The organism is Chromatiaceae bacterium (genome assembly GCA_024235395.1).
Lineage (GTDB): Bacteria > Pseudomonadota > Gammaproteobacteria > Chromatiales > Chromatiaceae > Thiosocius.
In genome coordinates this window covers 519,043-576,713 of sequence record JACKMK010000003.1, presented here as the reverse complement: position 1 = coordinate 576,713, position 57,671 = coordinate 519,043, and the positions used below count along the sequence as shown (strand labels likewise).

General features: G+C 67.0%; 51 protein-coding genes (2 of these 51 only partly in view). 22 read left to right on the top strand and 29 right to left on the bottom strand.

Features of this window, described 5'->3' with window-relative positions; genetic code table 11:
• From H6955_15960 to H6955_15940, 5 genes are all read right to left on the bottom strand, one after another.
• Positions 1 to 998, bottom strand: the 5' portion of a protein-coding gene (locus H6955_15960) for a TolC family outer membrane protein (GenBank protein MCP5315054.1). Its footprint begins 346 nt before the window's first position; 998 of the gene's 1,344 nt are visible here — the first part of the coding sequence; its start codon is at positions 996 to 998; its stop codon lies off the left edge, out of view.
• A 138-nt stretch (positions 999 to 1,136) separates the two neighbouring features.
• Positions 1,137 to 7,559, bottom strand: coding sequence for a retention module-containing protein (locus tag H6955_15955; protein ID MCP5315053.1), 6,423 nt, complete (start codon positions 7,557 to 7,559; stop codon positions 1,137 to 1,139).
• A 103-nt stretch (positions 7,560 to 7,662) separates the two neighbouring features.
• Positions 7,663 to 8,298 (bottom strand): response regulator transcription factor, encoded by a 636-nt coding sequence (locus H6955_15950; GenBank protein ID MCP5315052.1) that lies wholly within the window; start codon positions 8,296 to 8,298, stop codon positions 7,663 to 7,665.
• 2 nt (positions 8,299 to 8,300) lie between these two features.
• Positions 8,301 to 9,650 carry an HlyD family type I secretion periplasmic adaptor subunit gene (locus H6955_15945; protein ID MCP5315051.1) on the bottom strand — a complete coding sequence of 450 codons (1,350 nt, stop codon included), beginning with the start codon at positions 9,648 to 9,650 and terminating at the stop codon, positions 8,301 to 8,303.
• A gap of 4 nt (positions 9,651 to 9,654) precedes the next feature.
• Positions 9,655 to 11,826, bottom strand: coding sequence for a type I secretion system permease/ATPase (locus H6955_15940; GenBank protein ID MCP5315050.1), 2,172 nt, complete (start codon positions 11,824 to 11,826; stop codon positions 9,655 to 9,657).
• 95 nt (positions 11,827 to 11,921) lie between these two features.
• Here H6955_15940 and H6955_15935 point away from each other — a divergent pair, with 95 nt between their 5' ends.
• Positions 11,922 to 12,224, top strand: a complete 303-nt coding sequence (locus H6955_15935) for a hypothetical protein (protein MCP5315049.1) — start codon at positions 11,922 to 11,924, stop codon at positions 12,222 to 12,224.
• A gap of 27 nt (positions 12,225 to 12,251) precedes the next feature.
• Here the strand turns inward: H6955_15935 and H6955_15930 are convergent, their stop codons facing one another.
• From H6955_15930 to H6955_15920, 3 genes are read right to left on the bottom strand one after another with little or no spacing between them, the layout of a single operon-like run.
• The gene (locus tag H6955_15930; GenBank protein MCP5315048.1) at positions 12,252 to 12,779 is read right to left on the bottom strand and encodes a ferritin family protein; all 528 of its coding nucleotides are present in this window, start codon (positions 12,777 to 12,779) and stop codon (positions 12,252 to 12,254) included.
• Positions 12,776 to 13,612 carry a 2-oxoacid:ferredoxin oxidoreductase subunit beta gene (locus H6955_15925; protein MCP5315047.1) on the bottom strand — a complete coding sequence of 279 codons (837 nt, stop codon included), beginning with the start codon at positions 13,610 to 13,612 and terminating at the stop codon, positions 12,776 to 12,778. Before H6955_15925 ends, H6955_15930 begins: the two co-directional genes overlap by 4 nt.
• A 1-nt stretch (position 13,613) precedes the next feature.
• A complete protein-coding gene (locus tag H6955_15920; protein ID MCP5315046.1) occupies positions 13,614 to 15,344 on the bottom strand; it encodes a 2-oxoacid:acceptor oxidoreductase subunit alpha in 1,731 nt (576 codons plus the stop codon).
• A gap of 262 nt (positions 15,345 to 15,606) precedes the next feature.
• Between H6955_15920 and nifJ the strand changes: the two genes are divergently transcribed.
• Together nifJ and H6955_15910 are read left to right on the top strand one after the other, a co-directional pair.
• Complete coding sequence (nifJ, locus tag H6955_15915; protein MCP5315045.1) at positions 15,607 to 19,233, top strand: pyruvate:ferredoxin (flavodoxin) oxidoreductase; 3,627 nt, start codon at positions 15,607 to 15,609, stop codon at positions 19,231 to 19,233.
• On the top strand, positions 19,217 to 20,227 hold the full coding sequence (locus H6955_15910) for a dihydroorotate dehydrogenase-like protein (GenBank protein ID MCP5315044.1): 1,011 nt from the start codon (positions 19,217 to 19,219) through the stop codon (positions 20,225 to 20,227). Before nifJ ends, H6955_15910 begins: the two co-directional genes overlap by 17 nt.
• An 18-nt stretch (positions 20,228 to 20,245) precedes the next feature.
• Here the strand turns inward: H6955_15910 and H6955_15905 are convergent, their stop codons facing one another.
• On the bottom strand, positions 20,246 to 20,503 hold the full coding sequence (locus H6955_15905) for a hypothetical protein (GenBank protein MCP5315043.1): 258 nt from the start codon (positions 20,501 to 20,503) through the stop codon (positions 20,246 to 20,248).
• Between the two features lie 205 nt (positions 20,504 to 20,708).
• Between H6955_15905 and H6955_15900 the strand changes: the two genes are divergently transcribed.
• The gene (locus tag H6955_15900; protein ID MCP5315042.1) at positions 20,709 to 21,350 is read left to right on the top strand and encodes a DUF2238 domain-containing protein; all 642 of its coding nucleotides are present in this window, start codon (positions 20,709 to 20,711) and stop codon (positions 21,348 to 21,350) included.
• On the opposite strand, the gene H6955_15895 is transcribed toward H6955_15900, so the two are convergent.
• On the bottom strand, positions 21,351 to 22,454 hold the full coding sequence (locus tag H6955_15895) for a sulfate transporter (protein MCP5315041.1): 1,104 nt from the start codon (positions 22,452 to 22,454) through the stop codon (positions 21,351 to 21,353).
• 144 nt (positions 22,455 to 22,598) lie between these two features.
• Here H6955_15895 and H6955_15890 point away from each other — a divergent pair, with 144 nt between their 5' ends.
• Genes H6955_15890 through H6955_15865 form a run of 6 tightly spaced genes read left to right on the top strand, consistent with a single transcriptional unit; the run spans position 22,599 to position 27,763 of the window.
• On the top strand, positions 22,599 to 23,306 hold the full coding sequence (locus H6955_15890; GenBank protein MCP5315040.1) for an ABC transporter permease: 708 nt from the start codon (positions 22,599 to 22,601) through the stop codon (positions 23,304 to 23,306).
• The gene (locus H6955_15885) at positions 23,299 to 24,063 is read left to right on the top strand and encodes an ATP-binding cassette domain-containing protein (GenBank protein MCP5315039.1); all 765 of its coding nucleotides are present in this window, start codon (positions 23,299 to 23,301) and stop codon (positions 24,061 to 24,063) included. The genes H6955_15890 and H6955_15885 overlap by 8 nt, the downstream gene beginning before the upstream one ends.
• A gap of 32 nt (positions 24,064 to 24,095) precedes the next feature.
• On the top strand, positions 24,096 to 24,926 hold the full coding sequence (locus H6955_15880; protein ID MCP5315038.1) for an extracellular solute-binding protein: 831 nt from the start codon (positions 24,096 to 24,098) through the stop codon (positions 24,924 to 24,926).
• 10 nt (positions 24,927 to 24,936) lie between these two features.
• Positions 24,937 to 25,989: an iron ABC transporter substrate-binding protein gene (locus tag H6955_15875; GenBank protein MCP5315037.1), complete on the top strand. Its 1,053-nt coding sequence runs from the start codon at positions 24,937 to 24,939 to the stop codon at positions 25,987 to 25,989.
• A complete protein-coding gene (locus H6955_15870) occupies positions 25,962 to 26,990 on the top strand; it encodes an iron ABC transporter permease (protein MCP5315036.1) in 1,029 nt (342 codons plus the stop codon). The genes H6955_15875 and H6955_15870 overlap by 28 nt, the downstream gene beginning before the upstream one ends.
• Positions 26,990 to 27,763: an ABC transporter ATP-binding protein gene (locus tag H6955_15865; GenBank protein MCP5315035.1), complete on the top strand. Its 774-nt coding sequence runs from the start codon at positions 26,990 to 26,992 to the stop codon at positions 27,761 to 27,763. The genes H6955_15870 and H6955_15865 overlap by 1 nt, the downstream gene beginning before the upstream one ends.
• A gap of 12 nt (positions 27,764 to 27,775) precedes the next feature.
• On the opposite strand, the gene H6955_15860 is transcribed toward H6955_15865, so the two are convergent.
• The 3 genes from H6955_15860 to H6955_15850 form a co-directional block, all read right to left on the bottom strand.
• Positions 27,776 to 27,988, bottom strand: coding sequence for a TOBE domain-containing protein (locus tag H6955_15860; protein MCP5315034.1), 213 nt, complete (start codon positions 27,986 to 27,988; stop codon positions 27,776 to 27,778).
• Positions 27,989 to 28,264: 276 nt separating this feature from the next.
• The gene (locus tag H6955_15855) at positions 28,265 to 29,155 is read right to left on the bottom strand and encodes a helix-turn-helix transcriptional regulator (GenBank protein MCP5315033.1); all 891 of its coding nucleotides are present in this window, start codon (positions 29,153 to 29,155) and stop codon (positions 28,265 to 28,267) included.
• A 116-nt stretch (positions 29,156 to 29,271) separates the two neighbouring features.
• Positions 29,272 to 29,694, bottom strand: a complete 423-nt coding sequence (locus tag H6955_15850; protein ID MCP5315032.1) for a hypothetical protein — start codon at positions 29,692 to 29,694, stop codon at positions 29,272 to 29,274.
• A gap of 111 nt (positions 29,695 to 29,805) precedes the next feature.
• Between H6955_15850 and H6955_15845 the strand changes: the two genes are divergently transcribed.
• Positions 29,806 to 30,426 (top strand): hypothetical protein, encoded by a 621-nt coding sequence (locus H6955_15845; GenBank protein ID MCP5315031.1) that lies wholly within the window; start codon positions 29,806 to 29,808, stop codon positions 30,424 to 30,426.
• Positions 30,427 to 30,443: 17 nt separating this feature from the next.
• Here the strand turns inward: H6955_15845 and H6955_15840 are convergent, their stop codons facing one another.
• The 7 genes from H6955_15840 to H6955_15810 all read right to left on the bottom strand — a co-directional run bounded on the left by H6955_15840 (position 30,444) and on the right by H6955_15810 (position 38,011).
• Entirely contained in the window at positions 30,444 to 31,136 is a 693-nt protein-coding gene (locus H6955_15840) for a VIT family protein (GenBank protein ID MCP5315030.1), read from the bottom strand.
• Positions 31,137 to 31,179: 43 nt separating this feature from the next.
• The gene (locus H6955_15835; protein MCP5315029.1) at positions 31,180 to 31,815 is read right to left on the bottom strand and encodes a trimeric intracellular cation channel family protein; all 636 of its coding nucleotides are present in this window, start codon (positions 31,813 to 31,815) and stop codon (positions 31,180 to 31,182) included.
• A gap of 45 nt (positions 31,816 to 31,860) precedes the next feature.
• Complete coding sequence (locus H6955_15830; protein ID MCP5315028.1) at positions 31,861 to 32,322, bottom strand: glutaredoxin family protein; 462 nt, start codon at positions 32,320 to 32,322, stop codon at positions 31,861 to 31,863.
• Positions 32,323 to 32,353: 31 nt separating this feature from the next.
• Complete coding sequence (locus H6955_15825) at positions 32,354 to 34,186, bottom strand: SLC13 family permease (GenBank protein ID MCP5315027.1); 1,833 nt, start codon at positions 34,184 to 34,186, stop codon at positions 32,354 to 32,356.
• Between the two features lie 105 nt (positions 34,187 to 34,291).
• Complete coding sequence (locus H6955_15820; protein MCP5315026.1) at positions 34,292 to 35,824, bottom strand: methyltransferase regulatory domain-containing protein; 1,533 nt, start codon at positions 35,822 to 35,824, stop codon at positions 34,292 to 34,294.
• 42 nt (positions 35,825 to 35,866) lie between these two features.
• Positions 35,867 to 36,655, bottom strand: a complete 789-nt coding sequence (locus H6955_15815) for a toll/interleukin-1 receptor domain-containing protein (protein MCP5315025.1) — start codon at positions 36,653 to 36,655, stop codon at positions 35,867 to 35,869.
• Positions 36,656 to 36,700: 45 nt separating this feature from the next.
• On the bottom strand, positions 36,701 to 38,011 hold the full coding sequence (locus H6955_15810; GenBank protein MCP5315024.1) for a hypothetical protein: 1,311 nt from the start codon (positions 38,009 to 38,011) through the stop codon (positions 36,701 to 36,703).
• 212 nt (positions 38,012 to 38,223) lie between these two features.
• On the opposite strand from H6955_15810, the gene H6955_15805 reads away from it, so the two are divergent.
• From H6955_15805 to H6955_15770, 8 genes are all read left to right on the top strand, one after another.
• The gene (locus H6955_15805) at positions 38,224 to 38,592 is read left to right on the top strand and encodes a DUF971 domain-containing protein (GenBank protein ID MCP5315023.1); all 369 of its coding nucleotides are present in this window, start codon (positions 38,224 to 38,226) and stop codon (positions 38,590 to 38,592) included.
• Between the two features lie 39 nt (positions 38,593 to 38,631).
• Positions 38,632 to 39,384, top strand: coding sequence for a bifunctional demethylmenaquinone methyltransferase/2-methoxy-6-polyprenyl-1,4-benzoquinol methylase UbiE (ubiE, locus tag H6955_15800; protein ID MCP5315022.1), 753 nt, complete (start codon positions 38,632 to 38,634; stop codon positions 39,382 to 39,384).
• Positions 39,385 to 39,442: 58 nt separating this feature from the next.
• A complete protein-coding gene (locus tag H6955_15795; GenBank protein MCP5315021.1) occupies positions 39,443 to 40,069 on the top strand; it encodes an SCP2 sterol-binding domain-containing protein in 627 nt (208 codons plus the stop codon).
• Positions 40,066 to 41,703 (top strand): ubiquinone biosynthesis regulatory protein kinase UbiB, encoded by a 1,638-nt coding sequence (ubiB, locus tag H6955_15790; GenBank protein MCP5315020.1) that lies wholly within the window; start codon positions 40,066 to 40,068, stop codon positions 41,701 to 41,703. Before H6955_15795 ends, ubiB begins: the two co-directional genes overlap by 4 nt.
• Positions 41,704 to 41,724: 21 nt before the next feature.
• The gene (locus H6955_15785) at positions 41,725 to 42,273 is read left to right on the top strand and encodes a DUF2058 domain-containing protein (GenBank protein ID MCP5315019.1); all 549 of its coding nucleotides are present in this window, start codon (positions 41,725 to 41,727) and stop codon (positions 42,271 to 42,273) included.
• 163 nt (positions 42,274 to 42,436) lie between these two features.
• Positions 42,437 to 42,916: a DUF2780 domain-containing protein gene (locus tag H6955_15780; protein MCP5315018.1), complete on the top strand. Its 480-nt coding sequence runs from the start codon at positions 42,437 to 42,439 to the stop codon at positions 42,914 to 42,916.
• An 83-nt stretch (positions 42,917 to 42,999) separates the two neighbouring features.
• Positions 43,000 to 43,587 (top strand): L,D-transpeptidase, encoded by a 588-nt coding sequence (locus H6955_15775; GenBank protein ID MCP5315017.1) that lies wholly within the window; start codon positions 43,000 to 43,002, stop codon positions 43,585 to 43,587.
• Between the two features lie 85 nt (positions 43,588 to 43,672).
• Positions 43,673 to 43,951 (top strand): hypothetical protein, encoded by a 279-nt coding sequence (locus H6955_15770; GenBank protein MCP5315016.1) that lies wholly within the window; start codon positions 43,673 to 43,675, stop codon positions 43,949 to 43,951.
• A gap of 23 nt (positions 43,952 to 43,974) precedes the next feature.
• On the opposite strand, the gene H6955_15765 is transcribed toward H6955_15770, so the two are convergent.
• From H6955_15765 to tpx, 9 genes are all read right to left on the bottom strand, one after another.
• Positions 43,975 to 44,928 (bottom strand): L,D-transpeptidase family protein, encoded by a 954-nt coding sequence (locus H6955_15765; GenBank protein ID MCP5315015.1) that lies wholly within the window; start codon positions 44,926 to 44,928, stop codon positions 43,975 to 43,977.
• Positions 44,929 to 44,938: 10 nt separating this feature from the next.
• Positions 44,939 to 48,013, bottom strand: a complete 3,075-nt coding sequence (locus H6955_15760; GenBank protein MCP5315014.1) for an efflux RND transporter permease subunit — start codon at positions 48,011 to 48,013, stop codon at positions 44,939 to 44,941.
• The gene (locus tag H6955_15755; GenBank protein ID MCP5315013.1) at positions 48,010 to 49,266 is read right to left on the bottom strand and encodes an efflux RND transporter periplasmic adaptor subunit; all 1,257 of its coding nucleotides are present in this window, start codon (positions 49,264 to 49,266) and stop codon (positions 48,010 to 48,012) included. Before H6955_15755 ends, H6955_15760 begins: the two co-directional genes overlap by 4 nt.
• A gap of 212 nt (positions 49,267 to 49,478) precedes the next feature.
• Complete coding sequence (locus H6955_15750) at positions 49,479 to 50,699, bottom strand: MFS transporter (GenBank protein ID MCP5315012.1); 1,221 nt, start codon at positions 50,697 to 50,699, stop codon at positions 49,479 to 49,481.
• A gap of 44 nt (positions 50,700 to 50,743) precedes the next feature.
• Positions 50,744 to 51,160 carry a winged helix-turn-helix transcriptional regulator gene (locus tag H6955_15745; GenBank protein MCP5315011.1) on the bottom strand — a complete coding sequence of 139 codons (417 nt, stop codon included), beginning with the start codon at positions 51,158 to 51,160 and terminating at the stop codon, positions 50,744 to 50,746.
• Between the two features lie 74 nt (positions 51,161 to 51,234).
• Entirely contained in the window at positions 51,235 to 51,684 is a 450-nt protein-coding gene (locus H6955_15740; GenBank protein MCP5315010.1) for a YiiD C-terminal domain-containing protein, read from the bottom strand.
• Positions 51,681 to 53,198, bottom strand: coding sequence for a malonyl-CoA synthase (locus tag H6955_15735; protein MCP5315009.1), 1,518 nt, complete (start codon positions 53,196 to 53,198; stop codon positions 51,681 to 51,683). Before H6955_15735 ends, H6955_15740 begins: the two co-directional genes overlap by 4 nt.
• A gap of 6 nt (positions 53,199 to 53,204) precedes the next feature.
• Positions 53,205 to 54,002: a sulfite exporter TauE/SafE family protein gene (locus H6955_15730; protein MCP5315008.1), complete on the bottom strand. Its 798-nt coding sequence runs from the start codon at positions 54,000 to 54,002 to the stop codon at positions 53,205 to 53,207.
• A 29-nt stretch (positions 54,003 to 54,031) separates the two neighbouring features.
• The gene (tpx, locus tag H6955_15725; protein ID MCP5315007.1) at positions 54,032 to 54,529 is read right to left on the bottom strand and encodes a thiol peroxidase; all 498 of its coding nucleotides are present in this window, start codon (positions 54,527 to 54,529) and stop codon (positions 54,032 to 54,034) included.
• Positions 54,530 to 54,717: 188 nt separating this feature from the next.
• Here tpx and H6955_15720 point away from each other — a divergent pair, with 188 nt between their 5' ends.
• The 3 genes from H6955_15720 to H6955_15710 all read left to right on the top strand — a co-directional run.
• Complete coding sequence (locus H6955_15720; GenBank protein MCP5315006.1) at positions 54,718 to 56,217, top strand: CoA-acylating methylmalonate-semialdehyde dehydrogenase; 1,500 nt, start codon at positions 54,718 to 54,720, stop codon at positions 56,215 to 56,217.
• 10 nt (positions 56,218 to 56,227) lie between these two features.
• Positions 56,228 to 56,629: an OsmC family protein gene (locus tag H6955_15715; GenBank protein ID MCP5315005.1), complete on the top strand. Its 402-nt coding sequence runs from the start codon at positions 56,228 to 56,230 to the stop codon at positions 56,627 to 56,629.
• A 433-nt stretch (positions 56,630 to 57,062) separates the two neighbouring features.
• Positions 57,063 to 57,671: the 5' portion of a TRAP transporter substrate-binding protein gene (locus tag H6955_15710; protein MCP5315004.1), read on the top strand. 585 nt of this gene lie beyond the right edge of the window; only the first 609 of its 1,194 coding nucleotides appear in the window; it begins with the start codon at positions 57,063 to 57,065; the stop codon falls past the right edge of the window.

The following is a 57,671-nucleotide window of genomic DNA, read 5'->3' as shown; positions in this document are numbered from 1 at the left end:
TACGCCGTGACCCGCTTGCGCGCCGCGTCGATCCCGCCGCGGTACAGGTTGTAGCGCATCCGGATCATCGCCGATGCATCGTTTGCATAGCCTTCGGTGCCGTCGATGTCATCGTTGACGTTGCCGGCGATCTCGAAATCGAGGCGCGGGTAGTCGAATTGCTTGGCGGCATCGTGTTGAGCCCGTGCGGCATCGATGTCGGCCGCGGCCACGACCAGCAACGGATTGTTGTCCCGGGCGGCCTGCAGCGCAGCCTCCAGCGAGTCGGGAACCGCCCCGGCAGCCATCCCGACCTGGGCGTAGTCGCCGGACGGCAGAGTGCCTACCACGCGTTGGAAGGTGGTCTTGGCGTCCAGGACATTTACGTCCGCGGCGACCAGATTGGCCTCGGCCAACGCGACCCGGGACCTGACCTGGTCATGGTCCGCACGACGCCCGACACCGGCGTCGCTGCGCAGCCGGATCTGGTCTTCGATGCGCTTGTGGATCACCAGGCTGTCCGCCGAGATTTCGCGTAGCGCCGTGCTGCGCTGAAGGTCGATGTAGGCCTGCGACGCCGACATGGCGGTGCTCTCCCCGACCGCAAGCAGCCGGGCGGCGGCCGACGCGGTGCGCGCCTTCTGTCGCGAGACCTCGTGCTGCGTTCCCCAGCCGTCGAACAACATCTGGCGAATCGACAGCCCGAGTTCTTTGCGGTTGAGTTCGTTCGAACCACCCACCACGGCGCGCGTTGACGGGCTGTCGGTGTATTCGTATCCAAAACCGGCATTGACGTCGACTGTCGGGTAGTACCCCCCCTCCGCCTGCCTCACCTCCTCGCGGCGGGCCAGCCAACGGTTACGCGCCTCGGTGACATCCGGGTTCGTCGTCAGCGCGGTACGCACCACTTCGCTGACGTCCTGTTGTGCGGACACCGCCGCCCCGCTGACCCCCAGGGCGACGCACATCGCCGCGCATCCCGACAGGACGCGTCGCGGCATGACTGTCGATACTCTCATCGTCTTCATTCAAAGCGGGACACACGGCATATCGCCGTCTGCCTGCCTCCTCCCCTTTGTTGTTAGCGAACCGCGCCGATGATCGCATAATCTTAGTCGTTACATAGAGAATCCTCTGTGATTCCGGCCACACCGGGCTCAACCGATGATCAGGTTGTTCCCCGCGAGCAGTGCATCAACGATCTCCTGGTCACTGCCGCCCAGTGCGGTGAGATCGACACTCTGCAGCAGAATGGTCTGATCCTCTGCCGCGGCGTCGTAACCACCGGCGAAGCCACCAGCGCTGCTGACATGCACCAGGGTTCCGCCCGGGCTCGACTCGAAATGCAGGTAATCGGTCAGGTTGCCGCTGTCTTCGCCGGACAACAGGCTACTGAGATCGAGTGCGTCACGTTCCGCGATACTGAAGTCGGTGATGGTGTCGCTGGCGGGATCCCCGGGTGTGCCCTCGTCGCCACTGTTCCATTTGAACAGGTCCGCCTCCGCCCCACCGCTGAGCAGGTCATCGCCCGGGCCGCCCACCAGGATATCGAGATAGTCGCCGCCCTCGAGTACATCGGTCCCCGCACCGCCGACCAATTCGGACCCTTCGACCACCAGGAACTGGCCGGGCGTGGATGGATCCTCGATGATCGTCTGGTTCGCATCCAGTGCCACGTCGAACGTCGGCTGGAACAGACCAAAGCGGCCCTGGCCCAGGAACTCGAACGCGCTGTCGGGCTCATCGGCCGCCTTGACCTCGATCTCGAGCACCGCCTCGAATGCCTGGTCCCAATACAGGATCTCGACCTCCTGCAGTCCGGGCTCGACGGCGACATCGTTGAACGTGTCGGTGGTTGGCGAGTGGTTGGTCGGATTGCCGAACACGGTGTCACCGATGCGTACCTGGAAGCCGTCGTCGGAACGTACACGGAAATCCAGGCTGGTCGCATCGATCATCATGAACCCGATGATGCGCACGATGGCGTCGGTCGAGTCGCGTGGATCGCGTGACAGGCTGGCGGCATCGTGCGCAAGAAAGCTCTGCAGCGTCCGCCCGGTGCCGAGGTGATTGTTCACCAGGCCATAATCGACGTAGGAGGTCCGGAAGGTCGCGTCTGCACGACCTTCGTCGATCGTCCCGACGACCGGGCCGCTGCGTCCGTCGATGATGGTCACGATGTCGCTCAGCGAATTGAGGTTGCCGACACTCTGATCGTCCGGATGCCGCAGATAGCTCGACAGCGGTTCACGGTCGTTGTAACCGTAGTACTCGCCGCGCATCCCGTACTCGGCCGGATCGATCACCTGCGCGACACTGTACCCTTCGATGTCGGTCGCCGTGATGTCGTTTCCGAGCACATCGGTCACGGTGACGCCGGCCTCGATTACATTGTCCGCGTCGGCCGCGAGTTCCGCACCGGGCACCGCGATACTGAAGGTACCGCCGCTGACGGGCCCTTGGTAGGTGCCGCCGTTGACGGTCAGCGTGACGATGTCACCGTCGGCGACGTCTCCACCGACGGTGCCGGTCACGAGGACATCGCCTATCTGCTCGTCGGGCGAGATCAGGTCATCCGGTGTGATATTCGGATCGATGGTGATGCTTGCGGTCACCAGATTGAGGATCGCGCTGTCGCTTCCCGGCGCCGAGGTGTTGCCGGCCGCATCGGTCAGGGTCGCGGTCACGTCGATGGTGTTGCCGTTGCCGGGATTCGCGAAACTCGCACTCACGCTGCCCGCGACGATATCCCCAGGGGTCAAAGTGATCTCGGTCACGGTGACCCCGTCACTGACCCGGATCACATCGCCGGCCACTGCGCCGAGCGGCAGCCCGACCTGGACGTCGATGTCGCCACTGAGTTCGGCGGCCGTGATGACGCCGTCGTTGTCCGCGTCCTCGACGATGGTGACGGTCGGCGCCGGAGGCGCCGTAGTGTCCACCGTCTGGAACGGCTCACTCGCCTGCGGTGCCGGGTTGCCGGCCGCGTCGCTGACATCGGCGAGCACCGTGTAGGGCGCACCGTCGGGCAGGCCCGACAGGTCGACGCCCGGGATGCTCCAGCTGCCATCGGCCTGGACGGTCGCGCTGCCGCTGAACACCGTCGCACCGGTGCCATCCTCGATCACGACACTCACCGTCTGGCCCGGCTCGACACCGGTCGTGCTGCCGCTGAGCGTGACGCTGTCGTCCTCGCTGTCGTCGACCTGGTTGTCGCCGGTCACCGGATCGATGTCGATCGTCGGACCCGTGGTGTCGAGGGTCTGGAAGTTTTCGGTTGCCTGCGGTGCCGGGTTGCCGGCCGCGTCGCTGACGTCGGCGAGCACCGTGTACGGGGCGCCGTCGGGCAGGCCCGACAGGTCGACGCCCGGGATGCTCCAGCTGCCATCGGCCTGGACGGTCGCGCTGCCGCTGAACACCGTCGCACCGGTGCCATCCTCGATCACGACACTCACCGTCTGGCCCGGCTCGACACCGGTCGTGCTGCCGCTGAGCGTGACGCTGTCGTCCTCGCTGTCGTCGACCTGGTTGTCGCCGGTCACCGGATCGATGTCGATCGTCGGACCCGTGGTGTCGAGGGTCTGGAAGTTTTCGGTTGCCTGCGGTGCCGGGTTGCCGGCCGCGTCGCTGACGTCGGCGAGCACCGTGTACGGGGCGCCGTCGGGCAGGCCCGACAGGTCGACGCCCGGGATGCTCCAGCTGCCATCGGCCTGGACGGTCGCGCTGCCGCTGAACACCGTCGCACCGGTGCCATCCTCGATCACGACACTCACCGTCTGGCCCGGCTCGACACCGGTCGTGCTGCCGCTGAGCGTGACGCTGTCGTCCTCGCTGTCGTCGACCTGGTTGTCGCCGGTCACCGGATCGATGTCGATCGTCGGACCCGTGGTGTCGAGGGTCTGGAAGTTTTCGGTTGCCTGCGGTGCCGGGTTGCCGGCCGCGTCGCTGACGTCGGCGAGCACCGTGTACGGGGCGCCGTCGGGCAGGCCCGACAGGTCGACGCCCGGGATGCTCCAGCTGCCATCGGCCTGGACGGTCGCGCTGCCGCTGAACACCGTCGCACCGGTGCCATCCTCGATCACCACGCTGACGGTCTGGCCCGGCTCGACACCGGTCGTGCTGCCGCTGAGCGTGACACTGTCGTCCTCGCTGTCGTCGACCTGGTTGTCGCCGGTCACCGGATCGATGTCGATCGTCGGACCCGTGGTGTCGAGGGTCTGGAAGTTTTCGGTTGCCTGCGGTGCCGGGTTGCCGGCCGCGTCGCTGACGTCAGCGAGCACCGTGTAGGGGGCGCCGTCGGGCAGGCCCGACAGGTCGACACCCGGGATGCTCCAGCTGCCATCGGCCTGGACGGTCGCGCTGCCGCTGAACACCGTCGCACCGGTGCCGTCCTCGATCACCACGCTGACGGTCTGGCCCGGCTCGACACCGGTCGTGCTGCCGCTGAGCGTGACACTGTCGTCCTCGCTGTCGTCGACCTGGTTGTCGCCGGTCACCGGATCGATGTCGATCGTCGGACCCGTGGTGTCGAGGGTCTGGAAGTTTTCGGTTGCCTGCGGTGCCGGGTTGCCGGCCGCGTCGCTGACGTCAGCGAGCACCGTGTAGGGCGCACCGTCGGGCAGGCCCGACAGGTCGACACCCGGGATGCTCCAGCTGCCATCGGCCTGGACGGTCGCGCTGCCGCTGAACACCGTCGCACCGGTGCCGTCCTCGATCACCACGCTCACCGTCTGGCCCGGCTCGACACCGGTCGTGCTGCCGCTGAGCGTGACACTGTCGTCTTCGCTGTCGTCGACCTGGTTGTCACCGGTCACCGGATCGATGTCGATCGTCGGACCCGTGGTGTCGAGGGTCTGGAAGGGCTCACTCGCCTGCGGCGCCGGGTTGCCGGCCGCGTCGCTGACGTCGGCGAGCACCGTGTAGGGGGCGCCGTCGGGCAGACCCGACAGGTCGACACCCGGGATGCTCCAGCTGCCATCGGCCTGGACGGTCGCGCTGCCGCTGAACACCGTCGCGCCGGTGCCGTCCTCGATCACCACGCTCACCGTCTGGCCCGGCTCGACACCGGTCGTGCTGCCGCTGAGCGTGACACTGTCGTCCTCGCTGTCGTCGACCTGGTTGTCGCCGGTCACCGGGTCGATGTCGATCGTCGGACCCGTGGTGTCCACTGTCTGGAACGGCTCACTCGCCTGCGGTGCCGGGTTGCCGGCCGCGTCGCTGACGTCAGCGAGCACCGTGTAGGGCGCACCGTCGGGCAGGCCCGACAGGTCGACACCCGGGATGCTCCAGCTGCCATCGGCCTGCACCGTCGCGCTGCCGCTGAACACCGTCGCACCGGTGCCGTCCTCGATCACGACGCTGACGGTCTGGCCCGGTTCGACACCGGTCGTGCTGCCGCTGAGCGTGACACTGTCGTCTTCGCTGTCGTCGACCTGGTTGTCGCCGGTCACCGGGTCGATGTCGATCGTCGGACCCGTGGTGTCCACTGTCTGGAACGGCTCACTCGCCTGCGGTGCCGGGTTGCCGGCCGCGTCGCTGACATCGGCGAGCACCGTGTAGGGCGCACCGTCGGGCAGGCCCGACAGGTCGACACCCGGGATGCTCCAGCTGCCATCGGCCTGGACGGTCGCGCCGCCGCTGAACACCGTCGCACCGGTGCCGTCCTCGATCACGACGCTGACGGTCTGGCCCGGCTCGACACCGGTCGTGCTGCCGCTGAGCGTGACACTGTCGTCTTCGCTGTCGTCGACCTGGTTGTCACCGGTCACCGGGTCGATGTCGATCGTCGGTTCACCGCCGCCACTTTCGACGAAATAGGTCTGACTATCGGTCGCGGTCGCCTCGCCCCCCGGATTGCCGGTGGTCGTGGTGACGCGGGCCTGAATGGTGTGATCGGCATCGGCGAGCAGCTGGGCGCCGGACACGCTGATGTTGAAGGTGCCGCCACTGACCGGCCCCTGGTAGACGCTGCCGTTCACGTTCAGGAACACGATGTCGCCGTCGGCGACGTCGCCACCCACGCGCCCGGTGATCGAGACGTCACCGCCCGCCTCGGCATCGGTCAACAGATTGTCGGCCGTCACCGGGTCGATGACGATGCTCGCGGTCGCCTGAGCGACCGGTGGCGTTGTATCGACACCGTAGCTCTGGCTGTCGCTCGCAGTCGCCTCACCATTCACGCTGCCGGTGGTCGTGGTCACGCGTGCCTGGATCGTGTGATCCGCATCGGCCACCAACTGGCCGCCAGGGACAGTGATGCTGAAAACGCCACCGTTCACCGGCCCGCTGTATTCGACGCCGTTGACCGTGACGATCACCGTGTCGCCGTCGGCGACATCGCCGCCGACGCTGCCGGTGATCGCGACCGGCCCACCGGATTCGGCGAAATTGACCAGGTTGTCCGCGGTCACCGGGTCCAGCGCGATGCTCGCCTCCGGTACATCGGTATCGACCCCGAAGGCCTGGTCGTCGACCGCGGTGGCCTCGCCATTGATGCTGCCGGTGCTGGTCGTGACGCTGGCCTCCACGGTCTGGTCCGGGTCGGCGGCCAATTCGCTGCCGGGCACGTCGACGCTGAAACGCCCATCGCTGACCACGCCGGTGTAGGCGCCACCATTCACGATCACCGTCACCGTGTCACCGTCGACGACATCGCCGCCGACGCTGCCGGTGAGCGTCACGACGGTGCCGGACTCCGCAGCGCTGATCACGTTGTCTGCGGTCACGGGATCGAGGCTGATGCTCGCGTCCGGAACGAAGGTGTCGCTGCTGTAGGCCTGATCGTCGACAGCAGTCGCCTCACCGGCCGGGCTGCCGGTACTGGTGGTAACGCTGGCCTCTATCGTCTGGTCGGGATCGGCGACCAGTTCGCCGCCCGGTACCGCAATGCTGAACTGACCGCCGCTGACCGGCCCGCTGTATTCGACGCCGTTGATGATGAGCGTGACGATGTCGCCGTCCGCCACATCGCCACCGACCGTGCCGGTGATCGCGACCAGGCCGCCGGACTCCGCGGCATTGACGATGTTGTCCGCAGTGACCGGGTCCAGCACGATGCTCGCGGTCGGCTGCTCAGCCGTCAGGCCGAAGTCGATCGGTTCACCGAACAGTGAGTCGACGGCCTGTCCCGGGGCCGTTGTCTCGTACCCGGCCTCGACCGCGCCTACCCGCCCGGTACGCTCCACCGTGACACCCTCGCCGAGTGACTCGCTGCCGGTCGTGGTCTCACCGGCTGCCGGCGGTTCGGTGACCGCGGTCGGATCCGCGCCTTCGGCGATCGCCCGCTGGATCTCGGCCGCCTCGACCACCGCGGCGGCACGCAGGACCTCGATATCACCGCCGTAAACCGACTCGTCGAGCAGCCCTTCGGCGTCGCGCCCGAGGTCGAATCGCGTACCGTCGTTCAAGGTGATCACCACGGTGCTCACACCGATCGTCTTGATCAGGTCATCGGCAAATACCGGGTCGCCCGCCGCGAGCGTACGCTCGCCGCCGGCACCGATGGCGACCACCTTGCCGGTGATCGATTTGACCTCCCCGATCACATTCGGGGACTGGGTTGTTGCATTTTGTTCGGCCATGGTGAGCTCCGACGTTGGACGGGGGTACGCTGCCCAGTGTCACCGACCCGGTCGAGCGGTGAAATTGAACCTTGGTACCAGAAAGGCGAACGAGAGGACTGAATCAGCCGGTGAGCTGGCGGTGGGCCGACCCGCGGCCGGACGAAACAGCGAGTGCCAGTTGCACCCGGTTGCGGATCCCGGTCTTGCGGAAAATGCTGTTCAGATGGGCCTTCACGGTACGTTCGGAGATACCGCTGTCGGCCGCGATGACCTTGTTGCTGAGCCCCGCCGCGACCTGCACGGCGATCGCGCGCTCACGTTCGGTGAGCAGTGCGAACAGCTCTTCCGCCGCCACGTCCACGCTGGGAGGGGGACGACGCAGTGCCGCCTGCAGCAGATGATCGGTCACCTCGCGACCCGCCCAGATCTCGTCGTTGTCGACACTGGTCAGCAGCGTGCCGACCACGGCATCGGCTGCGAGCCGGTTGCAGTAACCGCGCGCCCCGCTGCGTAGCAGTTGCAGCCCTTCACCGGCGTCCGGCCGGGCGGTCATCGCGACGCACGCGAGCGCTGGCGATGCCGCCATGAGGTCGAGCAGGGCCTGATGCGGCGCGCCGCCGCGAGGACCGAGATCGAACAGACAGACACCGGCCTCTGCCGGCGCGTGCCGCACCACCCGATGTCCGGCGGTGCGCGCCACTGTGTCCCAGCGCTCGAGCAGATGCGGGTCGCTGCCGATCAGCAATACCGTCGACATGCCTAGGGCTCCCGCAGCGCGTTCTCGCGCGCACGCAACACGGGTTTCAACAAATACGACAGCACGCTTTTCTCTCCGACCAGGATGTCGACCTCGGCCGTCATGCCCGGCATGATCGAATAACTCTTGCCGTCCTTGAGCAGTGACGGTTCCCGGGTGCGCACCCGCACCAGGTAGTACGCGGTGCCGTCTTCTTCCAGAAAGGTATCGGCACTGATGTGTTCGACCTGAGCATCCAGGCCGCCGTAGATCGCGAAGTCGTACGCCGTCAACTTGACCTTCGCCGGCAGTCCCGGGCGCAGGAACGCAATGTCGCGCGGCTTGACTTTGGCCTCGACCAGCAGGTTGTCGCCAACCGGGACGATCTCGACAAGATCCATGCCGGGCTGAACGACCCCGCCAAGGGTCCGTACCATCAGCGATTTCACGACACCGCGAATCGGCGAACGAACCTGGGTGCGGCGCACCCGGTCCTCCAGCGCGACGTTGCCGGCGTTCAGCGCGGCGAGTTCGCCCGACACCTCGTTGAGCTCGGCACGTGCGTCTTTGCGAAACGCGACATCCAGTTCGCCGCGGCGCTGCTCGGCCTCGGACAGCTCGGCGTCGGCACGCGGAATGCCGAGACGGACCTCGTCGAGCTCGCCGCGCAGGTCGCTGACCTGGCGCTGCAGTCGCAACACCTCGACCTCGGATACCGCACCCTGTTCGCGCAACGGACGGGTCACACGCAGTTCCTTGTCCGCCAGTTCCAGGCTGCGCGCGAGCCGCGCGCTGCGCGCCTTGAGTTCGGCCACCGCCTGGGTCTTCTGCACGACCTGCTGATCGAGGATACGGCGGTTGGCCTCGAGGTTGGCGTACCGCTCGGCGAACAGCTTGCGTTCCTGGTCTTCGACCTCCGGCAGGGCTTCGCGGATCTCGTCGGCCAGCGCAGGCATCGCAGCTTGTCCTTCGGCCTCGGCCCGCAGGCGCGCCTGCTTGGCCTGCAGGCTTAACAGGCGCGCGCGGCTCTCCTGCAACGAGGAATCGAAGCGGGTGTCGTCGATCACGAGCAACACCTGGCCGGGCCTGACCAGGTCGCCCTCGGACACATCGATCTGTTTGACGATGCCCCCTTCGAGGTTCTGGACCACCTGGACCTGCGAAGACGGGATCACCTTGCCGTCGCCGCGCACGACCTCGTCTAGGACCGCGAAATAGGCCCAGACGACGAATGCCAGGAGGCACAGCAGCAGCACCCAGACCAGCCACTGCTCACCGCGCACCGAGCGTGCGCGGATCGCCGCGGCCGCATCGACGACGAAACCCTCGGCGGCGGGACCTCGCCCGATGCTGTGTGATTCATTCACTGTCATGCCTTCACCGCGTCTGCTTGATGCGTCCGGCGCGCAGGGCCTCCAGCACCTGTTCCTTGGGTCCATCGGCGACCACGCTGCCGCCGTCGATCACGATGACGCGGTCGACCAGCTCGAGCAGCGCCGCGCGGTGCGTTATCAACACCAGCGTCTTGCCACCGACCACACCGCCGAGTTCGCGCTTGATCAGCTCTTCGCTGCTGTTGTCCATCGAGCCGGTTGGCTCGTCGAGCAGCAGCACCGGTGCATCCTGAATCAACGCACGTGCCAGCGCGACCGCCTGGCGCTGCCCGCCGGACAGCTGGCCGCCGTGCTCGCCGACCGGCATGTCGAAACCCAGCGGGTGACGATTGACGAAATCCGCGACCCCGGTCATCTGCGCGGCGCGCACGATGCGCTCGTCGTCGGCATGGGCCACTCCCATCGTCAGGTTGTCGCGGATGCTGCCGAAGAGCAGCTGGCTGTCCTGCGAGACATAGGCGATGTTGTGACGGAGGTCGCCGGGGTCCAACTGGCGCATGTCGACGCCATCGATCCTCACCGCCCCCTCCTGCGCCTGGTACAGGCCGGCGATCAGGCGATTGATCGTGGTCTTGCCCGAACCGATCCGACCGATCACGGCGACGCGCTCGCCAGCGGCGATGCGCAGGCTGACGTCGCTGAGCGCGGGCTGTTCGGCGCCAGGGTAACGAAAGGTCACGCGGTCGAACTCGACGCTTCCGCCGACCACCGGCCGGGTCACGAACACCTTGCCGGGCGGGCGCTCGACCGGCAGTTGCATGATCTTGTCGAGCACCTCGAGCGCAGTGCTCGCATGGAAGAAGCGGGTCAGTAACGCGGCGATCTGCGCCAACGGCATGACCGCGCGACCGCTGAGGATCACCGCGGCGATCAGGCCCCCGAGCGACAACGCACCGTCGGCGATCAGGTACACGCCGAATACCACGACCGCGACCGACACCAGCTGTTGCAGATAGGTCGCCAGATTGGTCGCCGACACCGCCCATTGGCGTGCCTCCACCCCCCAGCGCGCCGCCTCGGCGACGGTACTCTCCAGCTGCCGTTGCAGGCGCCCCTCGACGCCCAACGCCTTGACCGTTTCGGCCTCGACCAACGCCTCGACCAGGGTCGCGTTCTTCTGCGCCGCGGCGCGCATGCCCTGTTCCGCGGCACGCCGCAGGCGCGGCTGGACGAACAGGCCGTACAACACGAGCAGCGGAATGGCCGCCAGCGGCACCCACACCAGTGGACCGGCCACCCACCATACGACCAGCAGGAAAAGCAGTGAGAACGGCACATCGACGAATGCCGCCAGGGTGAGCGAGGTGAAAAAATCGCGAATGCCGTCGAACTCGCGAAGATTGTTCGCAAATGCGCCCGCGGAGGCCGGACGCGCGTCCAGCCGCAGGCCCAGCACGCGTTCAAACAGTCGCGACGAGATCTCGATGTCGGCCTTGCTGCCGGCGACATCGATAAAGCGGCCGCGCAGGCTGCGCAGGATGAAATCAAAGGTGTACACCACGCCGACCCCGATCGCGAGCACCCAGAGCGTCTCGAGCGCCGCGTTCGGCACCACGCGGTCGTACACGTTCATCACGAACAGTGGGCTGGCCAGCGCGAACACGTTGATCAGGGCACTCGCCAGGATGACATCGCGGTAGATCCGCCACGAGAGGCGCACGGCCCCCCAGAACCAGTGTCCGGCATGTTCCCGTCCGCCGGCCGGGGTGCGCGCATCGTAGCGATGCTGCGGACTGGCAAGGATCGCATAACCGGTGTACGCAGCAGCGAGTTCCTCCGCCGACTGATGCACCTCGGCGTCCGGGTTGTCCGGCAGCAGCAGGCGCGCCGGGCCGTCGCCAGGCAGCTCCAGCAATACGCAGGCACGGTCGCCGTGCAACAGCAGCACCGCCGGCAGCACCAGCGCATCGAGGTCGCCCAGGCTGCGCCTTACCAGGCGTGCTCGCAGACCGATACGGCGTGCCGCGCGGTCGAACTGCGACGGCAGCAGACGCCCGTCCTGCAATGGCAGCCCGGCGGTGACCGCATACTCGGAGGCGGGGAGTCCGTGCCGACGGGCGAGCAACAGCAGACAGCCGACCAGGGGATCGGGTCGGTCTGTGGCATCATCCAGCTCGAGCCTGTGCGCGGTCTCGCTCAACGACGGTTCTCCCATGTGTACACGATCGGTTTTTTTTCGTCACAACATAAAGTTATCGACCCTGGAGCCGTAATCCTGAACGAACCCTGGCCCGTCCGCACCCCATGAGCATGCAAAAGGTCTACGTTGCCCGCGACCCGGATGGAAACATCGTCGGCCTGTCTGCCAGCGCCGGCCCCGACAGCGTCGGCACACCGATCGACGACCCGGAGGTGCAGACATTCCTGCGCAGCCTGGATACCGATCTGGTCAGGGTGCTCGAGGACGTGGTCGACCTGCTGGTCGCGCGCGGCGTCTTCCGGTTCACCGACCTGCCGCCGTCGGCCCAGGAAAAACTGATGTTTCGCAAGAACCTGCGATCACAGTGGCAGGCCGTTCCCGACCCGCTGGGCGGCGACGACGGACTGATCTGACGCCACCGCGAAGGCAGACCGGGGACGCTACTCGGGCATGTTCGGCGGGTCGAGATCCGGCGGACGTGATTCGGCCGCACACGCCTCGCGCTCCACCCATGCCCGCAGCATCGCCACGTGTGTGTCCTCTTCCGCGGCCATCTCCGCGGCCGCCTGCCTGACCGCCGGATCACTCGATCGCTCGGCAACCTGCGCGTAGAAGTCACGGCCGCGAATCTCATTGTGCAACGCGAGTTCGAGCGCCTGGCACTTGGTCATCAGGTAATGAGCATCTTCCATGCAGGGCGCCTCCGGCGCCTCGGGGCAGGACCATTTGAAGTCCCACGGCGAGATGTATGGCAGTTCGAGCCCGGCCGCACGTTCCTGGACCTCGGCGCCGTGCGCGTCGCCGTAACCGGCGAGCTGCTCGAACAACTCGGCGACCTCCAGGTTGTTGTGCACCTGCATGTTTTCGGCCAGTTCACGGTAACGCTCTGCGGACTCGACCTCCAGTTCGAGCGCGTGGGCGAGAAACTCGGCCAGGGATTCGATGCTCTGCGACAACAGGTCTGTCATACAACGAACTCCTCTTCCAGGGTCGCCATGTCGACGTCCGCCTCGTTGCGCGGCTGCCAGACGGGCAACCGTTGCGCGTAGATCAAGCCAACGGACATGCCGTCGTCGCCATGGATGCGGCGTGCGGCTTCGGTGGGCTCGTCGGTCAAGTCATCGGCGAACGGGTGCACCTGCTCTTTCCAGTGTCGCTGCTCCGGGCGGAACGTCTGGCACGGGCTCAAGACATGCAGCAGCGCAAACCCCGGGTGTTGGATGGCCTCCACCAGCAGGCGCGTCAGCTCGGTCGGGTCGCCGGAAAAACCGCGCGCTATCCAGGTCGCGCCGGCGGCCAGGGCCATCGCCGCGGGCTGGAAACGACGCATACCGGTGCCGTGTGGCGTCATCTTGCTATGCACCCAGTCCGGCGCGGTGGTCGGCGAGGCCTGGCCCTTGGTCATCCCGTAGACCTCGTTGTCCATGACGATGTAGGTCATGTCCATATTACGCCGACAGGCGTGCAGGAAGTGGTTGCCGCCGATCGAGAAACCGTCACCGTCACCGCCGGCGACCAATACCGTGAGATCGGGACGGGCCGCCTTGAGTCCGGCGGCGACCGCGAGCGCTCGACCGTGCACACCATGGAACCCGTAGCTGTCGATATAGGCGGGCAGACGCGACGAGCAGCCGATGCCGGAGATCAGGGCCACTTGTTCCTTGGCCAGGCCGAGATGCGCCAGTGCCTTGGTCACCGCGGACAACACGGCGAAGTGCCCGCAGCCAGGGCACCAAATCGGCTTGATCTCGGACTTGTAGTCCTTCGCCTTCAGCGCAAGTGGCGGTGTGCTCGTCGTCATCTCAGGCCTCCTCGGTCAACGCCGCGACGATATCGCCGGGACGTGGCGGCAGCGGTCCGGGCCGGGCCATGGATAGGGCCCCCGGCGGCAGGACGTCCAGCGACTTCAGGTAGTGAAACAGCTGAGCGCCGTGGTTTTGTTCGATCACCCAGACCCGCGTGCAGCCGGACAGCGCCGCACGCAAGCTGTCGCACGGCAGCGGCATCAACAGGCGCAAGGCGATCATGCGCACCCGGTGGCCGTCCCGTTCGAGTCGTTGCGCCGCTTCGCGCACCGCACCGCTGCTCGATCCCCAGGTGAGCAGCGCGGTCTCACCGTCACCGCTCAGATCGGCCCAGCGGTCGCCAAACGCGTATGCGGCAATCTTGCGCCGGCGTTTTTCGAGCTGCGCGGCATGATCCGCAGCCCGGCTCGAAGGGGTCCCGTGCGGATTGTGTTCGAGCCCGTCGGCCGTATACATGCCCTGAGGCATCCCCGGCAGGCTCATTGGCGAAACAGCGTCGTCGGTGAGCGCGTAACGATGATAGGCGCCTTCCGGGGCCGCAAGGACGCGCCCGGCCGGCGCCTGCGGCTGGTCTGCCGGGCGTGGCGAGATGGTGCGCGACTGACCCAGCGACTGATCGGACAACACCACCGCGACCGTCTGCAGATGCTCGGCGAGCTGTACCGCCCACTGCGTCGTGGAGACGCAGTCCGCGATATCCAAAGGCGCCAGCACCAGGTGCGGGGCATCGCCGTGCAGGCCGTACAGGGCGATGTTCAGGTCCGACTGCTCGGACTTGGTCGGGATACCCGTCGAGGGACCGCCACGCATGACATCGATCACCGTGACCGGCGTCTCGCTCGCGACCGCGAGTCCGAGACCCTCGGTCATCAGGCTGAGCCCGGGACCTGAAGTGGCGGTGAGAGCCGGCACGCCGCCGAACGATGCGCCGATGATCATGTTGATCGATGCCAGTTCGTCCTCGGCCTGCAGCAGCGATCCGCCGACACGTTCCAGGTGCGGCGCCAGCCATTCCAGGATCTCGCTCGCCGGGGTGATTGGATAGGCGGCGACAAAACGCACACCGCCCCGCAGCGCGCCCAGGCCACAGGCCTCGTTGCCGCTGATGTTCCAGCGGGCGACCGGTTGCTGCGAGGGCGTGACCGCGCATGCCAGGCAGGCCCCGCCTTGTGCGTACCCGAGCGCCAGGCACTGCAGGGAGGCCTCCCGAACCGCGTCGCCTTTGCCGGCGAGCACGGCGCTGATCCCGGCCTCCAGGGCCTCCCGAGGAAATCCGCCGGCGACCGCCAGTGCGCCCAATGCGACCATGTTGGGGCGCCCACCCGGGACCGACGACGCGAGCGCCTTGAACGGTACCTCGCGAACCCGCGCCGCACTCGCGGCCAGTTCAGCGGGCACCGGTCCGGCGGCCGGGTCGGCCAGGATCACGCTGGCCCGATCGAGCGGGATCTCGTCGACGAAGCGGTTCACATTCAGCCAGTCGAGCCCCACCAGGAAATCGAAACGGTCGTCCATGCATTGCAGTGGCGCCGCCCCCAGTCGCAGCATCACCGCCGATTCGCCACCCCGTATCTGTGGCCCGGCCGAGCGCGACAGCATGCCGAAGTAACCCGCCCTCGCCGCGGCCTCGAGCAGGATCAGCCCCGTGGTCACCGCACCACTGCCACCCGAACCGGTGACCGAGAGCGAGATGCTGTCGTTGGCGACGGCAGTAGGGACTTCAGGCATGGAGCATTCCTGCAAAAAAGTGTTCGTGGTGTCGGATAAAGGTAGTCAAACGATCGCGCAATGCACCGCTCGCGGCAGTCTGCCGCCGCTGGTGCCCGGTCTGACACCTGGCGAGACGTCGTCGCCTGGCTTCGCGTGCGCGGGCGGCCCGGCCGGTGCCGGAACCGGGATTGATATGCGTCAAGCAATCCGGCGCAGGCGGTTGCCGCCCCCTCTCGGCGGCCGCAATCTGTGCCGGGAAAGGTCAGTCCCGGGTCCCAGCATGCGCCACAGACAGGTGACCATCGACGGCAACGAGGCCGCAGCACGCATCGCACATCTCTGCAACGAGGTGATCGCGATCTATCCGATCACGCCGGCGTCACCGATGGGCGAATGGGCCGACGAATGGTCGTCGACCGGGGTGCGCAACCTGTGGGACACGGTACCGCAGGTGATCGAGATGCAGAGCGAGGCCGGCGCCGCCGGCGCGATCCACGGCGCGCTCCAGGCAGGCGCACTGGCGACCAGCTTCACCGCATCGCAGGGTCTGCTACTGATGATCCCCAACATGTACAAGATCGCGGGCGAGCTGACGCCGACCGTGCTGCACGTCGCGGCGCGCTCCCTGGCGGTTCAGGCACTGTCGATCTTCGGTGACCACAGCGACGTCATGGCATGCCGCTCGACCGGGTACGCGATGCTGTGTTCCGCGAGCGTTCAGGAGGTGCAGGACTTCGCGTTGATCGCGCAGGCCGCGACCCTGTCCGCGCGGATCCCGTTTCTGCACTTCTTCGACGGCTTTCGCACCTCTCACGAGATCGACAAGATCAGCGAGATCGGGCACGAGACCGCGCGCGCGCTGATCGACGAAGACCTCGTGATCGCGCATCGCCGACGCGCGCTGTCGCCCGACCGGCCGGTACTCCGCGGCACCTCGCAGAATCCGGACGTGTATTTTCAGGGTCGCGAGTCCGTGAACCGCTACTACGAGGAACTGCCGGAGATCCTCGACACCGTGATGCACCGTTTCGGCGATCTGACTGGCCGTCGTTATCGATTGTTCGAATACAGCGGTGTCGCCGACGCCGAGCGCGTGCTGATCCTGATGGGCTCCGGAACCGGCGCCGCCGAGGAAGCCGTCGAGACGTTGTGCGCGCGCGGCGAGAAGGTCGGCCTGATAAAGGTGCGCCTGTACCGCCCGTTCGCCCCGGCCTACCTGCTCGACGCGCTGCCTTTGAGCACCCGGGCGGTCGCGGTGCTCGACCGTACCAAGGAACCCGGCGCCGATGGCGAACCCCTGTACAAGGATGTGCTCGGGGCTTTGGCACAGGCACACGCGGACGGTGAGCGCGCTGCGATGCCGCGGGTGGTCGGCGGCCGATTCGGCCTGTCCTCGAAGGAGTTCACGCCAGGGATGGTCGCCGGGGTGTTCGCCGAGTTGGAGGGCGCGCGGCCCAAGAACCACTTCACGATCGGCATCCACGACGACGTCAGTCACACCAGCCTGAGCTGGGACCCCGCCTTCACACCGGACGCCGCACAGGACATCACGCGCTGCGTGTTCTATGGCCTGGGGTCGGATGGCACCGTGTCGGCCAACAAGCACTCGATCAAGATCATCGGCGAAAACACCGAGCTCCAGGTGCAGGGGTATTTCCAATACGATTCCAAGAAGGCCGGTGCAGTCACGGTGTCGCATCTGCGCTTTGGCGACCGGCCGATCCGTTCGACCTACCTGATCGGCGACGGCGAGGCGCAGTTCGTCGCCTGCCACCAGCCGAATTTTCTGACCCGCTACGACATGCTCGCCAGGGCCGCCCCCGGCGCAACCTTCCTGCTCAACAGCCCGTTGTCGCCGACGCGGGTCTGGGAAAGCCTGCCGCGCAGCGTGCAGCGGCAGCTGATCGACAAAGGGCTCAGCCTACACGTGGTCGATGCCTATGGAATTGCCCGCGAGGCCCGGATGGGCCGGCGCATCAATACCATCATGCAGGCCTGTTTCTTCGCGCTCACCGAGGTACTGGATACCGGGCTGGCCCTCGAGCAGATGAAACAGATGGTCGCCAAGACCTACGGCCGCAAGGGCCGGCGCCTGATCGAACGCAACTACGCGGCGATCGACGCGGCCCTCGCCGGGTTGCACGCGGTGCCGATCCCCGACACCGTCAGCGGTGGTATCGAGATGCCGCCGGTGGTCGCCGCGAATGCGCCGGCGTTCGTGCAGCGGGTGACGGCACCCTTGATCGCCGGGCGTGGCGACAGCCTGCCGGTGAGCGCCATGAGTGCCGACGGGACCTGGCCCCTCGGGACCGCCGCCTACGAGAAGCGTCAACTCGCGTTGGAGATCCCGCATTGGGAAATGGCGCTGTGCACCCATTGCGGCAAGTGTCCCCTGGTCTGTCCGCACGCGGCGATCCGCTCGAAGGTGTTCGATGTGGGCCTCGTCGAGAACGCCCCGGAAGGCTTCCTGCATATGCCGGTCAAGGGGGCCAAGGACTTCCCCCCGGGAACGCATATCAGCTATCAGGTGGCACCCGACGACTGCACGGGCTGTGGCCTGTGTGTCGAGGTCTGCCCAATCCGCGACAAGCAGGATCCCAAACGCAAGGCATTGAACATGGCGCCAGTCGAACAGCGGCGCAGCATAGAGCAGGCCAACTGGGCGTTCTTCCGTAGCCTGCCGGAGTTCGACCGCACCCGCCTGAAAGCGACCACGCTCAAAGGCGCGATGATCATGCAACCGCTGTTCGAATTCTCCGGCGCCTGTGTCGGCTGCGGCGAGACACCGTACATCAAGCTCGCCACGCAACTGTTCGGGGACCGCATGCTGGTCGCCAACGCGACCGGTTGTTCCTCGATCTACGGCGGCAACCTGCCAACCACGCCCTACACGACCAACCCCGACGGCCGGGGACCGGCGTGGAACAACTCGCTGTTCGAGGACAATGCCGAGTTCGGCCTGGGCATGCGGATCGCGGTGGACAAGCAGACCGAACATGCCGGCGAACTGCTGCGCGCACTGGCCGACGCGATCGGCGAGGAGTTGGTCGACGCGATCCTGGGAGCGGATCAACATGACGAAGCCGGTGTGTTCGAACAACGCACACGGGTCGAGTCGCTGAAACACAGGCTCGCTGCGCTCGACCAGCCGGCGGCGCGGACACTGGAAGGCATCGTCGATTACCTGGTCAAGAAGAGCGTGTGGCTGATCGGCGGCGATGGCTGGGCCTACGACATCGGCTACGGTGGTGTCGACCACGTGCTCGCCTCGGGTCGCAACGTCAACATCCTGGTACTCGACACCGAGGTCTATTCGAATACCGGCGGTCAGACCTCGAAGGCCACGCCGCTCGGCGCCGTCGCGAAGTTTTCCGCCGGCGGCAAGCCGATTGCCAAGAAGGACCTGGCGATGATGGCAATGGCCTACGGCAATGTGTACGTCGCGCAGGTCGCCTACGGCGCGAAAGACGTACAGGTGCTGCGCACCTTCCTCGAGGCCGAGAGCTACGACGGGCCGTCCCTGATCGTCGCGTATTCGCCGTGCATCGCGCATGGCATCGATCTGGCCAACAACCTGCACCAGCAGGATCTCGCGGTGAACGCCGGGCATTGGGGCCTGTTCCGCTACGACCCGCGGCGGGCCGCCGCGGGCGAGAATCCGCTGCATCTGGATTCGCGTGAACCGAATGTGCCGTATCGCGACTTTGCGATGAGCGAGACCCGCTTTGCGGTACTCGATCGCACCCACCCGGAAGCCGCGCACCGCTTCCTGCAGGCCGCCGAGAAACAGACAAAGGCCCGATTCCACCTGTACGACCAGCTCGCCCGACTTGCCGTCGGCGAACAACCGCACGGCTCGGCCAGCCGCTCAAGCGAGGGAGGAACGACTCATGAACCTGAGCACTGAATGGCTCGGCCTGCAACTCGGCAGCCCGCTGGTACCCTCGGCGTCACCGCTGTCGCGCAGCCTGGATGCAGCGAAGCAACTCGAGGACGCCGGGGCCGGCGCGATCGTGATGTATTCGCTGTTCGAGGAGGCGGTGCAGAACGAGGAAGAGGGGATGACGCGGTTTCTTCACGAGCAGGATACCGGGCACGCCGAGGCGTCGAGCTACCTGCCGAGTCACCACGACTTTCCCAGCGAACTGGACCGCTACCTCGAGCAGGTCGCGTCGCTCAAGGCCAGTCTCGAGATCCCGGTGGTCGCAAGCCTGAACGGCGTGACCGCGTCGGGCTGGATGACCCACGCCAAGGAGATTGCCGAGGCCGGAGCGGATGCACTGGAGCTGAATGCCTATTACGTCGCCGGCGACGTCTGGGAAGAGGGGCATTATGTCGAACAGCGCTACATCACGCTGCTCAACGAACTGCGCGAGCAGGTCGGGATTCCGATCAATATGAAGCTGTCACCGTTCTTCAGTTCGATCGGCAATCTGGTGAAGAAGCTGGAGGGTGCCGGCGTCAGGGGGGTGTCGCTGTTCAATCGGTTCTATCAGCCGGACATCGACGTCGAGGGCATGCGCCTGACCCATACCCTGACCCCGACCAACTCGACCGATGCACTACTGGCGATGCGCTGGGTCGCGATGCTGCACGGGCGAGTGGGATGTTCTCTTGCCGCGACGGGCGGGGTGCACACCGGTGATGACGCGATCAAGCTGCTCCTCGCCGGTAGCGATGTCGTGCACCTGTGCCAGACCCTGTTGCTCCAGGGGCCGCAACAGCTGCAACGCATCGGCAACCGCATCGCCGGTTGGATGGAACAACAGGGGTTCGAGCAGCTCAGCGACTTCCGCGGGCGCCTCAGCCAATCGAGCGTGCTCGATCCGTCGGAGTACGAGCGACTCAACTACATCCGCGTGCTCGGCAGCTACACGGCGCCGGACGGCGTCTGGCGCTGAGCGGCTGCCTGCTTCGATTCAGGATAGTGGGCTCTTGCGCAGGCCGATCGCGGTCCCGACCTTCTCCATGCCCAGCACGGTCATCCAGAGCAGCTGGACGCCGACCATCACCGCGAGCAGCAGCCCGAGCATGATCACCGGCGCGGTCAGCATCGCGGCCATCCAGTGCAGCTTGAACAACATCCCGCTGGCGACGGTGGTTAGCACGAAAAGTACCAGGACCTCGATCCAGGACTGTCCCCACGGTGATTCAGCAAGCGTCTTGGGTTGATACATGGCAGTGTCTCCTCGTGCACATCCCTCGTACTGGATTTAACGCCCGATTCGACGCCCCCTTGTGGAACTGCTTCGCAGTTTTGCGACGCGCGGGCACGCTTTTGGCAACACATTGCGGCGTATGCCACAGCAGCTTAGGACATTGCTTCCAGCACCCTTTTTGCGGCCTAATGAATTCCCGCCCCCAAGCAATACTCGAACCTCGATGACACGTCTGGCGTTTCCCCACTGGCTGGCAATCGCGTTCCTGCTGTTCTTCGCCGCGCTGGCGGTCGCGCCGGTGTCGCGCACCGTGTGGATCGCCGAGGTGATACCGGTTGCGCTGGTCTTCATCGGGCTGGCACTGAGTTATCCACGTTTCCGCTTCAGCAACACCGCCTACGCGCTGATGGCGTTCTGGCTGTTCTGGCACACCATCGGCGGCCACTACACGTTCGCGAATGTCCCGTTCGACTGGTTCAACGGCCTGATCGGTTCGGAGCGCAACCAGTTCGACCGCATCGGGCATTTCTCGGTCGGTTTCTACGCCTACGCCTGCGCGGAATGGATGCTGCGACGCGGTCATTGTCGGTACGTTCCGGCCAACGCATTCGCGCTGTTGCTGGTGATGGGCATCGCCGCCGGCTACGAGATCATCGAATGGTGGTATGCGGTGCTCGAGGGCGGCGATGCCGGTATCGAGTTCCTCGGCTCGCAAGGGGACATCTGGGATGCCCAGAAGGACATGCTCGCCGACACCCTGGGTGCAATGTGCGTGTTGATCCTGTTCGCCTTCGTGCGCCCGGATCGTGACCCCGAACTGTCGGCGGTCGACCTGCTCGGCAACGCCCGGCGCATGCGCACCTGATCAGCCGGTATCGCGGTGGCGCACCCACAGGGTGCGCAGCCCTTCCAGCAGCAGGCCGACCAGCAGACCCAGCGCGACGTTCAGCAGCACGCAGCTCACGCCGGTCAGCACGATCACCAGCAGTTGGTCCGGCGCCGAGTGGCGAAGCCGCCGGCTGAGCGCCAGGTCGATCCCGGCCGGGATCAGCAGCGCACCGATCGCCGCGAGCGGCAGCACCGTGAACAGCGTGAGCGCCTGTGGACCGAGCAGCAGGCCCAGCGCCAGGCAGCAGGTACCGAATATCGCCGGGGCCAGGCCGGTGCGCGCACCGAAGCGATGCTGGACCACCAGGCCGCCGGCACCATGACACATCGGAAAGGCGCCGAACGGCGCCAACACCAGGTTGAGCAGCCCCTGGCTGAGCGCCAGGCGATCCGGCGTGATGCGCTCGCGGTCGTCCGGGAAGCGTTCGGCGGCGATCGCCGCGGTGATCACCGTGGCGTTGGTCAGGGTCAGCGCCATCTGTGGAAACAAGACGTCACCCGCCGAACCCCAGAACGCCGACAGCTCGGGCCACTGCCAGTGCGGCCACCACAACCCCAGCGAGAAGGCCGGCAACTGCGCATCCGGGCGCGTCGCCCCCCAGAACGCCGCCACGACCACCACCGCCAGCGCGGCGAGCGGCTTGAAAGGCGTGCGCTGCAACATCAGCAGCACGACCAGCGCGCCCGCGCCGAGCCATGGCTGCAGCATACCGAGCCGGATACCACCCCAGATCAAATACAGGCCGACACCGAGCTGGATGCCGTGCATCACGCTGTGCGGGATCCGCCGCCCCAGGGCGCCGACCGCCCCGGCCGCGGCGAGCAGCGGCAGTACCATGCCCAGCAGCAAGCCGGTCGCCGCGGTGCCGGCGGCACCCAGGCCGCCTGCGATCACGACCGCGGCGACCGCCTTCATCGGCTGCACCGGCACCGGCCGCCGGTAGATGAACGCAGTGGCCAGCGCGAACAGGCCGAATCCCACCAGCACCCCGGTCGGGTCGAGCCGCTGCGCCGCGAACACCCCGATCATCAACGGCAGAAAGGTTCCCAGGTCGGCGAACGCGCCGGACAGGTCGCCCAACCGGTCGCGCCATCCGGCGGGCGATGGCGGCCGGTCCGAATCGGTCAACCCCGGCAATTCGGCACCCCCCGGATGGTTGTCGGACAACGAAAAATAGCGCACCCTTTCCAGATTCTTTGCATATTTTCCGGCGGGGCGTAATAGGTGCAGGATTTCGGCGAGGCATTCGCGCTGGCGTTCGGGCTGGTCTTCGCGGCAGATCCCGACCTGCTGGAGATCATCGGCCTGTCGCTTCGGGTCAGCCTGTCGGCAGTCGTCGCCGCATGCCTGATCGGCCTGCCGCTGGGTACCGCGGTCGCCATTGGCCGCTTCCGCGGGCGCACCGCCAGCATCATCCTGCTCAACGCCTTCATGGGCCTGCCTCCTGTCGTGGTCGGGCTGTTGATCTACCTGCTGCTGTCCAACGCCGGCCCGCTCGGCTGGCTGCAACTGCTGTATACCCCGACCGCGATGATCATCGCCCAGGCGGTACTGATCACGCCAATCGTCGCCGCGCTGTCACGCGAGATCGTCGAACAGCTGCACAACGAGTACGCCGAACAGTTCCGCTCGCTCAGCGTGCCGCGCAGCACCGCGGCCGCAGCGCTGCTGTGGGACGCCCGGTACAGCCTGCTGACCGTCGCCCTGGCCGGGTTCGGCCGGGCCGTCGCCGAGGTCGGCGCGGTGATCATCGTCGGCGGCAACATCGACCACCTGACCCGGGTCATGACCACCGCGATCGCGCTGGAGACCTCGAAGGGCGATCTCGCGCTCGCGCTGGCGCTGGGCATCGTGCTGATCAGCATAGCGCTGTCGGTGAACGCCGCGGTGATGAGCCTGCGCCTGACCGCGACGAGGTATGCCTATGCCTGACGCGGTCTCACTCGCCGAACATCGGCCGCGGGCGCCGGACGTCGCCGGCCGGGAGCCCCTGGGAGAGGCACGCGGCCTGGTGTACCGGGCTGGCGACAAGGTGCTGATCCGGGGAATCGATCTGCGCATCCCCGACGCGACACGAACCATCGTGATGGGACCGAACGGTGCCGGCAAGAGCCTGTTGCTGCGCCTGCTGCACGGCCTGATCACGCCGACCGCGGGTACCGTGCTGTGGGACGGTCGACCGCTCGACGACGCCCAGCGCCGCCACCAGGCAATGGTGTTCCAGCGCCCGGTGCTGTTGCGCCGTTCAGTCGCGGCGAACATCCGCTTTGCACTCAGGCTGAGGGGCCCTGCACCACCTTCGAAGATCGAGAAGATCCTCGACGAGGTCGGTCTGGCCGGACGCGCCGACCAGGCGGCACGGCTGTTGTCCGGCGGAGAGCAGCAGCGCCTCGCGCTGGCGCGTGCCCTCGCGACCGAGCCGCGGGTGCTGTTTCTCGACGAGCCGACCGCGAGCCTGGACCCGGCCGCGACCGCGGCGATCGAGGCCATCGTCCAGCGCGCCCACGAGCGCGGCACCAAGATCATCTTCGTCACGCACGATCTCGGCCAGGCCCGCCGCCTGGCCGACGACGTCGTGTTCCTGAACGGCGGCGCGCTCGCCGAGCACTCGCCGGCCGAGGTGTTTTTCGAAGCACCCACCTCGGCGGCCGCCCGCGACTACCTCGCGGGTCGGCTGGTATTTCAATAACCATCCACAGAAGTAGAGAGGAGACCTCGCCGATGTTCCTGAAATTCCTTGCCCGTGTCGCACCGATCGCGCTGATCGGCGGGGCGCTGCTATCCACCCCGGCGCTGGCCGCAGACAAGTCGATCCTGCTGCAGTCCACGACCTCGACCGCAAACTCCGGCCTGTATGACTACATCCTGCCGATGTTCACCGACAAGACCGGGATCAAGGTCAACGTGGTCGCGGTCGGTACCGGCCAGGCGATCAAGAATGCACAGAACGGTGACGGCGACGTGCTGCTCGTGCACGCCAAGCCCGCGGAGGAGAAGTTCGTCGCCGAGGGTTACGGCGTCGAGCGTTTCGACGTGATGTACAACGACTTCATCATCGTCGGCCCACCGTCCGATCCGGCCGGTGTCGCCGGGACCAAGGACGCGGTCGCCGCACTCAAGAAGATCGCCGACGGCCAGGCGATCTTTGCGTCACGTGGCGACAACTCGGGCACCAACAAGAAAGAGATCGCACTGTGGAAGGAGACCGGCGTCGATCCGAAGACCGGTAGCGGCGCCTGGTACCGCGAGACCGGCTCGGGTATGGGCGCGACGCTGAACGCGGCGGTGGGCATGGGCGCCTATACACTGACCGACCGCGGCACCTGGATCAGCTTCAAGAACAAGGGCGACTACCAGATCGCGGTCGAAGGCGACGAGAACCTGTTCAACCAGTACGGTGTGATCCTCGTGAACCCCGCCAAGCACCCGAACGTCAAGCAGGCGGAGGGCCAGGCGTTCATCGACTGGATCCTCAGCGACGCGGGCCAGAACGCGATCGCCAGCTACAAGCTGGACGGTCAGCAGCTGTTCTTCCCGAACGCCAAACGCTGATCCCGGCGTCATGCACCGCCGGCCGATACCGCTGCTGATATTGGCCGTGCTGTGTGTTGCGCCCGGGTTGTCGGCCGGGCGCAGCGTCACCGACTCGGCCGGCCGCACGGTCGAGGTCCCCGACAAGATCGAGCGCGTCTACGCGGCCGGGCCACCGGCCGCCATCCTGCTTTATGTACTGGCGCCGGACCGACTCGCCGGCTGGCCGCGCGCGCCGCACGACTATGAGCGCCCGTACCTGGCAGCACCCTATCGCGACCTGCCCGAGACCGGGCGACTGACCGGTCGTGGTGATACCGCCAATCTCGAACGCGTCCTGCGCCAAGGCCCCGACCTGATCATCGACTTCGGGTCTGTGCGTCCTACCTATGCATCGCTCGCGGACGCGGTGCAGGAGCAGACCGGTATCCCCTATCTGCTGATCGACGGCCGTTTCGACAACACCCCGGCGGCGTTGCGACTGGTCGGCGAGATCCTCGGCGTCGGCGAACGCGGCGAACAACTGGCGCAGTACGTCGAACACCTCTTCACCCAACTCGACGCGGCGCTCGCCGATACCGCCGAGGCGGATCGCCCACGCGTGTACCTGGCGCGGGGCCCGGACGGGCTCGAGACCGGCCTCAAGGGATCGATCAACAGCGAGATCATCGAGCGCGCTGGTGGTCGCAACGTCGCCGATCCGGGGCCCGACTCCACGCGCCGCGGCATCGCGCAAAGTTCGATCGAAAACGTGATCGTTGCCGATCCGGACACGATCATCACCTGGGACCCTAATTTCTACGCTGCGGTCTGGCGTTCGCCGCTATGGGCCGGCATCCGGGCAGTCCGCGATGGGCGTGTCTACCTGAGTCCGACTGCACCGTTCGGCTGGATCGACCGCCCGCCGTCGATCAACCGGGTGATCGGGCTGAAATGGCTGGCCGGGCTGTTCTACCCCGACCGCCTCGGCTTCGATCTGCGTGACGAAACACGACGTTTCTACCGACTGTTCTACCATGTGGAACTGGACGAACCGCAGCTCGACCGGTTGATCGCATGGGCCAACGGCCGACTTCACGACTGAACACCCCGACCGCACTGACGCTGCTCGGCGCACTGCTTGCAGCGGGCGCGATCGCCGCGGCGTTGATCGGACCCTACCCGATCAGCGGTGCCCAGCTCTGGGATGCGGTGCTACGTCGGGTCGGTGTGGCCGCACAGGCGGATGCCGGGGTGGTCGACACGGTGCTGTTCGGTGTGCGCCTGCCACGCATCGCCGCGGCGATCCTGGTCGGTGCCGCACTGGCGGGCGCCGGGACCGTGTATCAGGGCCTGTTCCGGAATCCTCTGGTCTCGCCCGACATCCTTGGCGTCTCGACAGGCGCCGGTCTCGGTGCTGCATTCGGCATCTTCCTGTCGCTGCCGGTGCTCGCGATCCAGGGCCTGGCCTTTGTCAGCGGGCTGGGCACGGTCGCGCTGGTGTACCTGGTCGCCAGCGCGGTACGCGGGCACGAACCGACGTTGGTGCTGGTATTGTCCGGCGTGGTTCTCGGCGCACTCGCCGGGGCCTGCATCTCGCTGCTGAAGATCCTCGCCGATCCCTACGACCAGCTGCCGGCGATCACCTTCTGGCTGCTCGGCAGCCTGGCGAGCGTGCGGGTCGAAGATGTCCTGGGCGCAGCACCGGCGGTCGTGATCGGCCTGATACCGATGGTGCTGTTGCGCTGGCGCATGAACCTGCTGGCGCTCGGCGACGAAGAGGCGGCGACGCTCGGTGTCGACCCGTCCCGCCTGCGCCTGCTGTTCGTGACCGCGGCGACGCTGATGACCGCCGGCGTGGTGGCGATCGCCGGCGTGATCGGCTGGGTAGGCCTGGTGATGCCGCATATCGCGCGCCTGCTGGTCGGTCCGAACTTCCACCGCCTGCTGCCGACCGCGATGTTGATGGGTGCCGGTTATGTACTGCTGGTCGACACCCTGGCGCGGACAATGGCCGAGACCGAGACACCGCTCGGCATCCTGACCGCGTTCGTCGGCGCCCCGGTGTTTCTGTGGCTGCTGGCATCCGGCCGGAGAGGCTGGTGATGCAGCTCGATGCCAGGGCGATCGCCTTCGGTTATCCGCGTCACCCGGTGGGTCGCGACGTCGACCTGAGCGTGCGCCCGGGCGAGGTATTGTGCCTGCTCGGTCCCAACGGTTGCGGCAAGACCACCCTGTTCAAGACCCTGCTCGGCCTGCTGCCGCTGCAAGGCGGACGCATCGAACTCAACGGCCACAGCCTCGCGCGACTGGCGCGCGCGACGATCGCGCGCCACCTGGCCTATGTGCCGCAGGCGCACGAGGCGGTCTTTCCCTACAGCGTGCGCGACATGGTGGTGATGGGCCGCAGCGTGCACCGCGGACCATTCTCGGGGCCCGACACGGCCGATCGCATGCTCGCCGAACGCGCGTTGAACGAACTCGGCATCGGCGCACTCGCCGACCGCGACTACTCGCGCATCAGCGGCGGCCAGCGCCAGCTGGTGCTGATTGCGCGTGCGCTGGCCCAGGACACCCCGTTCATCGTGCTGGACGAGCCCACCGCGAGCCTGGATTTCGGCAACCAACTGCTGGTGCTGGAACGGGTCGCCGAACTCGCCGCGCGCGGCCTGGGCATCGTGCTGTCGACCCACAACCCGGATCATGCGTTCCGCTGCGCAACCCAGGTGCTTATGTTGAAGGATGGCCGCACGCTGGCCGCGGGGACACCGCAGGCGGCGTTGACCGCGGCAACGCTCAGCGCCGTGTACGGCGTCGCCGTCGAGGTGGCGCGGCTCGCGAGCGGCGAGTGCATCTGCGTGCCGCGCTCGCGCACCTAGTGCGACCGGACCTCAGTCGTCCACGGCCAGCATCACGTCGCTGGCCTTGACCACCACGGTGGCCGCCTTGCCTTTTTCCAGCCCCAGGCGGCTGGCCGAATCACTGGTGATCGTCGAGGTGACGATGTTGCCGCCTCCGATGTCGACCTGGACCTGTGCCGCCACCCCGTCCTTGCGGACGTCCACGACGGTTCCCTTGAGCATGTTGCGTGCGCTGATTTTCATGGCGTCTCTCCTGCGTCTGTCGAATGTTGCCCACCCATCGCGGTTTATCGTACCAAAGCTCGTTTGCCCGTCGGGGACAGCGACCGAGGCATGGTCCGCACTGCGATCGACTCGGATTGCCGATAATCATGGCGACTGAGATGGCGTGGCCCTCGGACCCCGTTACGGAGGCGGAGCAACGCAGCGAGTTCAGGCCCGAGGCTTGATCGCCGCCGCGTCGGTGCAATGCGCGACAATGGGATCGTTCTCAACACGTGGTACACGGCGTGGACCAGATCAGCCGGTCGCGTTGTACCAGACCCTGCCCAGCCCACTGACGTCGTAGCCGGCGAATTCGGCGGCCTTTGCGGCGAACGCCTCGCCACGACAGAACGCCATCAGCCGCTGCAGCGGCGGGTCGAACCAGGCGCCGCGATCGACCAGCAGGTCGTAGCGTTCGCGCGTCAGCGGCACGAACCCCAGGCGCAGTTGTTCAGCCATCGCGCGCAGGCCGAGGGTCGCATCCGCCTTGCCCTCGAGTACCGCGAGCGCGGCATCCGACTCGCTGCGCGCCGTGTTCGTCCATGCCAGCTCGTGCGGCTCGACACCGGCCTGGGCGAGCAACTGCAGCAACAACACCTGGGTACCGGCGCCGCTCTGGCGCGGCACCACCTTGCGGCCTTTCAATGCGGCAACATCGGACAACTGCCGCTCGCCGCCGGGGGCAACGATCAGGCCGCGTTCCCGCCAGGCGAATTCGACCAGCGCGACCGGTGCCTGGGCGAAGCGTTCTGCGACAATCGCCACATTCCAGTCGTCGCCTTCGGGATCGTAGACGTGCAGCCCGCTGGCCACGCCTTCGCCGCGGGCGAAGCGTTCGAGGCCGTCCATGCTGCCGTCGAGCAGCGTCGCCAGCCCACAGCCGGATTCGCGCAGCGCCCATTCGAGCAGCGGTTCGTAGCTGCCGAGCAAAACCGCCGGTCGGCGCGGCTGAGATCCCCGCACGCCGCCGGAACTCTCGCGCGCCAGCCAGGCCTCGACCGCCTGCCGCGGAAACAGCAGCTTGCCCATCGCACGTGAACAGGGGATCTGCCCGGAGGCCGCCAGGTCATAGACCTTGCGCTCCTTGATTCGCAGCAGCTCGGCCAGCTCTCGGGTGGTGAGGTATTCGGCTTCTGGTTGCGGCATCGGCGGTGTGGAGGCTCCCTGCGGTCGGTGCACCATTGTGCCCGATCGCAGGGCAGGCGACACGCCATCGGCGCCTGCGCGGCCTCGCCCGCAACCCGCCTGGGGTACCGCCCGACCTACAACAGCGCGTACAGGGTTCCGTTGACCAGAAAGGCCTCGTCACCGTTGTTGACGATCTGGATGAACAGGTTCCTCGGGCCGAAGATGTCGAAGCGGGCACGATAGTTCAGCACGCCCTGCGGACCGATCTGGCCATCACCGACGTCGAACACGACCTGGTCGACCGCACCGGCGGGACCGAACAGCTCACGCACCTGAAACGAGGTACCCGGAGCACCCACCAGATGCAGGGTGAGCCGGTACTCGCTGTACCCGGTGAGGTTGAGACCGCCCAGCGGCCCCAGCGCATGCCCTCCCGGCGGGACCTCGCGGGCCTCGAACAGGGTCAGCAGATTCGGCTTGGCGGTCACCCCGACGGTCAGCGTATCGTTGACCACCTTGACCGGGATCGCCTTGGATTTCGACTTCTTCAGCTTCATCGCGGCTACCTTCTCATTGCGCACCGATAAGGAGCAGATCGATCCCTTTTTGGTGCGGCGCGCCTGCGCTATTGGCCGCCGCCGGCAATCGATCTACGCTTGCCGCCAACCATGAGCAAGAACAGGGCCACGCCGATGTCCGGCGCATCCCAGACCCCGACGGCGTGCGAACTCGTCGACGACATCCCACGTGACACACTGCGTTATACACCGCTGTTCTGCGAAGAAAACATCTGGTGGCTGGCGCGCACGCTGGTCGATCGCGGCGTCGATCCCGGCACGCTGCAGGTCTGGTTTCTTACCAACCACGCGCGCAGCATCGTGCTGCTCGAACAGCGCGCGGGCAAAGGCCGTGCCCTGGCCTGGGACTACCACGTGGTACTGCAGGCCAGCGCCGGGGACGGTCAATGGATCTTCGATTTCGACTCCCGCCTGGGGTTCCCGGTGCCGATCGCGGAATACCTGCGGCGCGGTTTCCCTCGCCAGGCGGCATTGCCGATGCGCTTTCGCACCTGGGTACGCCGGGTCCCGGCGGCCGACTACCTCGTGCACTTCTGGTCGGACCGCCGCCATATGCGCGGTAGGCTCCGCGCGCACGACTTCCCCGGCTACCCGCCGATCAAAGCGGGTCGCGGCGTCGAGCCGGTGTCGCTGGCGGAGTACATCGACATGCGCGATACGCCACCCGGCGCGCAGCCGATGCAGCCACTCGACGTGCCCCGCCCGCGCTAGTTCGCCGTTCCGACCTGTCACAACAGGGCCCCGAACAGTGCGCCCGCGGCGGCCGTCGCCGCCATCGCGATAGCCCCCCAGAAGGTCACACGCGCTGCGCCGACGGTGACCGTGGCGCCGCCTGCGCGCGCCGCCAGGCCGCCGAGCACCGCCAGCGAGAGCAGCGAACCGCCGGCGACCAACGGCGTGAACAGCGGGGTCGGGCTCAACCACGCGATCACCAGCGGCAGCGCCGCGCCCACCGCGAAGGTCGCCGCCGATGCCAGCGCCGCCTGGATCGGACGCGCACTGTGGATCTCAGAAAGCCCGAGTTCGTCACGCGCGTGTGCGCCCAGCGCATCGTGCGCCATCAATTGACCGGCCACCTGTTGTGCGAGCTCGGCATCCAGCCCGCGGCCGACGTAGATGTCCGCCAGTTCGCGGCGCTCGTAGGCCTCGTCCTCCTCGAGTTCGCGCTGTTCCCGTGCCAGGTCCGCACGCTCGGTGTCTGCCTGCGAGCTGACCGAGACATACTCGCCGGCCGCCATGGACATGGCCCCGGCGACCAGACCGGCGACACCGGCAGTCAGGATCTCGCCGCGTGCCGCATCCGCCGCGGCGACCCCGACCACCAGGCTCGCGGTCGAGACGATCCCGTCGTTCGCACCCAGGACCGCGGCGCGCAGCCAACCGATCCTGTCGGCGTAGTGTCGCTCCCGATGACGCCGCATCACTGACCTCGCTCGTTAGTCGACGACCGTCATCGGACGCCGCTCATGACTTGAAGCGGAACCGCGGCAGACTGATCTCGTAGCGGATCGCAAGCAGGCGCGCAACGAAGATTGCCACGCCCGCAACCACCGCCGACCAGGTTGCCTCCATGCCCGCGTACAACAGCACGATGAACAACAGCGAACCGGCCCAGCACACGGTCGCATACAGCGGGCTCTGGAACACCACCGGCGGCTCGTTGCTCAGCACGTCGCGGAAGATGCCGCCCATGGTCCCGGTCATCACGCCCATGAAGCTCGCGACCAGCCAGGGCGCACCGACCATCAACGAGACCAGGGTACCGGCGACGCCGAAGGCCGCGAGCCCGGCGGCATCCGGGATCAGGAACAAGCGGTCAGAGATCCGCACCAGGCGTGCGCCGATGAAAATCAGCAGCGCGCTGCCGAGCGAGGCGACGAAGAACATCTGGTCGCGGATCCAGAATACCTCGCGGTCGAGCAGCATGTCGCGCAGCGAACCGCCGCCGAGGCCGGTCGCGACCGCGATGATGATCACCCCGAACAGGTCGAATTGTTTCAGTCCGGCCTTGAGCACCCCGGATGCCGACGAGAACACCACGGCGACCAGCGTTATCCAGTAGAGGCTGTCGAGCAGGCCGGTGGTCGGGTGGAGTGTCATCTGTTTTCCGTGCACCTGTGGCCGCGGCGTAACGGGCGGCGCATCCTAACCGTCGTACAGGCGACGAAAGGCCTCTTCGGTGAAGCCGTTCATGCGCCGCTTGCCGACGAAGATCACCGGCACACCGCGGGCGCCGAGCTTGCGGTACCGGGCACGCGCCTTCGCATCCCGCTCGACGTCGAATTCCTCGAAGGGTATCGCGTGCGCCTCGAAATAGCGTCGAGCGCGCTTGCAGTAGCCGCACCACGAGGTCGAGTACATCAGCACCTTGGCGCCGGTGTCGATGGTCGAGGTCGCATAACTGACGCTGGTGTAGGTATTGATACGCAGCTCGACCTGTTCGGCAGCCCGACCCGCCGGGGCGCGATCCCCGAAGTGCACCTTGCCCTGCTCATCCGTCCAGCGATAGATCTCGGCGCTGGCAAGCAAGGGGGCCAGCGTGCAGATCACGCCGAGAAACCGCCGTACCGATCTCGCGCGGGTGGTGGGCGCGGATTGCGTTGCCATGCACGCAGTGTACTACGGCGCCTCCGTTCGCTCAGTGCAGGTCGTAGAGCACCGGAAGCAGCCAGGAGAACACGGCCCACATGATCAGCGTCAAAGGGATGCCGATGCGCAGGAAGTCGCTGAAGCGGTAGCCTCCTGCGCTCATCACCAGCAGGTTGGTCTTGTACGCGATCGGGGTGGCATAGCTCATGTTCGCGCCGAACAGTACCGCCAGCACGAACGCCTCCTCGGGCAGACCGAGACGGCGGGCGATACCGATCGCGATCGGGGTGCCGATCAATGCCGCCGCATTGTTCGAGACGATATTGGTCATCAGCGCCATCAACAGCATCAGACCGCTCAGCAGGGCGCCGGGTGAGGCCCCGGCGGTCGCCGCGACGAACAACCGCGCCAGGTAGTCGGCTGCCCCGGTCTCCAGCAGCGCGGTGCCGAGCGCCAGGCTTGCGACCACGATCAGGATCACCTGGGTGCTGAGCGCGCGCGCCGCATCGCGCCAGCTCAGACAATCGGTCGCGAGCATCAGCAGCACGCCCGCCACTGCACTGATCGCGATAGGTACCAGTCCGAATGCAGCGCTCAACACGATCGCCGCCATGATCGCCAGCGCCAGCGGGGCCCGTCGCGTACGCGGAAGATCGGCGGTGGCGTCCAACACCAATACGTCGCCGCGCTGTTTGAGCGCCACGATCTGTTCGCGTGCACCCTGGACCAGGATCACGTCGCCGACCCGCAGGCGCATCTCGTGGATCTGGGCGCGCAGCGCCTCGACGCGCCAGCCGGCACGGTGCAGGGCGAGGGTCAGCAGCTGGTGGCGTTCGGCAAAGCGCGATGTGGACAGGCTCGTGCCATCCAGCGACGAACCCTGCGTCACCACGACCTCGGCCAGCTGTTGATCGTCGGCGTGCAACGGGTGCTCATCGTCGACCGGCGTGTCCCCGGCGTACAGCGTGGCGCCGAGCGCCGCCTCGTATTCCTTGAGCTGTTCGGCGGTGTCGGTCATCAGCAGGCGGTCGCCAGCACGCAACACCGCATCCGGCAACGGCAACAGGAAGGTCTGTTCACCGCGTAACACGCGCGTCACGCGCATCGCACCGCCGGCCTTGTCGACCGCCTCGGCCAGGGTCCGGCCCACCGCGAAGCTGTCGTCGGGCAACAGCAGCTGTGCCGTGAACAGGCGCGGGCTGACATCGGCGAGTTCGCTCTCGCGGGTCGGCAACAGGCGCGGCGCCACCAGCCACAGGTACAGCAGTGCGAACCCGCCGGCGGCCGCGACCGGCACGACGAAGTCGAACATGCCGAGACGGCGCACGCCGAGGTCGGCCGCAACGCTGACCACCAACAGGTTCGTCGAGGTGCCGATCGTCGTACCCATGCCGCCGACCAGCGTCGCGAACCCCATCGGCATCAGCACCTGCGACGCCGGCTGGCGGGTGCGCAAGGAGACGCTGATCAGGATCGGCAACAACAACACGACGATAGGCACATTGTTGACAAAGGCGCTGAACAGGGCACCGACCAGCAGCGTGAGCAGCAGCGAGAACGACGGTGCGACGGCCCAGGCGCGCGCCAGCCAACGACCGACCGGTTCCAGTGCACCGGTACGCACCAGGCCCTGCCCCGCAATCATCAGTGCGCACACCGCAACCAGGGCCTCGTGACCGAATCCGGCGAAGAATGCCGTCCCCTCGAGGGTCACGCCGCCGCGCTCGAAAGGAAACAACTCGAAGCCCACCGCCAGCAGCGCGAGTACCAGCAGACTCGAGGTCTCGAGCGGGATGCGCTCGCGGGTGAACAGCACCAGCGCCAGCAACGTCAGCAGCAGCACGGCCAGCGCGTGCGCGTTGGGTACCGCGAGTTCGGCCATCAGCTGCAGCGCACGGCCACCGACCCGGCAAAACGGATGGGGAGAGGGAAGGTCATCGCAGCAAGGATAGACCCTCGGACACGGCCGGGCGCGGCCGCGTGCCGGTCAACACAGCGCGCCGTAGCGTGCCAGACGTCGCAACAGGGTATTGGGATCGACGGACCGCTGCGCCGTACCCGAGGCACGCAGGTGTCCGGCCAGGGCATCGCGACCCAGACTCCCGTCGAGCGCACGCAGCACGCCGGCTGTCTCGGGATCGAGCGCGAGGCTCGCATGTCGACTGTCGACCAGCCGTCCCGACTGTGCCTCCAGCCGGGCCAGGGGGGTACTGCACGGCGGCTCCCCGTGGTCGGCGAGGCCTCCGCCCGGCTGGGTGCTGGCGGAGATCGCACGGTAGGCGAACAACTGAAACAGCTCACCGAACAGGTGGTCGGTCTGGGTGGCGAGGCGCGGGTCACCGGTGCCGGCCACCTGGCGCCGCGCAATGGCTTCGAGTTCCGCGTAATCGACGGCCCGCGGATAGACCAGCCCGAGGTAGGCCACCGCGGCCTTGCTCAGCGGATGCGATACCCGATGCTGGCGTCCACCCGGGTCGGTGAACAGCTGCGGTTTGGCACGCCTCAGGTCGAGCTTGCGCGGCGGTTCCAGGTCGGCGAACAGCGCCAGACCCGCAAACTGCTCGTAGTCCGGCCCGGTGTATGCGTGCTGTTCTGCGCGCACCAGCAGCGCCTGGTGGAAGTTGCGATTGAGCAGAAAATCGAGGTATTGCTGGCGGGCGACCGGGTCGCCGATCCCGGCCAACACCCGCTCGGCCGCATCGCCCAGCGTCGCGGGGAACTGGAAGTGCAGTTCGCTGTTGCACAGGTAGCGCAGGCCGGCCTGGTGCGCATCGGCGACGAAATCGCTGAACAGCACCGGCTCGTTCACCGCCGCGAGGTACTCGTGGTACAGGTAGCTGTCGGGCGCGTGCTGCAGGGTCGCGAGTTCGCGTCGCAGATAGTCGGCGCTCAGCGCCTGCAGACCGTTCAGCCCGGCCTCGAGAAACTGCAGGAATTCGCGCGCCGCCTGCAGGCGCTGCACGGGTGCGGACACGGCGCGCACGTGGAACAGCAGCATCTGCCGCAACATGCCGCGCATCTGCCAACCCGGCAGTGCGTTGAAGCTGACGTAGGCGACCCCCTGTGGGCTCAGATGCCGTCGGATCAGTGCGAGCAGCGCACTGCGCACCGGTGCAGGGACCCAGGAGTACAGGCCGTGGGCGACGATATAGTCGAAGCCCTGTTCGCCCAGGTCGACCTCGGCGACATCCGCGCGGCGGATCTCGATATTGCCGAGGTCGAGCTGTTGGATCAGTGCCTGCCCGAGCTCGACCTGCGCCTGCGCCAGGTCCAGGCCCAGAAACCGGGCCTGCGGCATGTACCACGCCATCGGGATCAGATTGCCGCCGGCGGCGCACCCCAGCTCGAGCACCCGACTGGTGCGCGGATCCGGGCTCGCGACACCGAACAGCCTGGCGAGCACCGCGAGTTGGTCGGGATGGGTCTCGGCGAGCGACTGGCGGTCGTACGGGATGCTGTCGTAGGCGTCCAGGGAGGACACTCCAGGGTACGGCTGCAATGCCGCGCGGCGATTGTGCATCCGGCGGGTTGGCGTTGTCGACAGCGTCGACCTGGACCGCACTCAGCGTTCGGTAAGCCGTGCCTGCAGGCGTTGCCACGCGACCTGGATCCGGGCCTCGGCGGTGTCCAGCGAACGCTGCATCGATGCATCGCCGAACAGGCGCAGGCCACCGTAGACCAGTGCCACCACGACCGCGACCGACAGTGCCTTGCGCACCATCCGCCAGAGTCCGGCCAGTAGCTGCTGGACGAACGTCGGCGGCAGGTGCGGCGGCTCGAGCCGCGGGCGGCGGCGGGCGGCGACTTCGTCGAGGATGCGCCCTCCGAGTTCACGCAGCACGTCGGCCGGCGACTCCTCGGCGCGCGCCGCCGCGCTGGGTTCCGACGCCAGGGACGGACACAGTTCCCGCAGGCGCTGCGCCAGTTCCTCGATCTCGGCATCCCAGTGGCGATCGCTCATGCTCGCGGCCTGCAGCCCGTTCAGGCGGCGGATACTCGGTGGCAGCGAGTCGGCGGCGACCATGGTTGCACCGCCAACCAGCACCGGGATCACCCGTTTACCCTGTGCGAACGCCGCCTCGATCTCGGTCCGCACCCAGTCGGTCGGTTCGAACAGCCGTGACTCGAGGCCCTGGTTGGAAACCCCGGCCCAGTTGCGACCGATGACGACCAGCAACACATCGCTGGCGGCAATCGCGCGGTGCAGCACGTCGGTGAAATCGCTGCCGACCGGGATCTCGATGTCGCGAAACACCTGCTCGGTACCGAATTTCTCGAGCAGGTCGTCGGCCAGGCGGCCGGCGAATCCCTGGCTGTCGTCGCGCCGGTAGCTGACGAAGATTCCTGGCATCTCGTTTGGCCCCTCCTACCGGGCTCGGCGCACCGGGCGCCGATACTAACCCAGCGTCTCGAACAGGTGCAGCACCAGGGCGTCGACGGCAACCATCAGCAGCGTGAAGCGGCCGTTCCAGCGCAGAAAGCCGCGTGAGTCGACGCCGAACCGTCCGGCCATCGCCAGGTGCATACCGGAGAAAGGCGAACTGCTGACCCCGGCGGCCCAGCTCATCAGGTAGGTGATGCCCATCAGGTTGGGATCGGGTGCGAGCGGTGCGAGCACGCCGTGCGCGGTCGCGATGCTGATCACCGGGTGCACGCCGAGCGCCGAGACGCCGACCATCAACACCAGCAGCACGCTCGCCTCGGTCGCCCCGAACTCGAGCAGGTCGAGCGTCCAGCCGCTGCTCTGCACCGCGCTCGCGATGCCGGCTGCCAGCACCCCGGCCGCGAGGAACAACACCAGCTCGCCGGACATGCGGGGCAGACCATGGCGGATCTGATGCGTGAATCGCGGCAGCGCGCCGTCGCGGTGCCGCAGGCTCAGCACGAGCAGCGTCAGGCCGAGCGACAGCAGGCTGATCAACGACAGCAGCGGCACCGCCGGAAGCAGCCAGTGCGCCGCCATCACCAGCAGGGCCAGCAGCGCCGGAATCCACAGCGCCCCGAAATGCATCGGGTAACCGACGAACGCGGCTGCCGCCGGGTGGCGACTCAGGCGCCATCCACTGACCAGCAGGCCGAACGCGGCCAGCGGCAGGCCGACGCTCGACAGGGTGACGAGCTGCGCGCCCGGGGCATTCGACAGCGCTATGCCCATCGCGGCGAAGAACGGCGACCAGTGTGAAGCGAGCGCAAATCCACGCGACAGCACCATCGCCTGCAACGGCGTCATCGGCTCACGGCGACTCAGGCGGTCACCGAGGATCATCACCGCCGACAGGTTGATCACCGAGCCGAACAGGTGCACCCCGAGCAGGGTGCGCCACAGTGCGCCCGGGCCGCGTGGGTCCGGCTCGCCGGCATCCGCCTCCGGCAGGGTGATCAGGCGCAGGAAACTCACCGAGGCCAGCATCGCCAGCAACGCCTGGTTGGTACTGAGCGCCTTGTCGAGCTGCGGCATCCCGTCGACCGACCAGGCATACACCAGGCCACCGCCCCCTACCGCGAGCATCGCCAGTGTCTGCATGCGTTGCAGACCGCGGACCCGGCTGGCGAGCAGCACACCGGCGAGCCAGAAGGCCGCGCCGGGCCAGGCGCGGGGTACGCCCGACCCGACACCGTGCAGAATCGACAACAGGATCGCGGCGAGCAACAGCCCACCGGCGAGGTGCTGTGTAGGTGATGCTGCTGGGGTTCCGGCCGACGACATCCGGTCAGCATATCGCCTTACCGGCAATCGTGAACCCGGCCACCGGTCCCGCGACGGCAGCGCGACGCCAATCGCCGACAAATTCTGGGCGAACATCGCACCGAAACGCCGGTAAGATCAGCGACCCGGAAAGCGAGGGGCGGGCCACGACTGCGCGCACCCGGCCCCTCGACTGCTGTCCGTTTCCGCCGTAACTGCGCGAGGAGCCTTGCATGAACAACCCCGTACCGACCGAACTGAATATGCACCGCATGTCACGCGTGCTCGAGGTCACCTTCGACGATGGCGCCAACTTCAAGCTGCCCGCCGAGTACCTGCGCGTGTATTCGCCCTCGGCCGAGGTCGCCGGGCACGGCCCTGGTCAGCGCAAGGTCCCGCTGGGCAAGGAAGGCGTGAACATCGAGCGTATCGAGCCGGTCGGCAACTACGCGGTGGCACTGCACTTCGACGACCAGCACAACACCGGGATCTACTCCTGGGAAACCCTGTACAATCTCGGCAAACACTACGACGACCTGTGGGCGCAGTATCTCGACGAGTTGAAGGAGAAGGGCTACACGCGCAAGGAGCCCGCTGCCTGATCTCGCTCGCGTCCGGGTCGCCCCGCACGGAACCCTCGCATGGCTGACGAGACACAACAGACCCATTTCGGATTTCGCACCGTCGGAGCCGGCGAAAAGGCCGGCCTGGTACGCGGCGTGTTCGATTCGGTCGCGTCGCGCTACGACCTGATGAACGACCTGATGTCGCTCGGTGTCCACCGCCTGTGGAAGCGCTTCGCGATCGAGCTGGCCGGCGTGCGACCGGGTCAGCGGGTGCTCGACCTGGCTTCGGGGACGGGGGATCTCGCCGACCGCTTTGCCGACCTGGTGGGTCCCGAGGGCCTCGTGCTGATGACCGATATCAATGCCGCGATGCTCGGCGTCGGTCGCGACCGCATGACCGACCGCGGCCACGCCGGCAATGTCGCCTACGCCCAGGTCGACGCCGAGAGCCTCCCGTTCGCGGACAACAGCCTCGACCTGATCACGATCGCGTTCGGGCTGCGCAACGTGACACAGAAGGAGAAGGCCCTGGCCGCGATGTTTCGCGCGCTCAAACCGGGTGGCCGCGCACTGGTGCTGGAGTTCTCGAAGCCGACCAGCAAGCCGCTGGAAAAGCTCTACGACCTGTATTCCTTCCACATCCTGCCGCGCATGGGCGAACTGGTCGCCAAGGATGCCGACAGTTACCGCTATCTGGCCGAGTCGATCCGGATGCACCCCGACCAGGCGACCCTGAAGGAGATGATGGAGGATGCCGGTTTCGAGCGCTGCGACGTGCACAATCTGACCGGTGGGATCGTCGCGGTACACCGCGGCTTCAAGTTGTAGCAAAACGCACCGACGGCACGCTTCGACCGCCCGTTCGAGTGCAGACCCCGAGACCGCGATGAGCATACGCGACTTTGCCCTCGAAGGCCTGGAACAGGCCATCAACCGGCTGCTCGACCTCGACCCCGAGGCGCGCCGGCGTCTCGCCGCGCTGCACGGCCGCAGTGTCTCCATCGACCTGCGCGGCACCGGCATCCGACTGAACTTCGTTGCGGGTCACGACGGCCGCCTGCAGCTGCTCGGCAATGTCGAGGGTGACCCCGACTGCACGCTGAGCGGCAGCCCGCTGGATCTGCTGCGTGCCAGCGACAAGGAGCAGGGCCATCGCCAGCTGTTCGCCGGAAATGTGCGGATCATCGGCGACCAGGCGCTGGGGCAGCGATTCAGCGAGGCGCTCGCAGGCATCGACATCGACTGGGAGGAACAGCTTTCGAAGCTGACCGGCGACATCGTCGCGCACCAGATCGGGCGCGGCGTGCGCGGGGCGCGCGCCGAGGCGGACCGCGTCGCCGGCAGTGCGCGCGACAACCTTTCCGAGTACCTGACCGAAGAGGCCCGGCTGCTGCCACACCGCTTCGAGGTCGAGGACTTCATCGCCGATGTCGACACGCTGCGCGACGACGCCGAGCGCCTGGAGGCCCGTATCGCGCTGCTCGAACGTCGCAAAGGTGGTGATCCGGCGTGATCCCGGTCCGCGAGAGCCTGCGCGTCGCGCACATCGGTTGGGTGCTGATGCGCCACGGTCTGGACGAGATCGTGCTCGCGGCGCATCTGTTCCGTCCGATCCGATTCTTCCGCTTCCTGTCGCCGTTCTACTGGGGCAGCCGGCCACCGCGCGGGGTGCGCATCCGGCGCGCACTCGAGGACCTGGGGCCGATCTACGTGAAGTTCGGTCAGATCCTGTCGACCCGACGTGACCTGCTGCCGGACGACATCGCCATCGAGCTGGCCAAGCTGCAGGACCAAGTGCCGCCGTTTCCCGGCGCGCAGGCCAAGGCGATCGTCGAGAAATCGCTCGGCAAACCGGTCGAGGAGCTGTTCGCCGAGTTCGACCTCACCCCGCTGGCCTCGGCGTCGATCGCCCAGGTGCACGCGGCGACCATGCACGACGGGCGCAAGGCGATCGTCAAGGTCGTCCGGCCCGGGATCGAGCGCACCATCCGGCGCGACATCGACCTGTTGTTCACGATCGCCCGGCTGGCACGCAAATACTCACGCGACGCGCGGCGCCTGCGTCCGGTCGAAGTCGTCGAGGAATACGACAAGACGATCCACGACGAGCTCGACCTGCTGCGCGAGGCGGCCAACGGCGCCCAGCTGCGCCGCAACTTCAGCGACGGCCGGCTGTTGTACGTCCCAGAGGTGTACTGGGATTACACGCGCGAAAACGTGATGGTGCAGGAACGCATCTACGGTATCCCGGTCGACCAGGTCGACGAACTGGTGGCCGCCGGGGTCGATCTCAAGGTGCTCGGCGAGCGCGGCGTCGAGATCTTCTTCACCCAGGTGTTCCGCGACAACTTCTTCCACGCCGACATGCACCCCGGCAACATCTTCGTCCGTCCGGACGGCACCTATATCGGTGTCGATTTCGGCATCGTCGGCACCCTGACCACCGCCGATCAGCGCTACCTCGCGGAGAACCTGCTCGCGTTCTTCCATCGCGACTACCGCAAGGTCGCCGAGCTGCACGTCGAATCCGGCTGGGTCCCGCGCGATACCCGGGTCGAGGATTTCGAGGCCGCGATCCGCACCGTCTCCGAACCGATCTGGGAGAAACCGATCAGCGAGATCTCGTTCGGTCATTTTCTGTTGCGCCTGTTTCAGACCGCGCGCCGCTTCAACATGGAGGTACAGCCGCAACTGGTCCTGCTGCAGAAGACCTTGCTCAACATCGAGGGCCTCGGGCGCATGCTGTATCCGCAGCTCGACCTCTGGAGCACCGCCAAGCCGTTCATGGAACGCTGGATGGCGCAGCAGGTCGGTCCGCGTGCCTTTGTGCGGCGGGTCAAGGAAAGCCTGCCGCAGATATCCGAGGATCTGCCTGAACTGCCACTGCTCGCGCACCGGGCGCTGCGCAAGGCGGTCGACGGCAGCCTCACGGTACAGTGGCAGTCGGCGCAGCTGGAGCAGATCCGCGACGAGATCCGTGGGGGCAATCAGCGCACCCAGGCCAGCCTCGCCGGCGCGACCCTGACGCTGAGCGGCGTGCTGGCGGCCGGGCTGCTGGACACCACGATCGGCTTCAATCCGCTGTGGCTGGCGGGTGGCCTCGGCGGTGTCGGCCTGCTGCTGCTGGCGTGGGCGCTCACCCGCTGAGACAACCGGAGGGAACTTGCCATGGGCAACTCACTGCAGGACGAACTGCTCAAGGCCGGCCTGATCGACCAGAACAAGATCGATCAGGCGCGCAAGTCGAAAAACAAGCAGGCGGCGCAACGGCAGAAGCCGAAGAAAAAACCCAGGCCGCCACACGCCGAGCGGCCACCGCTGACACCGGAACAACTCGAGAAGCAGGCACGCGACCGCGAACTCGAACAGCAGCGCGCCGAGGTGCGCCGCCAGCGCGAAGTCGCCGCCGAGGTACGCCAGCTGGTCAGCCGACACAAGCATCCGCGCGTCGAGCGCGAGGACGACAAACCGTTTCATTTCGAGAACAAGGGCAAGATCAAACGCCTGTACGTGTCGGCCGAGACGCATCAGCTGATCGCCGACCGCAAGCTGACGATCGTCAACGACAACGGGGTGTTCGAGCTGGTCCCTCCGGAGATCGCCGAACGGATCCGCAAGCGCAACCCCAGCCTGGTGATCGACCTGCCCGAGGACAAGGCGCCGGATGCCGATGACCCCTATGCGCAATACCAGGTACCCGACGATCTGATGTGGTGAACCGCCTGCCCCGGCCATGCGGGGCGGTCGTTGCGACACCGGTCACGACGCCGACAGCGAATCCCGGCCAGTCGGCCGTGGCGGGCGCGCAACCGCGGCGCGCTGTGGCATCATCGCGCGCTCCGGAGACGCGTTCTCCCCAGCCGCCGAAAAGGAACATCCGATGCGCAAATACTCCCTCAAGTCGATCGCCGCGACGGCGCTCGTTTCCCTGTTCTTGATGTCCAGCCTGGCGAATGCCGCCGGCCTGGTCGATATGGTCACCGGTCAGCTCGGTGTGTCGCCGTCTCAGGCCGAAGGCGGCCTCGGCGCCCTGCTGCGCACCGCGAAGGGCTCGATGGGCGACGATCAATACGGCAGCCTGCTGTCGATGGTCCCCGGCCTGGACGGCCTGGTCGATCAGGCACCGGCGCTGGGCGGTGGGAGCAGTGGCCTGGGCGGTCTGGCCAGTTCCGCCGGCCAACTGCTTGGCGGCGGCTCGGGCGATTCGCTGGCCGGGATGGGACAGCTGACCCAGGCATTCGACAGCCTGGGACTGTCCTCGGACATGGTCGGCAGCTTCTCCAAGCTGTTGCTCGACTATGTCCAGAACGAAGGCGGCAGCCAGGCCTTCGAACTGCTCAAGGGGGCACTCCCGATCTGACCGGCTCGCGTCGCGTCGATCGGCAGCCCTCCGGGACCGAAACGGGGCGGGATGAACAGCCTGTGTCACACCGGGTCATGCCGATGAACGGCCCTATCGCCGCCCAAAGGACCGGGACCCGCACCCTGCATCGCCTGGCCGTCGCTCTGCTGCTGTCGGTCGCCGCGGTACAGGGTGCCGTTGCCTCCGAGGCGCATCGGCTGCTGGTCGACACCGCGGCGTCGACCTTGACCGTGTTGGAAGGCCAAAGGCCGCTGATCACGCTGCACAACCTGTCGATCGGTCGCTACGGCGTCAACCGACAGAAGCTGCGGGGCGACAACACCACGCCGCTCGGCCGCTTTCGGGTGACGCGCGTCCGCCGTGACTCCGATTTCCACCGCTTCATCGCGCTCGACTTCCCGGATCTCGAACGGGCGCGCGACGCCCTCCGACAGGGCACGATCGATGCCCGCCAGTTTGAGCGCATCGTCGCCGCGCACCGACGTGGCAAGACCCCTCCGCAAGACACTGCCCTGGGCGGACACATCGGCATTCACGGCCTGGGGCGCGCCGACCCGCAGATGCATGCAACGCTGAACTGGACCAAGGGGTGCATCGCGCTGACCGACCGGCAGATCGACGCGCTGTTGCCCTGGGTGCGCGTCGGCATGGCGGTGGAAATTCGCTAGGCCGCGTCTTAATCTGTACTCAGGACCGACGCGTTGCGCTCAGCGCTCGCGCGGATGGTCATCACGCCAGCAGGAGGGCGCCGCCATGAACACCCGACCCGTCAAAACCGTACTCATTCTGGCCGCGAGTGCCGCACTGTTCGGCTGCGCGACCGCCAACGAAAAGGACCTGCGTACCGAACTCGCCGAGGTTCGCGCGATTGCCGAACAGGCCGCGGCCGACGCCGCCGTCGCCAAACAGGCCGCGGCCGATGCCCGTGACCAGTCGGATGCGGCGATGAATGCCGCGTCGGCCGCGCAGTCGCAGTCGGAGCAGACCGAGGCCAAGATCGACCGCATGTTCAAGAAGGCGATGTACAAATAGACACCGCGTCGCGGACCGGGCGTTCAACGGAACAGCGGATGGGTGATCGGTCGCCCGCTGGCACCGGGCCTGGAGACCGCCACGGGGAAACCGCGCGCCTCCTCGACGGCGCGGCGCAGCGCGGCGCCGTCGAGGACGGCCGGCTTTCGTTCGAGTTCGGCGTACACGATCTCGAGCGCGAAGCGCAGCAGGTCACCACGTGAGGTGGGATCCTCGTCGAGCGGTGGGTGCACCTCAAGATGCAGCACGCCGTCCTCCCAGCCGGCCTTGACCGGCTGATTCACGATCTGCACCGGCGTGCCGACCGGCACGGCCTCGAACAGTCCGGCGATGTCTTCGGGCAGCAGGCGCACACAGCCGTGGGTCACCCGCATGCCGACCCCGTAGGGTTTGTTCGTGCCATGGATCAGGTAGCCCGGCACCGCGAGACGCAGGGCGTATTCGCCGAGCGGGTTGTCCGGCCCCGGCGGCACCCGTTCGGGGACCGCGCGCCCCTCGGCGGCGGCCTCTTCTCGCACCGATGCCGGTGGATGCCAGCTCGGATCACGCTGTTTCGCGACGATCCGCGTCTCGCCGAGCGGCGTCTTCCAGTCCATACGCCCGATGCTCACCGGATAGGTGTCGACCACCGCCGGCTCAGCGGCGGTCTCGACGCGGAAGTGATAGAGGCGCATCTCGGGCAGATTCAGCACCAGCCCGCGGCGCGCGGCAACCGGCAGGACATACCACGTCGGGATCAGCACCTCGGCGCCTTCTTCGGGCAACCAGCGATCGACGTCCGGGTTGGCCAGGCGGATCTCCTCCTGGCCGACATCGTTGGCACGCGCGATGTCGAGCAGCGTCTCGCTGCGGCGCGCCGCAGCCCATTGCAGCGTGCCGACCAGATCGCTGCCCGGGGGAGGCAGTGGGTACTGCGTGGCAGCGACCACCCCGGTCAACCAGGGCGCGACAAGCAACAGGCAGCGGCGACACCTCATGTGCAGCACGCTAAGGGTGAACGGCCCGATCGCGGTGGATCAACGCATAGACGGCGGGGATCAGCAGCAGGGTGATCAGCGTCGATGCAGCGAGGCCGCCGAGTACCACGCGCGCCAGCGGCGCCTGGGCGTCGGCCCCTTCGCCGATCCCAAGCGCGAGCGGCAGCAGCGCGAGGATCGTGGTCAGCGTCGTCATCAGGATCGGACGCAGCCGGCGCCGTCCAGCCTCGGCCAGCGCCTCGCCGACCGGCAGGCCCTCGGTACGGAGACGCCCGGCCTGGTCGACCAGCAGGATCGCGTTGTTGACCGCGATGCCACCGAGCATGATGCAGCCGATCGCCGACTGCAGGTTGAGGGTGGTATCGGTCAGGAACAGCGTGAGCAGCACGCCGACCGTGGCGACCGGCACCGAGAGCATCACGACCAGGGGATCACGCAGTGATTCGTACTGCGAGGCCAGCACCATGTAGACCAGCAGCAGCGCGAGCCCCAGGGATACGCTGAGTTCGGAGAACGCCTTTTCCTGCTCTTCGTAGTTGCCGGCGATATGCAGGTCATAGCCGGTCGGGCGGGGGATCTCCGCGAGCCGCGACCGGACATCACGCACCACCGCCCCGAGATCACGCTCGGCGATGTTCGCCGACACGCTGACCAGCCGCTGCTGGTCCTTGCGCTCGACGATCACCTGGCCACGCCCCTCGTCGGTGGTCACCAGGTTGCGCAACGTGACCTGTTCACCGGCCGGGGTGCGCAGCGTGAGGTCGAGGATCTCGTCGATCGAGCGCTTCTCGGCGTTTTCCAACTGCACCAGGATGCGGTAGGAGTTGCCCTCGACGCGGTATTCGCCGGCCTTCGACCCGGCCACCGCCGTCTCGATGACCTCGGTGACGTCGCGCACCTCGAGTCCCAGATCGGCGATCTTGTCACGCAGGACGTGGATCTGCTGCTGCGGGATCCCCGCCTCGCGGCTGACGTTGACGTCGGTCACGCCCGGCACCCCGGCGATCGCTTCGGCCGTCCGTCGCGCGAGCGTCGCCAGGGTGTCCAGATTGAATCCGCGCACCTCGACGGTCACGCCCTCGTCGCCGGCGAGCAGGCGTTCGAGCAGGAACTGTCCCTGCGGTGCGCGGGTGCGGATCGTCATGCCGGGTATCTCGCCATCCAGCTGGCGGCGCAGGTCGCGGGCGATCTCGGTGTTGCTGCGCGGCCGGTCTGCCGCCGGGCTCAGCGACAGGCGGACCTCGCCCTGCGCCTTGGCGCTGCCGCGTGTGCCCGAGGTGACCACCGTGGCCACCGCGGACACGGTCTCGGGGACACCCGCATACACGATGTCCTCCATCAACCGGGTCTGCCGGTCGATCACATCCAGGCGCGTGCCGACCTCCATCTCACCGGTCACGCGCACCTCGCCCTCGTCGCTGGGCGGCAGGAACTCGGTACCGATGTACGGCAGCAGCAACAGGCTGGCGGAAAACAGCAATGCAGACACCAGTACGCTGGTCCAGCGGTAGCGCAGCACGCCGTGCAGCAGATCGCGATAACCGTTCTCGAGTGAATCCAGCATGGCGCCGGCGGCGGCGCTCAGGCCCGTCCAGCGACCGCCCGGGGAGGCCGAGCGCTGCAGCAGGCGCGAGGCCAGCATCGGTACCAGGCTCAGCGAGACCAGCAGCGAACAGAACAGGGAAAACATGATCACGTACGCGAGTTCCTTGAACAGCACCCCGGGGACGCCGCGCACGAACACCAGCGGCAGAAACACCGTCAGCGTCGTAATGGTGCCCGCCGTGACCGCCGCGGCGACCTCGCCGGTGCCGGCGATCGCCGCCGGTCCCGGCAGCTCGCCGCGCTCGTGGTGACGCCGGTAGATGTTCTCGAGCACCACCACCGAGCTGTCGACCATCATGCCGACACCGAGCGCGAGCCCGCCGAGGGTCATCAGATTCAACGTGAAGCCGCCGAAGTACAGCAGCGCGAAGGTCGCGATCACCGAGATCGGGATCGCCAGCGAGATCACCAGGGTGCTGCGCAGGTTGCGCAGGAAGAACAACAGCACCAGCACCGCCAGTGCGCCGCCGTACAGCACCGACTGCGCAACGTTGTCGATCGAGCGTTCGATGAAGTTGCCCTGGTTGATCACCGGCACGATATGGATCTGCGGGAACTCGCGATTCAGCTCGTCCACCTCGCGCAGCACGCGCTCGGCGACCTCGACGGTGTTGGCCTCGGCCTGTTTGCGGATCGCGACACGCAGGCCACGCTCGCCGTTGATGCGAATCACCCGGGTCAGTTTCTCGTAGGTGTCGCTGACCTTCGCGATCTGCCCCAGCGTGATCTGCGCACCGTCGCGCTTGCTGATCACGGTATGGCGGATGTCGTCGAGGCTGTTGAACTCGGCCGGGGCACGCAGCGTGACCTCGTAGGCGCCGCGCTCGATCTTGCCGGCCGGCAGGTCGAGGTTGGCGTTGCGGATCGCGTCGAGCACGTCGTTCAGCGGCAGACCGAGCGCATTGACCTTGGCCGGGTCGAGTTCGACCCGCACCTCGCGGGTGAAGCCACCCCAGGGGTCGACTTGGGCAACCCCCGGGATACGCGCGAAGCGGTAGCGGATCTGGTCCTCGAGGATCTGCGTCAGCTCGACCGGGTCGAGCGGGCTGGAGATGCCGAGCAACACCACCGGAAAGCTGTCGACATCGAACTTGGTCACGCGCGGGCCGACGATGTCGTCGGGCAGTTCGCTGATCTCGTCCGCCAGCGTCGCCTGCACGTCGACTGCGACCGCATCGATGTCCGAACCCCAGGCGAAACTGACGCGTACGCTGCTGTTGCCTTCGTACGATTGCGAGGTCATCTCGACCACCCCGGGCACGGTGGCGACGATCTCCTCGACGATCTGCGTCACCAGGCGCTCCATCACGATCGGGTCGGCGCCCTCGTACTGGGTGCGGATCGTCAGCGTCGGCAGCTCGATGCTCGGCAGCAGGTCGATCTGCAGCCTGCTGAGCGCGACCGAGCCGAGCACCAGCACGATCAGCGTCAGCATGCTGGCGAACACCGGCCGACGGACACTCGCGCTGGCCAGGCTCATCGGTCGGCCGCGCTCCGTTCGGCGGAGACGCGCAACGGCGCGCCGTCTTCGAGCAGCTGCTGACCCAGGGTCACGACCCGTCCCGCCAACTCGGCCCCGATCAGCTGCACCCGTCCCGCCTGGAGAATGCCCGGTTGCACCGCATGCCAAACGGCCGTCTCGCCGTCCCCGCCGACCAGGAACACGCCGTCGCGGCCATCCCGGCTGGTCAGCGCCTGCTGCGGCACGGTCACCGCATCGGCGACCCGCTGCAACGTGACCGTGGCGCGCGCGAACATGCCCGGCTTGAGACGCAGGTCGGGGTTGTCGATGCGCAGTTCGACGCGCGCCTGGCGGGTCGACTCGAGGAACACCGGGGCGATGCGCTCGATGGTGCCGGAGAAGCTGTCGCCGGGGAACGCGTCGGTCGCGATGTCGGCCGACTGACCGGCGCGCAGGCGCGCATAGTCGCGCTCGGTGACGAAGAACACCGCGGTGATGGGATCGAGTTCGACGATGCGCAACAGGGGTGCGTTCGCCGCCAGGGTCTGACCTTCGTCGACATAGCGCTCGGCCACCACGCGGCGTTCACTGCCGCCGCGCCAGTCGGCCGTCACCTGGGTATAACCGAGGCGGATACGCGCCGCCGCGAGATCGGCCTCGGCGCTGGCGATGCGTGCCCGGGTGACCTTGACCTGGGCCTGCTTGGCCAGTTGCTCGGCCTTGGCCACATCGCGCTGCGATTCAGAACTGACGCCGCGACCACGCAGTTCGTCGATGCGCTTCAGCTCGCGGTCGGCGATCTGCAACAGGCTGTCGGCCTCGGCCTTGCTCGCCCGCGCGACCTCGAGGTCGGCCTCGGCCCGCGCCACCGCCTGTACGTACTCGGCGTCGTCGAGCACCGCGACCACCTGGCCGCGGCTCACCGGATCGGCGAGATCGAGATTCAACCGCTCGACCCGACCGCTGACCTTGGGTGCGACGACGAACTCGGCACGCGCCTCCAGGGTGCCGGTGAAGGTCCGCTGCAACGCGATCGGGCCCCGTTCGATCGTGGCGACCTCGACCGGGACCGGCGGCTTGGCGCCCTTCTCGCGGGTCCCGGCCTGGGTCGCCTGCAGCCGCTGATAGATCGCCCAACCCAGCCAGGCAGCGGCAAGCAGAACAACCAGCAATAACAGGACGCCGCGGCGACCGGGGGTTCTCTCAGTTTGCACGCTGGCCTCTGAAGGGGTAACAACGGCTCGCAGTTCACTACGAACCCCGGTGCACATCAACCGCGAGCGGTCACCGGAATTCCCGTTGGACAGCCGGGCGCGGCAAAGATGCGGCGGCGGTACACCGAGACCCGCGGCGGCGACCGTTCAGAGACACGCCGGAAAGCCGCGCTGGACCAGGCCGAGCACGCCGTGCGAGGTGTAGTGCGCGAGTACGAATCCGAGCAACAGGCCGGTCGCTATCCAGGCAAGGTACGCGAGGTAGCGTCTCATGACGCCTCCGGTGGCACCTGCAACCCGGCGATGCGCGGTACCGGTCGCTCCCTGATCGGCAGGTTGAGCACCGCGGCGACCGCGCTCAATCCCATCGCCATCAGCCACACCGCGGTGTAGCTGCCGGCCAGGTCGTACAGGTAGCCGCCGAGCCAACCACCGAGAAAGGCGCCGAGCTGGTGGAACAGGAACACCAGGCCGGCGAGCATCGACAGGTTGCCGACCCCGAACAGCGTTGCAACGGTGCCGTTGGTCAAGGGCACTGTACTCAACCACAACAGACCCATCGCGACCGCAAACCCATAGGCGCTCCAGACCGACAGCGGCAACACCAGGAAGATCCCGATCACCAGCAGACGCGCCGCATAGATGCCGGCAAGCAACAGCGGCTTGGCGGTACGCGCCCCCCACACGCCGGCGACATAGGAGCCGACGATGTTGAACAGGCCGATCAGCGCCAGCGCCATGGCCCCGGCGGTACTCGGCAGACCGCCGTCACTGAGGTACGCCGGCAGGTGCACGCCGATGAACACCACCTGGAATCCACATACGAAGAAACCGAACGACAGCAGGCGGAACCCGCGATGGCGCAATGCCTCGCCGAGCACGCTGCGCGCGTCCCGTGCGCCCGCCCCCTGTCCGACGCCGGGCTCGACCAGCGCACTCGACAGCGGCACCATCAGCAGCGCCAGGGCGGCGAACAGCAGCAGCGCATCACTCCAGCCGACCCCGGCGATCAACAGATCACCGGCCGGCAGCAGCACGAACTGGCCGAGCGAGCCGGCGGCCATCGCGACCCCCATCGCCCAGCTGCGGCGCTCCGGCGCGACACTGCGGCCGACCACGCCGAACACCACCGGGTAAGCGGTGCCGCTGAGCCCCAGGCCGATCACCAGCCCGGCACTGAACAGCAGACCCCACTCGGTGTGGGCCTGGCTCATCAGGTAGAGCCCGAGCCCGTACAACAGTGCACCGCCGAACACCACGCGACCTGCACCGTGACGGTCGGCGAGGTGGCCCGCGATCGGCTGGGTCAGGCCCCAGACCAGGTTCTGCACCGCCAGCGCCAGTCCAAAGGCCCCTCGCCCCCAGCCGAGTTCGGCGGACATCGGCCACAGAAACAGACCAAACGCATGCCGTACCCCGAGCGAGAGGCTCAGCACGGTGGCGGCGCATAACAGCACGATCGCCGGTGAGCGCCAGGTTGCATGCTGCATGTCTCTCCTCGATGCGCGTATATACCCGCGTTAGGGTGAAAAGATCACGGCGGGCTGTCGATCAGTTCTTCCAGCAGCGTTGTCAGCTGCTCGACGTGCCCTTCACCCAGCAATCCTGCGACTTTCTTCTGCGCGGCCTCCCATTGCGGTATCGCGCGATCGAGTGCGCGCATGCCCTGGCGACTCAGGCGTACCAGCCGGGTACGGCTGTCGCGACCCGGGAGAAACACAACCAAACCCGCCTTCTCCAGCGGGCGCAGGTTGCGGCCGAGGGTGCTGCGCTCCAGACCTGTCGCCTCGGCCAGCGTGGTGATGTATGGCTCGTCGAGGCGCGAGATCGTGCGCAGCAGCGAGAACTGCGTCACCGTGAGTCCGGTTGCGGCCAGCGCCTCGTCGTAGAGCCGAGTCACCGCGTGCGCCGCGCGTCGCAGCCGGGTGCAATGGCAGGTCGTGCTCAACATAGTCTGTAGCATATACCCGCTTTTTGCGCCTGCAAATCCAGGCGCAGGCGATCGATGCGGGATCGCATGGCGGCCTACGGCGGCGGCTCGGCCAGCCGCGCGTGCATCTGCGCCTCGATGACCGCCGCCGGCCCATCACCGACCCGGACCTCGAGGGCGAGCCGCGCACGTCCCGCCCCCGCCAGATGCTCGGTGAACGCGTGCGCCGCGTCCACGTCGACCGCGCAGCGGCAACGGATATCTTCGCGCACCGGCCTGCGGTAGCGAATAGTCGCCGCTGCAACCACCAGTTCCGCATCCAGACCGGCGCGCGCGATCAGGTGCGCGCTCAGCGCCCACGCGGTCAGTATGCCGAGTGCATAGAGGCTGCCGGCGAATCCGGTACCGTGCACATTGACGTTCGGCGCGAGCGGCGCCTCGACGGTGATCGCGGTCGCGTCGAGGTGCGTGATGCAGTACCCCATCGCATCGCTCATCGGGATCCCGCGCAGGATCTTCGCCTGCAGGTCCGCGACATCGCTCACGCAAAGGTGTCCTTGTAGGTCGCGCGCAGCACGTTTTTCTGCACCTTGCCCATGGTGTTGCGTGGCAGCTCGTCGACGATGTACACGCGTTTCGGTTGCTTGAACCGCGCCAGCCGGTCAGCCAGCGCATCGACCACGGCCTGCTCCGACAGCACGGCGCTGCCGTCCGGTACCACGACCGCGGTCACGCCTTCACCGAAGTCCGGATGCGGTACACCGATCACCGCGGATTCCTTGACGCCGGGCAGCTCGTCGAGCTGCGCCTCGATCTCCTTGGGGTAGACATTGAAGCCGCCCGAGATGATCAGGTCCTTCGCGCGGCCGACGATGGTCACTCGGCCGTCCGCGTCCATGACCGCGATGTCGCCGGTGATGAACCACCCGTCGGGCCGGAACTCTTCGGCAGTCTTTTCGGGCATCTGCCAGTATCCCCTGAACACGTTGGGCCCGGAGATCTCGAGCACCCCGGCCTCACCGTGCGGCAGCTCGACGCCCTGCTCGTCGACCACCCGGGCGTCGATCCCGGGGAGCGCGAAGCCGACCGTACCGGCGACCCGTTCGCCGTCGTAGGGATTGGAGGTGATCATGCCGGCCTCGGTCATGCCGTAGCGTTCCAGGATCCTGTGCCCGGTTCGGGCCTCGAACGCGCGATGGGTGTCGGCGAGCAGCGGTGCCGAACCGGAGATGAACAGGCGCATGTTGCGGCACGCCTCGCGGTTCAGGCCCGGGTGATCGAGCAGGCGTGTGTAGAACGTCGGCACACCCATCATCACACTGCACCTCGGCAACCGCTCAATGATGCCGTCGGCGTCGAAACGCCGCATGAACAGGACCCGCGAACCGCCGAGCAATGCGCAATGCAGCGCGACGAACAGACCGTGCACATGGAAGATCGGCAATGCGTGCAGCAACACATCTTGATGCTGCCAATGCCAGTAGTGGTACAGCACCTGCGCATTCGACGCCAGGTTCGCGTGGCTCAGCATCGCGCCCTTGGAACGGCCCGTGGTCCCCGAGGTGTACAGGATCGCCGCCAGTTCATCAGGCTCGACCTCCACCACACTGTCGTTTGCCGGAAGCTTTGCCTGGGCGGCCAGCAGGTCGCCGTCTCCGTCCGCGCCAAGGGTCAACACCTCGTGCACCCCGCAGTCGCGCGCGACCTCGCGCAGTGCGCCGTGTTTCCCGGGTGTGCACACGAACAGGCGCGGTGTCGCATCGTTGAGAAAGTAGGCAATCTCGCTCGCGGTATACGCGGTGTTCAGCGGGATATAGATCGCGCCGGCACGCAGGCACGCGAGATACAACAGCACCGCCTCGATCGACTTTTCCACCTGCACGACGACGCGGTCGCCTTTCTCCACCCCGCGCCGCAACAACAGCTCGTGCATGCGGCCACTGCGTGCATCGATCTCGTCGTAGCGCAATTGACGGCCGTTGCCGGCATCCAGGAACAGGGCGTCGGCGTCTCGGGGGAATCGGTCGCGGAACAGCGCGTAAAGGTTGGCGTTACTCATCGCGGGTCAGATCCTTGAAAGCAGGTTGTAGGCCATGCGGCTGGCCAGCAGGAACAGGAACAGGGCAAACAGGCGGCGCAGCAACTGGTCCGGCAGTCGATGCGCAAGGGTTGCACCCAGGGGCGCAAACAGGAGGCTGGCGGCGACCACGCCACCGAACACCGGCAGGTTGACGTAACCGAGACTGGCCGGGGGTATCCCGGCCTCGTCCAGACCGCCGACGATGTAGCCCAGCGTGGCGCTGACGGCCAACGGCAGACCGACCGCGGCCGCGGTGGCGATCGCCCGCTTGACCGGCACCCCGCAATAGCTCAGGAACGGCACATGCATCGCGCCGCCGCCTATCCCCATCAATGCCGAGATGACACCGACCGTGACCGAGGTCGCGGCGAGACCTCGGTCCCCCGGCAGGCCGCGGTGAGCGGACACGCGCGCCATCGCCATCTGCGCAGACACTGCGAACAGGAACACGATGAACGCGATGTACAAGGCATCGCCGGGGATGATGTCGGCCAACCAGGCACCGATCAGGGAGCCGACGAACACCGCAGGCCCCATGACCCGGAACAGCCGCCACTCGACCGCGCCCTTGCGGTGATGGGTATAGACACTGGTCATCGCGGTCACCACGATCGTCGCCAGCGAGGTCCCCAAGGCCATCTTGATCGCCAGGCCATGCTGCATGCCGTTGCCCTCGAACAGCAGGGTGACGATCGGCACGATGATCACGCCGCCGCCGATGCCGAGCAGGCCGGCCAGGGTACCTGCGACGGCACCGGAGAGTAACAACATCGGCAGATCCATCAGCGTTTACCCGGCGCGATCCGATGCCGTCAGAGTGCCGCCGCCACCGCGTCGTAGTCCGGCTCCTGGGCGATCTCGGGCACCAGCTCACGATGGAGCACGGCGCCGTTCTCGTCGATCACCACCACCGCGCGCGCGAGCAGTCCACCGAGGCGCCCCTCCGCCATGTACACGCCATAGTCTCGACCGAATTCGGGCGCACGATAGACCGACGCCGTCTCGACATGATCGATGCCCTCGGCGCCACAGAAGCGGCTCAGCGCGAACGGCAGGTCGGCGGACACGCACAGCACCTTGGTGTTGGGCATCGCGGCGACGCGTTCGTTGAACTGGCGGACCGACTTCGCACAGGTCGGCGTGTCGATGCTCGGGAAGATATTCAGCACCAGCCGCGACCCCCGATAGTCGGCGAGGCCGACCGGCGACAGGTCGCCTTTGCGCAGTGCAAAGTCCGGCGCAGGGTCACCGACCGCCGGCAAATCGCCGCTGGTCTGGACGATCTCGCCCCTCGAAGAAATCGTTGCCATGTCTCCCCCTGTCTGCGATCTAAGGCACCGACCCGATGCCTGGGGCGCGCGACATTGCGCGATGTGAAACGGGTGGGATCCGTCCGGGGCCCGCTGTCCGCAGGCAAGCGCCCGATACAACCTAAGATTAACGCTACCGGCATCGCCAGACCGCGCTGCCCGATGCACGGTAACAGCGAGGAATACCGATGATCAACACGCTGCATCACTACGTCAACGGCGCCCGGGTGGAGGGCAAGAGCGGGCGTTATGGCGACGTCTACGACCCGGCGACCGGTGCGGTCGCAGCACGCGTACCGCTGGCTTCGGCGAGCGAGACCGGTGCGGCGATCGCCGCTGCGGCGGCGGCCTTCCCCGGTTGGCGCGACACCTCTCCGCTGCGACGTGCCGCGGTGCTGTTCCGCTTCAAGGAGTTGCTCGATGCGCACAGCGACGAGATCGCCCAGCTGATCGCCGGCGAACATGGCAAGGTACTGAACGACGCGCGCGGCTCGCTGGCCCGCGGCATCGAGGTGGTCGAGTTCGCCTGCGGCGCCCCACACCTGCTGAAGGGGACCTTCTCGGAGAATGTCGGTACCCATGTCGACAGTCACTCGGTGCGCCAGCCTGTCGGCGTGTGCGCCGGGATCACGCCGTTCAATTTTCCGGCGATGGTCCCGATGTGGATGTTTCCGATGGCGATCGCGTGCGGCAACACCTTTTTGCTGAAGACCTCCGAGCGCGTGCCATCCACGGCGCTGCGCCTCGCCGAGCTGTTCAGCGAGGCCGGTCTTCCACCCGGCGTGCTGAACGTGGTCAACGGCGACAAGGAGGCGGTCGACACGCTGTTGACGCATCCCGAGGTCGCGGCGGTCAGTTTCGTCGGTTCGACAACGGTCGCCGAATACATCTACCGCACCGGCACCCAGCACGGAAAGCGCGTGCAGGCGCTGGGCGGCGCGAAGAACCACATGGTGGTGATGCCCGACGCCGATCTGGAACAGGCGACCGACGCACTGATGGGCGCGGCCTACGGATCGGCCGGGGAACGCTGCATGGCGATCTCGGTCGCAGTCGCGGTCGGCGACGACGTCGCCGATGCGCTGGTCGAGCGCCTGGCCCCGCGCGTTGCGGCGCTCAAGGTGGGCCCGGCCACCGATCCCACCTCCGAGATGGGACCGCTGGTGACCCGTGCGCACTACGACCGGGTCAGGGGCTACGTCGACCTGGGCGTCGAGGAGGGCGCCCGGCTGGTGGTCGACGGCCGTCACGTTGTGGTGCCCGGACACCCGGACGGTTTCTATCTCGGCGGCTGCCTGTTCGATGAGGTCACCGCCGGAATGCGGATCTACCAGGAAGAGATATTCGGGCCGGTGCTGGTGATCGTCCGGACGCCCGATTTCGAACACGCACTGGCGCTGGTCAACGCCCACGAGTACGGCAACGGTACCGCGATCTTCACCCGCGACGGCGACACCGCGCGCACCTTCGCATCGCGTGTCCAGGTCGGGATGGTCGGGGTGAACGTGCCGATCCCGGTGCCCATGGCATTCCACAGTTTCGGTGGCTGGAAGCGTTCGCTGTTCGGCGACGTGCACATGCACGGCATGGAGGGCGTGCACTTCTACACCAAGCTGAAGACTGTCACCTCGCGCTGGCCGACCGGGATCCGTGCGGGCGCCGACTTCCACATGCCGACGATGAAATAGGGGACCGCCGATGCCGACCATCCATGCGACTGTCACGCAATTGGATCACTCCGCCTCATTGGCGGATGTGCGCGGGCACCCGCTGACGATCGACAGACCCGAGGCCAAGGGCGGGCAGAACAAGGGGCCTATGGGTGGCGAGGCGCTGCTGATGGGGCTCGGTGGCTGCTTCATGAGCACCCTGCTGGCCGCGGCGCTGGCGCGCAACGTCACACTGCGTGACACCAAGGTAGACATCGAGGGCGAGCTGGCCGATGCGCCGCCCCGCTATGCGGCGATCCGCATGCGGATCAGTGCACACTGCGAGCCTGCCGGGGAACTGGCCAAACTGGTGACGCTCGCCGAACGCGGCTGCATCGTCGCCAACACGCTGCGCCGGGCCGTCGAGCTGCAGATCGAATGCGCATCCTGAAGCGAGGGCGCTATCGGCGGTTCCGCGTCGCTACGGCGCGCTGGCCCGAAAAATGCGTACCGTTGCCAAACCAGGCGTCGGTGCAACCGGGGTCCATGGCACGCGCTGCGCGGCCCTGTGGCGACGGCAGCAGACACAGGGTGTCTGCCGCCTGCGCGTGGTTGCGACGATTCGGGTCTGAAAGGAGCACCTGGTGGGCTGTTTTGTCCACCCGGTAAGACTTTTCGACCCACTCTTGGCGGGGCACACCGGATGCGGTGGCCCTCGCCACCAATCGCTGCGAGCACAGGAGGCTCTGTGGTGGGCCGGCCGGCAGCCGGTCGTTGACGATGGAGAGGCCGTAGGGCGCAGGATTCGCACGACGGGCGGACAACCGGTCCGATGCACGGACCACAGCCAAAAGAAAGGTCACAGCACCCGGGACATGGGCGCGATGACACCGAAAACCGGAGGAACCGAGATGAGTGAAGACAACAAACAGACCGCTGTGAAATCTGAAGACGAACAGGTCAGCGGCCGGCGTAAGTTTCTGAAGGGGGGCCTCGCGGCCACCGCGGGTGCGGCGGCGGGCATCCTGGGTGCGCCGGCCGTGGTGACGGCGGCCGCCCCGAAGGTCATCAAGATGCAGACCTCGTGGCCCGCATCCGACATCTGGATGGATTTTGCCCGTCAGTATGTAGAACGCGTCGAAAAGATGTCTGGCGGTCGCCTGAAGATCGACCTGCTGCCGGCCGGCGCCGTAGTGGGCGCTTTCCAGGTCCTTGACGCGGTCAACGACGGGGTGCTCGACGCGGCGCATACGGTGCCGGTGTACTGGTACGGCAAGCACAAGGCCGCTTCGCTGTTCGGCACCGGGCCGGTGTTCGGCGGTAGTGCGACCACGATGCTGTCGTGGTTCTATGCCGGTGGCGGCCAGGATCTGTACCGCGAGCTGACCCAGGACATCATGGGACTGAACGTGTACGGCTTCTACGGATTCCCGATGTTCGCGCAGCCATTCGGCTGGTTCAAAAAGCCGGTTACCACCGCTGCCGAGCTGCAG

Coding starts and splice junctions, on each gene's coding strand:
- H6955_15905 (MCP5315043.1), bottom strand. CDS start 20,503: ATGTATCAACCCAAGACGCTTGCTGAATCACCGTGGGGACAGTCCTGG.
- H6955_15830 (MCP5315028.1), bottom strand. CDS start 32,322: ATGGCAACGCAATCCGCGCCCACCACCCGCGCGAGATCGGTACGGCGG.
- H6955_15825 (MCP5315027.1), bottom strand. CDS start 34,186: ATGGCCGAACTCGCGGTACCCAACGCGCACGCGCTGGCCGTGCTGCTG.
- H6955_15760 (MCP5315014.1), bottom strand. CDS start 48,013: ATGAGCCTGGCCAGCGCGAGTGTCCGTCGGCCGGTGTTCGCCAGCATG.
- H6955_15815 (MCP5315025.1), bottom strand. CDS start 36,655: ATGCCAGGAATCTTCGTCAGCTACCGGCGCGACGACAGCCAGGGATTC.
- H6955_15780 (MCP5315018.1), top strand. CDS start 42,437: ATGCGCAAATACTCCCTCAAGTCGATCGCCGCGACGGCGCTCGTTTCC.
- H6955_15745 (MCP5315011.1), bottom strand. CDS start 51,160: ATGTTGAGCACGACCTGCCATTGCACCCGGCTGCGACGCGCGGCGCAC.
- H6955_15770 (MCP5315016.1), top strand. CDS start 43,673: ATGAACACCCGACCCGTCAAAACCGTACTCATTCTGGCCGCGAGTGCC.
- H6955_15860 (MCP5315034.1), bottom strand. CDS start 27,988: ATGAAAATCAGCGCACGCAACATGCTCAAGGGAACCGTCGTGGACGTC.
- H6955_15865 (MCP5315035.1), top strand. CDS start 26,990: ATGCAGCTCGATGCCAGGGCGATCGCCTTCGGTTATCCGCGTCACCCG.
- H6955_15855 (MCP5315033.1), bottom strand. CDS start 29,155: ATGCCGCAACCAGAAGCCGAATACCTCACCACCCGAGAGCTGGCCGAG.
- H6955_15785 (MCP5315019.1), top strand. CDS start 41,725: ATGGGCAACTCACTGCAGGACGAACTGCTCAAGGCCGGCCTGATCGAC.
- H6955_15730 (MCP5315008.1), bottom strand. CDS start 54,002: ATGGATCTGCCGATGTTGTTACTCTCCGGTGCCGTCGCAGGTACCCTG.
- H6955_15810 (MCP5315024.1), bottom strand. CDS start 38,011: ATGTCGTCGGCCGGAACCCCAGCAGCATCACCTACACAGCACCTCGCC.
- H6955_15935 (MCP5315049.1), top strand. CDS start 11,922: ATGCAAAAGGTCTACGTTGCCCGCGACCCGGATGGAAACATCGTCGGC.
- H6955_15795 (MCP5315021.1), top strand. CDS start 39,443: ATGAGCATACGCGACTTTGCCCTCGAAGGCCTGGAACAGGCCATCAAC.
- H6955_15920 (MCP5315046.1), bottom strand. CDS start 15,344: ATGCCTGAAGTCCCTACTGCCGTCGCCAACGACAGCATCTCGCTCTCG.
- H6955_15750 (MCP5315012.1), bottom strand. CDS start 50,699: ATGCAGCATGCAACCTGGCGCTCACCGGCGATCGTGCTGTTATGCGCC.
- H6955_15720 (MCP5315006.1), top strand. CDS start 54,718: ATGATCAACACGCTGCATCACTACGTCAACGGCGCCCGGGTGGAGGGC.
- H6955_15845 (MCP5315031.1), top strand. CDS start 29,806: ATGAGCAAGAACAGGGCCACGCCGATGTCCGGCGCATCCCAGACCCCG.
- H6955_15900 (MCP5315042.1), top strand. CDS start 20,709: ATGACACGTCTGGCGTTTCCCCACTGGCTGGCAATCGCGTTCCTGCTG.
- ubiE (MCP5315022.1), top strand. CDS start 38,632: ATGGCTGACGAGACACAACAGACCCATTTCGGATTTCGCACCGTCGGA.
- H6955_15910 (MCP5315044.1), top strand. CDS start 19,217: ATGAACCTGAGCACTGAATGGCTCGGCCTGCAACTCGGCAGCCCGCTG.
- H6955_15885 (MCP5315039.1), top strand. CDS start 23,299: ATGCCTGACGCGGTCTCACTCGCCGAACATCGGCCGCGGGCGCCGGAC.
- H6955_15930 (MCP5315048.1), bottom strand. CDS start 12,779: ATGACAGACCTGTTGTCGCAGAGCATCGAATCCCTGGCCGAGTTTCTC.
- H6955_15955 (MCP5315053.1), bottom strand. CDS start 7,559: ATGGCCGAACAAAATGCAACAACCCAGTCCCCGAATGTGATCGGGGAG.
- H6955_15875 (MCP5315037.1), top strand. CDS start 24,937: ATGCACCGCCGGCCGATACCGCTGCTGATATTGGCCGTGCTGTGTGTT.
- H6955_15735 (MCP5315009.1), bottom strand. CDS start 53,198: ATGAGTAACGCCAACCTTTACGCGCTGTTCCGCGACCGATTCCCCCGA.
- H6955_15755 (MCP5315013.1), bottom strand. CDS start 49,266: ATGTGCACCGGGGTTCGTAGTGAACTGCGAGCCGTTGTTACCCCTTCA.
- tpx (MCP5315007.1), bottom strand. CDS start 54,529: ATGGCAACGATTTCTTCGAGGGGCGAGATCGTCCAGACCAGCGGCGAT.
- H6955_15850 (MCP5315032.1), bottom strand. CDS start 29,694: ATGAAGCTGAAGAAGTCGAAATCCAAGGCGATCCCGGTCAAGGTGGTC.
- H6955_15950 (MCP5315052.1), bottom strand. CDS start 8,298: ATGTCGACGGTATTGCTGATCGGCAGCGACCCGCATCTGCTCGAGCGC.
- H6955_15870 (MCP5315036.1), top strand. CDS start 25,962: ATGGGCCAACGGCCGACTTCACGACTGAACACCCCGACCGCACTGACG.
- H6955_15775 (MCP5315017.1), top strand. CDS start 43,000: ATGAACGGCCCTATCGCCGCCCAAAGGACCGGGACCCGCACCCTGCAT.
- H6955_15765 (MCP5315015.1), bottom strand. CDS start 44,928: ATGAGGTGTCGCCGCTGCCTGTTGCTTGTCGCGCCCTGGTTGACCGGG.
- H6955_15945 (MCP5315051.1), bottom strand. CDS start 9,650: ATGACAGTGAATGAATCACACAGCATCGGGCGAGGTCCCGCCGCCGAG.
- nifJ (MCP5315045.1), top strand. CDS start 15,607: ATGCGCCACAGACAGGTGACCATCGACGGCAACGAGGCCGCAGCACGC.
- H6955_15805 (MCP5315023.1), top strand. CDS start 38,224: ATGAACAACCCCGTACCGACCGAACTGAATATGCACCGCATGTCACGC.
- H6955_15835 (MCP5315029.1), bottom strand. CDS start 31,815: ATGACACTCCACCCGACCACCGGCCTGCTCGACAGCCTCTACTGGATA.
- H6955_15840 (MCP5315030.1), bottom strand. CDS start 31,136: ATGCGGCGTCATCGGGAGCGACACTACGCCGACAGGATCGGTTGGCTG.
- H6955_15880 (MCP5315038.1), top strand. CDS start 24,096: ATGTTCCTGAAATTCCTTGCCCGTGTCGCACCGATCGCGCTGATCGGC.
- H6955_15820 (MCP5315026.1), bottom strand. CDS start 35,824: ATGCACAATCGCCGCGCGGCATTGCAGCCGTACCCTGGAGTGTCCTCC.
- H6955_15715 (MCP5315005.1), top strand. CDS start 56,228: ATGCCGACCATCCATGCGACTGTCACGCAATTGGATCACTCCGCCTCA.
- H6955_15940 (MCP5315050.1), bottom strand. CDS start 11,826: ATGGGAGAACCGTCGTTGAGCGAGACCGCGCACAGGCTCGAGCTGGAT.
- H6955_15925 (MCP5315047.1), bottom strand. CDS start 13,612: ATGACGACGAGCACACCGCCACTTGCGCTGAAGGCGAAGGACTACAAG.